Origin of the sequence: Streptomyces sp. NPDC015130 (genome assembly GCF_043080005.1) — a bacterium.
Lineage (GTDB): Bacteria > Actinomycetota > Actinomycetes > Streptomycetales > Streptomycetaceae > Streptomyces.
In genome coordinates this window covers 114,059-157,046 of the sequence record NZ_JBIBVC010000021.1, presented here as the reverse complement: position 1 = coordinate 157,046, position 42,988 = coordinate 114,059, and the positions used below count along the sequence as shown (strand labels likewise).

The window sequence follows — 42,988 nt, the reverse complement described above, 5'->3', positions numbered from 1 at the left end:
CCCGATACTGGATGTATCGGGGTGATCCCGACAACGCGGCGAGCGTGCGTGCCAGGCGCCGTCGGGCAGGCGGGACTTTCGCAACACGCCCTAGTGATAGTGGTAGTACCCCATGGCCATGAGCACGGCGAACACCCCGACATCGGCCACGGCCGCCGCGACGCAGTACCCGACGGGCGCCTGGGTCCGGGCGGCGTGCGGCGCGGAGAGCGCGTCGGCACTCCTCGTCTGCCACCACACGAACGCGACGACCAGGAGGCCGGCGAGCGGGGCCTGGAGCATCTCCTGGCCGGTGAAGTGCGGCACGGCGTTGCCGATGCCGGCGATCCCGAGCGCACCGAGCAGCACGGCGAGCCCGTCGAAGGGGACGCCGACCCGGTCCCGGCGGTCGTGCACCAGGCGCGCCGCGGCGACCGCGACGACCGCGGCGAGGGGGATCGCGGCGTACAGGCACACGCGCCAGGTCAGGCCCAGGGTGAGGAACTGGCTCGCGAGCAGCCCGAGCGCCGGGCCGCTGCCCGCGACCGCGACGTGGATCCCGAAGGCCTTGCGGCGCTCCGCGGGGTCGGTGAAGTGGCCGGCCGCCAGGAGCGGTACGGACACCGTGACCAGCGCGGCGAACGCGCCCCGCAGGACGTGGGCCACCATCAGCACCGTGTACGAGGGTGCCGTCCCACCGATCGCGGCGGCCACCGCGAGGCCCGCCAACCCGATCAGCAGCGTCCTCCTGCGGCCCACGCGGCCGGCGAGGCGGGCGCCGAGGAGCAGCAGGGCGACGAAGGCCAGCACGTAGACGGCGGGCAGCACCTCCACGTACATCGTGGACGTCACCTTGATCCGCGTGCTGTCCGAGGAGAGCGCCAGGTCGCTGGAGACGTCCGTCCACAGGAGGGTGTTGTTGGCGAACGCCGCGTCGACCAGCACGACCAGCTGGGCCAGGGCGAGCGTGACCAGGGCCCACCAGCGCCTCGGCAGGGGGACGTCCCGGCCCGGCGCGTGGGCGGTGGCCGTGGGCGCGGACCGGAGACCGGGCGGCGTCCCCGGGAGCGCGCCCTGTGCGGCCCGGTGGTGCGCGGGCGCCGTGGGGACGTACGCCGGCGGACGGGGGGCGGACTGGGCGGGGACGCGAGGGTCCGGCGGCGCGGCCGGTGCGACGGCGACGGCGGGGGCGTAGTCCAGGAGCTCGGCGGCGCGGCGGCCGAGCTGGGCCAGCACCGTGCCCGGCAGCCACTCGCCGGACCGATCGGTCGCCGTCCGCGCGGCCACCTCGTGGGGGGTGGGCCGCTTGGCCGGGTCCTTGTGCAGGCAGGCGCGGACGAGTTCGAGGAGCGAGTCCGGTACGCCGGCCAGGTCCGCCTCCTCCTCGGCGATCCGGAAGAGGTGGGCGTTCAGGCCGGTCTCCGTGGCGCCGAACAGGAGGCGCCCGGTGGAGGCGTAGACGAGGAGTGCTCCCAGACAGAACACGTCGGAGGCCGGGGTGAGTTCGAGGCCGCGCACCTGCTCCGGCGACATGAAGCCGGGGGAGCCGATCAGCATGCCCGTGTGGGTGTGCAGGCTGTCCCCGGCCAGGCCGTCCATGGCCCGCGCGATGCCGAAGTCGATGACGCGGGGGCCGTCCACGGTGACCAGGACGTTGGACGGCTTGAGGTCACGGTGGATCAGCCCCGCCTCGTGCACGGCCTGCAGCGCGAGGGCGAGACGGTTGGCCAGGGTGCGGACCGAGGCCTCGGGCAGCGGCCCGAAGTCCCGGGCGACGACCGTGGTGAGGTCGGGTCCCGGGATGTACTGGGTCGCCACCCAGGGCACGGCGGCCTCGGTGTCGGCGTCGAGGACGTCGGCCGTCCAGGCTCCGCCCACCCGCCGGGCCGCGGCCACCTCGCGGGCGAACCGCCTGCGGAACTCGGTGTGCTGGGCGTGCTCGGCCTGGACGACCTTCACGGCGACCGTACGCCCCAGGTCGGAGCGGCCCAGGTAGACCAGGCCCATCCCGCCCGCGCCGAGGCGGGCGATCAGGCGGTACGGGCCGATGTGCGTGGGGTCCTGCCCCGTCAGGTTTTCCACGGTGGAGAAGTCAGTCCTTCGGGTGAGGGCTCGGCTGGTCCCAAGGTAGAACACATATCCACGGCGCACGGATGAGATGGCCAACCGCGTGGTGAAGGAACGGTGTTCGGCGTGGAGGACCTTCGGCACCGGTCGAGCTCACCGCCCGATACATGCCGGTTCGTTCCCAAGGGGGTGGAACGTCGAATGACGGTGGGTCATCGGACGGATGTCCGGCGGTACGTCGCTGACCACGGGAAACATGGGTGAAGAGCACTCCGAAGTGCTGGTAGATTGATCTCTGTCGCCGCGGGAATCACTCCGCGTCACGACACACACCTGGTCCAAGTGGCGGAATGGCAGACGCGCTAGCTTGAGGTGCTAGTGCCCTTTATCGGGCGTGGGGGTTCAAGTCCCCCCTTGGACACCAGAATCACCCCTCCTGCCGGGCCGGCCGAGGCCCGCCCGACAGGAGAGTCCCGGGCCGGGTCAGGCCAGGAACACCGGCAGGTCGAACAGGTCGTTCTGCGTCACCACCGGCTTGTTCCGCAGCTCTTCGCGCGGCACCGCGAGCCGCAGCCCGGGGAAGCGCGCGTACAGCGCCGGAAGCGCCACCGAGGCCTCCAGACGGGACAGCGCCGCCCCCGGGCAGACGTGCGGACCGTGACCGAAGGCGATGTGCCGGTTCGGCGTACGGGTCACGTCGAACGCCCCCGCCGTCGCACCGTGCTGCTCCTCGTCCCGGCCGATCGCGCCGAACGACACGATCAGCGCGTCACCCTTGGGCAGGACCCGGTCGCCGACCTCGATGTCCTCGCTCGCGAACCGGATCAGCACGTGCGAGGTGGGCGTCGACCAGCGCAGGGTCTCCTCGATGACGTTCTCCCACGGCACCTCGCCCTTCAGCACCAGGGCGCGCTGCTCGGGGTGGGTCTCCAGGGCGACGACCGCGTTGACGATCAGGCTGATCGTCGTCTCGTGACCGGCCGCCACCATCAGCTGGAGCGTGTTCGTGATCTCCTCCGTGCTGAGCCGGTCGCCGCCCTCCGACGCCTCGATCAGCGCGCTGGTGAGGTCGTCGCCGGGCCGCTCGGTCCGCGCCGCCACGATCCCCGAGAAGAGCGCGCCGAGGTCCGCCATCATCTGCGGCACCTCCTCCGGCGGGGTCTGCGTCGAGAAGAACTTCTCGAAGAGGGCCTTCATGACGGGGTGGTCGGCCTGGTCGACGCCCATGAGCTCGCTGACCACGTTCATCGGCAGCGGGTACGCGAACTCCGCCTTCAGGTCCACGACCTCGCCGGCCGGCCGCTCCGCGAGCCGGTCGAGGCTCTCGGTCGTGAGGGCCTCGATGCGCGAGCGCAGCAGCTCCACCCGGCGCGCCGTGAGCGCCTGCGCGACGAGCGTGCGCAGCCGCCGGTGCTCCTCGCCGTCCACCGTCAGCATCGACCTGCCGGGGTTGGCCAGGCCGATCAGCGGCCAGTCCATGGGTATCTCGCCGCGCTGCCAGGCTCCCCACACCTCGATGTCCTTCACCAGACGCGCGTCGGTGAGGAGCTTCCGGGCCTCGGCGTGACGGGTGACGGACCAGCAGGGCACGCCGCCGGGCAGGACGACGCGGGCCAGCGGGCCCGCCTCGCGCAGCCGGGCGCTCTCGGCGTCGAGATCGGTGACGAAGGGGTCGAGGACGATCACGTCGGCGTCGGGCGCGGCGGTGTGGTCGTACGGGCAGCTCATGCGAAGGCTCCAAGGGCGGGGGTCGGGGTGTACGTCACGGGGAGCGCGGTGAGGCCCCGCAGCCAGGGGGACGGGCGGCGGGTGAGGCCGTCCTCCGCCACCGCGAGGTCCACGTCCGGCAGTCGGTCGAGGAGCACCTCGATACCCGTCCGGGCGATGGTCTCGGCGACCTCCTGCGCGGGGAAGGGGCAGCGGTGCTCGCCGTGTCCGAAGGAGAGGTGGGCGTTGTTGCCGCCGGTCAGGGCGCCGGAGTCGGCGCGGACGTGCGGGTCGGAGTTGGCGGCGGCCAGGCCGAGGAGGACCAGGTCGCCCTGGCCGATCCGGCGCCCGCCGAGGTGCGTGTCGCGCGAGGCCCACCGGCCGGCGACGTTCTGGGTGGGGGTGTCCTCCCAGAGGACCTCGTTCATCGCCTCGCCGACGCTGTGCCGGCCGCCGGAGAGGGAGGCCGCGAAGCGGTCGTCGGTGAGCATCAGGCGCAGCGAGTTGCCGATCCAGTCGGCGGTGGGCTGGTGACCCGCCGCCATCATCACCATGAGGTCCTGGGCGACCTCCTCGACCGTGAAGCCCGCGGTGTTGGCGACCATGCGGGAGGCGACGTCGTCACCGGGCGTCTCGGCCTTGGCCGCGAGCAGCGCGAACATGGACTCGGCCAGGTGGCGCTGGCCCGCCAGGGCCCCCTCCTGGCCGTTGATCATGTCGTTCAGGGCGGTCACGAGCGCCGGCCCCTGCTCGTCGGCGAAGCCGTAGACGCTGGCGAGGACGCGTACCGGCAGCAGCATCGCGTACTCGGCGATGATGTCGCACGCGCCCTTGCCGCAGAGCCCGTCGATGAGCTCGTCGGCGAACCGCTCGGCGCGTGCCTTCAGCGTGAAGGGGTCGATCGCCTCCAGCGCGTCGGAGATGACGGCGGCCCGCTCGCGGTGCCGCTCGCCGACGGTGTAGAGGATGGACGGCTGCTTGCGGCCGATCATGGGCAGCAGCGGCCAGTCCGCCGGGATGGCGTCCCACTGGTTCCACAGCTCGGAGTCGCGGGAGAAGAGGACCGGGTCGCTGGTGACCTGGTGCAGTTCGCGGTAGCCGAGGACCAGCCAGGCGGGCACGTCGCCGTCGAGCACGACCGGGGCGACGGCGCCGTGCTCGCGCCGGATCCGCCGGTACAGCTCGACGGGGTCGGTCTGGAACAGGGGGCCGCTCAGGGGGACGGGCGGGTACGCGGACGGGGTCGCGGGGTGGGTCACGGGGTGGGCTCCGGAATGGGCTGCTGGATCGGCCGCGGGATCACCCGCTGGTCCGAGGCGACGAGGGTGCGCAGGTGCTCGACGAGTGCGATGAGGACCTGCTTGCCGGACTCGCGCGACCGGGCGTCGCAGAAGACCAGCGGGACCTCGTCGGCGAGGTCGAGGGCCTCGCGGATCTGGTCGGAGGTGTAGGCGGGCCCGCCGAAGTCGTTGCAGGCGACGACGAACGGCGTGCCGTGGTGTTCGAGCCGGTCGACGGCGTACCAGGAGTCGGAGAGCCGCCGGGTGTCGACGAGGACGACGGCGCCGAGCGTCCCGGCGAAGAGCCGGTCCCACAGGAACCAGAACCGCTCCTGGCCGGGCGCGCCGAACAGGTAGAGGACGTTGCGCGCGTCGAGGGAGATCCGGCCGAAGTCGAACGCCACGGTGGTGGCCTTCTTCGCGGCGACGCCGCCGGTGTCGTCGATGTGCTCCCCGGCCTGCGTCATCGTCTCCTCGGTGTTCAGCGGACGGATCTCGCTGACCGAGCGGACGAGGGTGGTCTTGCCGACGCCGAACCCGCCGACGATGACGATCTTCAGTCCGTTGTCGGCCGTGCTGCGCAGGGTCCGACGGTCCGGGGATCCGGCGGCTTCGGGGTCTTCGGCTGCTTCGGCGGCTTCAGAGGCTACGGAGTCCAACGAGCACCTGCTCCAGGATGTCGTGATCGGGAAGGCGGTACGAGGGCCGGGGGTGCCGTGCGCTGATCCGGCCGGTGTCGTGCAGGTCGGCCAGGAGGATCCGCGTGATCGACACGGGCAGGCCGAGCCCGGCCGCCACCTCGACGACCGCCGTGGGGAACCGGCACATCCGCAGGATCGCGGCGTGCTCGGACTGCATGCCGGGGACCGGGTCGCTCTCGGAGACCACCAGCGTCACCACGTCGAACGCGTCGGACCCGGCCCGGGTGCGACCGCCTGTGACGGTGTAGAGACGGTCGGGCGAGTCGTCCCGGCCCGGCCTGGCGCGGCTCATCCCCGGGGCCTGGCGACGAGGTGCTCGCCCAGCTGCTCGACCAGTTCCGTCATGTTGTGGCCCACGAGTCCGGCGTCGGCGTCCTCGTCGGCGACCAGGGCGAGGTGGGCGCCGTCACCGGCCTCCACGATGAAGAGGATGCCGCCGTAGAACTCGGCCATCGCCGAGCGGACCCCGCCCGTGCCGTCGCCGAACTCGACGGAGGCACCGTGCGACAGGCTCTGGATGCCCGCGGAGATCGCGGCCAGCTGGTCGGCCTGGTCGACGGAGAGCTCGGAGGTACGGCAGAGCTTGAGGCCGTCGCGGGAGAGCACCAGGGCGTGGCGGCTGCCCGGGGTGCGTTCCAGCAGGCCTTCCAGGAGCCAGCTGAGCTTCTCGTCGGTGGTGGTGCCGGTCATCACGGGTTGCCTTCCGAATACGGGGAGTTCGAGGAGGCCGACGGGTGCGGTGCGGCCGCCGGGTCCTGGGGGTCGGCCGGGACGTTCGTGTCGGCCGGGACGGAGGGTTCGGCCGGCGTGGAGGGGTCGCCCGGCGCGGAGGGGTCGGCCGGCCGGTCGTCGGCGGCCCGGGCTCCCGCGCCGCGTACCGCCCGGTGGAAGCTGCCGAAGCGCGGCGGGGCGCCGGTGGAGGGGCCGGTGCGCGGCGCCTCTTGGCGCGGCTCGGCCGGTGCCTCCTCGGCCTTGAGCTGGGCGGCCAGCGTCTGGCCGCGACGGCGGCGGGGCAGGACGATCCCGTCCACGGTCGCCTCGCCGTCGGAACCGGCGGGCGCGCCGTCGCGGACGGCCTCGTGCGTGGTCTCGGGCTCGTGAGCCCGCCGTGGCGCGGGTACGGGGTGGGCGGCGGGCGCGGCGGACGGGGGCGTCCGGTCGGCGGCGGGGGCGGTCACCGCGCGGCCGGCGACCGGCGGGGACGGCTCGGCGGGGGAGCCGGTCCGCTCCTCGGGCACCCGGCTGATGAGCTCCTGGGGAACCATCAGCAGGACGCCGGTGCCGCCGCGGGCCGAGGGGCGGAAGGACACGGTCAGGCCGTGCTTGCGCGCCAGCCGGCCGACCACGTGCAGGCCGAGGCGGGTGCCGGAGAGTCCGGCCAGGTCCTGGGCGGCCGAGCCGACGGCGGCCTCGGCGCGCCTCAGCTGCACGTCGCTCATGGCCAGGCCGCTGTCCTCGACGGTGATGACGAGGCCGGCGGGCACCTCCTCCACGTACACGTGCACTTCCGCGTTGGGCGGGGAGAAGTTCGCCGCGTTGTCGAGGATTTCCGCCAGGGCGTGCATGACGCCCTCGGCGGCGTGGCCGGTCACCGCCGCCTCGCTGCCGGAGTGCAGCCGCACACGCTGGTAGCCGCCGATCCGGCCCATGGCGCCGCGCAGGATCGACTCCATGACGATCGGGCGCGTCCAGCGGCGGCCCGAACGGGCTCCCGTCAGCACGGCGACGGAGTCGGCGAGCCGGCCCGCCTGGGCGGTGCGGTGGTCGAGGTGGAGGAGGTCGGTGAGGACGTCCTCGTCGGCGTGCCGGTGCTCCATGTCCCGCAGGTCGGCCATCATGCTCGTGGCCAGGGCCTGCATCCGTCCGGCCGCGTTGGCGGCGGCGGCCATGGCCGCGGACCGGGCGGACTCCGCGCGGCGCAGCAGGCCTTCGAGACGCTCGGTCTCGGCCGTCAGCTTCGCGCGGAGGAGCTCGGTCTCGGAGGTCACCCTCGCACGGAGGATCTCGGTCTCGGACGCGTGGGACCGGACGAGCTCCTCGGTGCGCGCCGTGTGCCGGGCCGCCGCGTCGGCGGCCTCCGCCTCGAAGCGCGCGGTGAGCGCCGCCGACTCGCGCGCGGCGGTGGCCTGGTACCGGCTGGTGTAGGCGTCCCGGGAGGCGAGTTCGGCGGCGAGGACCTCCGCGCGCCGGGCGAGCGCCCGCGAGGTGTGGGCGTACCAGGTGACGGCGAAGGTCGCGGCGGACAGCAGCAGGACGCCGCACGCCGCGAACCAGCCGAGCGCGGGGCGGACCCCGGTCGGCGCCGCGGTCGTCGCCGCCACGGCGAGCGCACCACCCGCGGTGAGGGTCAGCAGGGAGGCGATCAGGGCAGGGCGGAACGGGGTGGGCGAGGCCGACATCAACCAGACTCTCGAGAGCGGTCACACGGGGGAAGGAGGTTGAACGTCGGAACTATAGAACCGATCTTGATCGGTTCGGAACTCTCGTGAATGAATTGGTATTCAGGATTGGGCAGAGTCATCCATCAACCCGCCCAGTACTGACTGACTTTTAGTGATGTACGGTCAACTTCCGCTGCTCGGCCCCATTTCCCCCGAGTCGGAGCACTTCGGTCAGGGCCGCGATGCTGTGCTCGCCGTGACCGGCCTCGGCGGCCCGTCCCAGAAGGGCGTTGAGCGGGGCGATCCATGACGTGTCGACATGCGCCTCCGCGGCGAGTTCGTCGTCGTGGGCCGCCCCCGCGAGGAAGAGGTTCACGGACGAGGCGGCGTCGGTGTAGTCGCCGCTGTCGATCTCCTCCGCGTAGACCGGCAGCAGAGACTTGATCATGTCCAGCCACTTCCCGGCGAACCGGACCGTGCTGCTCGCCGGCAGGCCACGCGCCTGGACGGCGGCGGCGCCCTGGAAGAAGCCGACGAGCGCGGGCAGCAGCATCGCGCCCACCGCCATCTCGTACAGCGCGGCGAGGTCGGGCTCGTCCCCGAGGTGGACCGTGTCGCCACCCAGCACCCGGAGGGTCGTCCCGTGCTCGTCGAAGACGCCCCGGTCGCCGCCGTAGTACAGCAGCGTGTCGGGCGCCCCCACCGCCGAGGGCACGTTCTTGACCGCCCCCGCGAGGAACCGTGCGCCGTGGGAGGTCGCCCAGGCGGCGGTCGCCCGCGCGCCGGCGGGCGAGCCGCTGTTCAGGGTGACGAGGTCACGTCCCCGCAGCGCGCCGACGCCCCCCTCCAGTGCCTGGCGGGTGTCCTCGAAGGTCGTGAGGCAGGTCACGACGAGCGGGCTCGCCGCGATGGCCCCCTCGACCCCCTCGGCCCGGACCGCCCCCCGGGCCACCAGGGGCGCGGCCCTCTCCGGCGTCCTGTTCCACACCGTCGTCGGATGCCCGGCGTCGAGGAACGCCTCGGCCAGTGCCCGTCCCATCGAACCCAGCCCGATGACGGTCACCGGGACGGTCGAGGGCATGCGGATGTTGCCTGTCATGGTGAGCTCCAGTCCACGTCTGTCGTGTTCTTCCTGGTCCTTGCCGGCACCTCCATGCTGGGTGGTCACGTACATTCCCTCAAGTACCTACATTTTTGTGAGGTACCTACATTTCTGTTCGTAGGAGGGGTGGATGAAGCACAGGAAGTACACCTGTGGGCTCGACGCCGCCATCGCCGTCATGGGCGGCAAGTGGAAAGGTCTGATTCTCTTCTCGCTCGGTGAAGGCCCTGTGCGATTCGGGGAGTTGAGGCGGACCGTGGAGGGAATCAGCGAGCGGATGCTGATCCTTCAACTCCGCGAGATGGAGGCCTCCGGACTGGTCCACCGCGAGGTGCACCAACAGGTCCCGCCGAAGGTCGAGTACTCCCTGACGGAGTTCGGCCACTCGCTCAACGCCGCGATGGCGCCGCTCGGCGAGTGGGGCGAGACCCATATGGAGCGGATCGAGGCCATTCCGTGAGCGGGGCCCGGTCCTCCTGATCAGGCGGTGGACACGACGGACGGGACAGGTGCGGTGGGCCCGGTGGTGGCGGTGAAGGCCCTGCCGTCCAAGGTCCAGTGCGGGTCGGGCGGGATACCCAGGGCCGTGTAGACGTGTGCGGCGACGTCCGCGTGGTGCAGGGCCGAGGGCGCCGCGCCGGGGGTCAGCCCCGGGCCGCTCGCGGCGATCCAGGCCGTGCGCTCCAGCTCGCTGCGGCCCCCGTGGCCCCCTTCGTCCCGGTGGCCGTGGTCCGTCACCACGATGACCGTCCACCGCTCGCCCGCGTGGCCGGGCCGCGCGCGTACGGCGGAGAGGAGCCGTCCGAGACGACGGTCCGCCGCCTCGACCGACCTGCGGTACTCCTCACCGCAGCCGAGGAAGTGGGCGGTCTCGTCGACGGCGCCGAGATAGACGAAGCCGGCGTGGAGCTCCTCGTCCAGGCCGAGGAGGTGGACCGCGTCGGCCGTCACCCTCTCGTCCACCTCCTCCCACGCCTCGGGGGTGTCCTCCCGGGGAGCGACGTAACCGAGCCGGGTGGGGGAGACGAACAACGGGCCGCCCTGGCGGGCGAGGAAGAGCGGTGCCCAGCCGCCGACGGCGAAGGTCCGTCGCCCGCACTCGACGGCGAGGCGGGTCGTGAAGTCGGGGAAGACGTCGAGCCGGTTGCCGTCCAGGCGGTTGGCCCACACCCCGTGCTTGGCGACCCCGACGCCGGTGACGACGGTGGTCCAGCACGGTCCCGACATGGTGGGTGTCGCCTCGTCCACCTCGACCGGGGCGAGGAAGCCCGCCCGGGCGATGCCGTCGAGGTGCGGGGTGTCGAGCGAGGGGAGCAGATCGAGGCGTACGCCGTCGATGCCGACCACCAGGACGCGGGCGGTGTCCGCGGCTGTGTTCATGGAGAGTCCAGGGTGTCGAGGTGTCGAGGTGTCGAGGTGCCGAGGAGCCGAGGGGTAGGGGTGTCGAGGTGTAGGGGTGTCGAGGTGCCGAGGAGCCGAGGTGTAGGGGTGTCGAGGTGCCGAGGTGCCGAGGTGCGGGGGTGCCGAGGTGCAGGGGCGCCGCGGTGTCCTGGCCGTGGGGCCGGTCCGAGGGGGCGGGGCGCTCAGGGGCCGACGCGGCGGAGCCGGATCAGGCTGCTCGCGTGGTCGCCGGCCGGCAGCCGGGGGTCGATGCCCCGGCGCACCAGCACGGCCCCGCTGTGCACCTGGTCGGTCTCCGGGTCGAGGTAGAGCGCCCCGGGGTCGAGGGCCGGCAGCCGCACCGGGTCGGGGCGGTGGCCGAAGCGGGTCGTGGGCCGCCAGACGAGGAGCGCGTGCTCACTGTCGTCCGGGGCCGCGTAGTGGACCGCGGTCACCGGTCCGTCCGTCGCCACGCGGTGCTGGACGCCCCGCTGGACCAGCGGGCGGATCTCCTTGTACCGGGCGACGAGCTCGGCGGTCTCCGCGAGCTCCTCCTCGGACCAGGAGGCGAGGTCCCCGCCGAGCCCCAGCGCTCCGGCCATGGCGACATGGAAGCGGAAGCGCAGCGGGGTCCGCCGGCCGGTGGCCGGGTTGGGGCTGTCCGTGACCCACGCGGCCATCGCCGCGGCGGGGAACAGCTGCCCGAAACCGTGCTGGATGCCGATCCGGTCGACCGGATCGGTGTTGTCCGAGGTCCAGGCCTGGTCGGTGCGGGCGAGCATGCCGAGGTCGACGCGGCCGCCGCCGCCCGCGCACGCCTCGATCCGCAGACCGGGGTGCCCGGCGCGGAGCCGGTCCATGATCCGGTGGACGGCCCGGGTGTGGTCGATCCACAGGCGGTCGGGATCGGGGTGCCCGGCCCAGCCGGCCTCGGTGAAGGCCCGGTTGGCGTCCCACTTGAGCCAGTCGACGGCGTGGTCGCGCACGAGCCGGTCCAGGGTCCGGTGCGCCCAGTCCTCGACCTCGGGCCGGGCGAGGTTCAGCACCAGCTGGTGGCGCAGCTCCGTCGCGTCGAGCCGGGGGTCGTGGAGGACCCAGTCCGGGTGCGCCCGGTACAACTCGCTTTCCCGGTTGACCATTTCCGGCTCCACCCACAGCCCGAAGTCCATTCCCAGGCGGTGCACCTCGTCGGCGAGCGGGCGCAGTCCGTCCGGGAACGCCTCCTCGCGCGGCGTCCAGTCGCCGAGCCCGGACCGGTCGTCGCGGCGCGAACCGAACCAGCCGTCGTCCAGGACGAAGAGCTCGGCGCCGACGCGGGCCGCCAGGCGCGCGAGGCGGAGCTGCCCGGCCTCCTCGACGGCGAAGCCGGTGGCCTCCCACGAGTTGTAGAGCACCGGCCGGTCCCGCTCGGGCTCCGGCAGCACATGGCGGCGTACGTATGCGTGCCAGCTGCGGCCGGCGGTGCCGAAGCCGTCGGGGGAGTACAGACCCGCGTACGTCGGAGTGCGCAGGGTGCGGCCCGGCAGCAGGGTCCAGCCGATCCCCTCGTGGCCGAAGCCGCCGGTCCAGGTGGTGCGTCCCACCGGGTCGCGGTGGACGGTCACCCGCCAACTGCCGCTCCAGGCGAGCGCGGTGCTCCACACCTCGCCCGACTCCTCGTTCGCGGTGCCGTCGTCGACGGCCAGCCACGGGCTCGCGTGATGGCCCGTGATTCCGCGACGGCTCGTCAGCACGGTCTCCGCGACGGGGAGTCGGTCGCGCTGGAGCTGGAACTCGCTGTTCCAGCCGCCCACCAGATGGCTCAGTCGGTAGTCGGCCAGTGGAGGAGCGGTCCAGGAGGCCGAGTCCAGCCGGTCGACCCACACCGGATCGGGCGGACCGTCCGGGGCACCCGTGTGGGTCAACTCCGTCCACCTCTCGATGACTTCGGTGTCGGGGCGGACCCGGTAGCAGAGTTCGGTGCGCAGAGGGCGGTGCCGGTCCTCGAGGCGCAGCCGCAGCTCCCCGCCGTCCACCGTGTGGCCGGCGAACCGCCACTGCGTGCCCCGGGTGCCGTCGGCGAAACGGACCTGGAGCCCGGCGGGGCCGAACCGCGCCCCGGTCTGCGGCGCGAGTTCGTCGGGGGCGGCGTCGGCCTCGAAGCTGCTGGCGGCGGGGGAGACCGCCTCCGGGAGCGCGGCCAGGGCGAGGCTGTCGAGCGGGGCGCCCCAGTACAGGTGCCGGGGGCTGCCGTCGGCGCCGACACGCAGCGCGTACAGGCTGTTCGGCGTCCGCAGCAGCGCGAGGCGGAGGTCGGGATCGAAGGTGACGGGCGGGAGCGTGGCGCGCACGGATGGGTCCCCTGTCGTGATGGGCACGGAGGCGGGCCTGAGCGTAGAGCCGCCCCAACTCCCTAATCAATACTGGAAGAAGTTATTTATTTGCTCTACGTTGCTCCCGTGTTTCGACATCACCCACAGCCCTTGGTCACCGCACCCGCCGAGACGGCGGTGCTCGCCCTGCTGCTCGCCGAGGGACCGCTCAGCAGAGTGGAACTGGCGCGGCGGACGGGTCTCTCCTCGACCGCCGTCACCAAGGCGGCCAGACCCCTCATCGACGACGGCTACCTGTACGAACTGCCGCCGGAGCGCACCGCACCCGGTGCCGGCCGGCCGGTCAACCCGCTGGCGGTGGCTCCCGACCGGGAGTACTTCATCGGGCTGAAGATCAGCGTCGACCAGCTCTTCGGCGCCGTGTGCGATCTGCGGGCCGGCATCCGGACCACGGCCGTGCGCCCGCTCGACACGTGCACCCCCGAGGTCGTGGCCGACCTCGCCGCCGACCTCGTCGACGAACTGCTTGACACGGAAGGCGCGTTCCGGGACCGTACGCGTCACCTCGGCGTCGCGGTCAACGGCGACGTGGACCGCGACAGCGGCAGGCTCCGCCACTCCGGGCTCCTCGGCTGGCGGGACGTTCCGCTCGCGGAACTGCTCTCCGCCTCCACCGGTCTGTCGGTCACCGTCGAGAACGACGTCAGGGCCCTGACCGTCGCGGAGCACTGGTTCGGCGAGGGCATCGGCACCGGCTACTTCGCGCTGGTCACCATCGGTGCGGGCATCGGCTCCGCCCTCGTCGTCAACGGGCGTCTCCTCAGGGGCGCCTACGGCGTCGCGGGTGAGGTCGGACACCTGTGCGTGGACCCGAACGGTCCGCGCTGCCGGTGCGGTGCGCGCGGCTGCGTCGAGGCGATCGCCTCGACCGACGCGATCCTCGCGGCCGTCCGCCACGACACCGGGAACGGACACCTCACGTTCGACGAGGTCGTCCGGATGGCCCGGGAAGGCCACCCCGCCGCCGGCGGGGCCTTCGCCCGGGCCGGGAACGCCATCGGGGTCGGCATCTCCGCACTCGTCAACCTCGTCGGCCCCGAACGGGTCGTCGTCAGCGGCGAAGGCGTCGACGCCTACGACCTGCTCGGCCGGCACATCCAGGACGCTTACGCGGCACAGGTCTTCGGGGCCGCGTCCCGCTGCCCGCTCTCGCTCCGCCCGCTCCCGTGGGAGGAGTGGGCCCGGGGCGGGGCAGCCGTGGCCATCCAGGCGCTCTTCCCGCAGTACGCGGCCACGCCCACGGCGGGCAGCGGCTGAACGGCCCGCACACCCGGCCCGCACAGCCACCCCGTACACCCCGCACGTCCCCGCACGTCGCCTGTGCATCCCCGCACGTCCGCCCCGCACACACCCTCACACTCACCCTCACAGAAGAAGGACGGGACATGAGCGCACGCAGAACCGAGCTCAGCCGACGCGGATTCCTCACGGGATCGCTGCTCATCGCCGCCGGAAGCGTCCTGACGACCGCCTGCAGCACCGACCCCACCGGCGGCTCCGCCGCCGGCGCGAAGACCACCCTCAACGTCTGGTACCACGCCTACGGCGAGGCCGGCGTCCAGCAGGCGGTGCTCCGCTACGCCACCGCCTTCACCAAGGCCAACCCGGACATCGCCGTCAAGGTGACGTGGGTCCCCGGCGACTACTCGGGCAAGCTCAACGCGACCCTGCTGACCGACTCCGCCCCCGACGTCTTCGAGATCGGCGACTTCAGCGAGAGCCTCGCCCGCCGGGGCCAGATCGCCGCGCTCGACGACGTGTACGGCAGCGCCAGGGGCGACTTCAACAAGAACGCCGTCGACGCGGTCGGCGTCGACGGCAAGCTCTACGGCGTCAAGATGATCGACGACGTCATGATGCTCTACTACCGCAAGAGCGTCCTGTCGAAGGCCGGGATCACCCCGCCGGCCGGCTTCGACGGCCTCGTCGCCGCGGCGAAGGCCCTCACCACCAAGAAGAACAAGGGCCTGTTCGTCGGCAACGACGGCCTCGGCGACACCCCGTCCCTCGCCGTCTGGTCCAACGGCGGCGACCTCGTGAGCCGCGACGGCAAGGTGGAGTTCGGCTCGCCGCGGGCCCTCGAAGCGCTCACCGGACTGAAGCGCCTGCACGACGACAAGTCGCTGCTGCTCGGCTTCACCACCGACTGGTGGGACCCCGCCGCCTTCAACCAGGGTGTCGTGCCGCTCCAGTGGTCCGGACTGTGGGCGATGCCGGCCGTCAAGGCGGCGCTCGGAGACGACTTCGGGGTCGTGCCGTGGCCCGCCTTCAAGGCCGGCGGCGCGCCCGTCGTCCGGGTCGGCGGATGGACCGGCTGTGTCAACGCCAAGGGCAGGAACGTGGCCGCGGCCAAGCGGTTCGTGCAGTGGCTGTGGGTCGAACAGGCCGACCTGCAGAAGGACTTCGCCGAGAGCTACGGCTTCCACGTCCCGCCCCGCACCTCCGTGGCCGCCACCGCGAAGAAGCTCTCCGAAGGCGCGGCCAAGGAGACCGTGGAGCTCGCCCAGAAGCACGGCAGGAACTTCCCGGGCACCTGGGACACCGCGGTGAGCAGCACCTTCTCCGCGGCCGCCGCGAAGATCGTCGGTGGCCGGGGCGAGCCCGCCGCCGTCCTGGCCGAAGCGGTGAAGAAGGCGCAGGGCGAGATAGACAAGCAGCTCGGCCGGTGAACCCGGCGACCGACCTCACGTCGGAGCCCGCCGGCGCCGGGCACCCGGCGGCGGCTCCGCAGGGCGTCCGCCGGGCGGGCCGCTCCCGGACGGGCCGTCCCGGGGCGGGCCGGGCCCGGGCGGACCGTCCCGGCGCCGCCGCCCGCCCCCGTGTCGGCCGGTCCGGCTGGATCGCGTTCGTCGTGCTGACCGCGCCGACGCTGATCGGGCTCGGCGTGTTCAAGTACGTCGCCATCGGCTGGAGCTTCCTGCTCAGCCTCAGCGACGCCCGCGGGACCATCGCCCTCGGCGACTGGGTCGGGCTGGAGAACTACCGGAGACTCCTGGCCGACCAGGCGTTCCGCGACTCCCTCGTCGAGATCCTCGTGTTCACCGCCTTCATCGTGCCCGTCACCTTCGCCGCCTCCCTCGGACTCGCCCTCCTGGTGCACCGGGTCCGGCGCGGCCGGGCGCTCCTGCGCACCACTTTCCTGATCCCGGCGGCCGTCTCGTATGTCGCCGCCTCACTGCTGTGGAAGATGTCGCTGTTCAACGGCCTGCCGGCGGGGATCGCCAACACGATCGGCGGCTGGTTCGGCGCGGAGCCCGTGGCCTGGCTGCAGTCCACCTCGCCGCCGCTCTACTGGGTCGTCCTCGTCACCCTGCGCCTCTGGCTCCAGGTCGGCTTCTACATGGTGCTCTTCCTCGCCGGACTCCAGGCCATCCCCAAGGAGGTCCTGGAAGCCGCCGCGCTCGACGGCGCCACCGGCCGGCGGCTCCTGACCAGGATCACGCTGCCGATGCTGCGGAACACCTCCGTCGCCGTCCTCATGCTCCTCTTCATCGCCGCCTTCCAGGCCTTCGACGAGTTCTACAACCTCTTCAACAGCGGGCTCTCCGGCACCGGCGCCGCCCCCGTACAGACCCCGCTGGTCCACCTCTACAACACCGCCATGGGCAGCCAGAACTACGGCCTCGGCTCCGCAGGCGCCTTCGTGCTCACCGCCGTCATCGTCGGAGTCACCCTGATCCAGGGGCGGTTCACCGGTTTCGGCAGGAGCGGAGAGTGAGACGCCCATGAGCACCGCTCTGCCCGGACCGGTCCGAGGCGCACGCCTACTCGTACGCGGCCTCCTCATCGGTCTCCTGACCGCGGCCTTCCTCGCCCCCTTCTACCTGATGCTCCGCAACTCCCTGATGGACTCCCGGAGTCTGACGGCACCGGAGTGGACGTGGTGGCCCTCGACCGCGCACTTCGAGAACTTCACCGCCCTGTTCGCCGACCCCGCCGTCAACATGGGCCAGGCGCTGGGAAACTCGCTGCTGATCGCCGCCGTCACCGCACCCGTCTCCACGCTCCTCGCCTCGGCCGCCGGCTACGCCCTCGCGCGGATCCCCGTACCGGGACGGGGCGTCCTGCTCGCCCTCGTGGTGGCCACGCTGATGATCCCCGGCTCGGTCACCTTCGTGCCGACGTTCGTCGTCGTCGGCTCGATGGGCGGCGTCAACACGCTCTGGGGCATCATCGTGCCCGGTCTCTTCAACCCGTTCGCGGTGCTGCTGTTCCGCAACTTCTACCTCCAGTTCCCGACCGAGATCGAGGAGGCCGGGCGGCTCGACGGCCTCGGCTGGATCGGCCTGTACCGCCGGATCGCCCTGCCGAGCTCGGGAGCCATGCTGGCCTCGCTCGGGGCGCTGTCCTTCATCGAGAGCTGGAACTCCTTCCTGTGGCCCCTGGTCATCGGCCAGGACCCGTCCGCCTGGACCGCGCAGATCGCGCTGTCCACCTTCCTGACCTCGCAGACGATCAACCTCCCGGGGCTGTTCGCCGGCGCCGTCGTCACCGTCACACCGCTGGTCGTGATGTTCCTCGTCGCCCAGCGCTACATCGTCGAGGGCATCGCCACCAGCGGCCTCAAGGGCTGACCCCGTACCGCACCGCCGGCCGGCGCACTCCCCGTACCGAACGGTCCGCCGGCCCCCGTACCGCACCACGCACAAGGCAGGCACCCCTTTCCCACCCTCAAGGAGCCCTCGTGACACCATGTTTGTCCTTGTTCCGACGCGCGGCCGGCGGCCTCGCGGCCTCGTCCCTGCTGCTCCTCGGCACCCTCACCCCCGTCGCGGCGGCGGACACCGGGACCGCTCCACCGCCGGTCCTCACCGGCCCCCAGCTCGCCGCCTCGTGGACCGCCCCCCTGTCGACCCGGGACCGGTACGTCGTCGACGCGGACGGTGACCGGTTCAAGCTCAAGTCCGGGAACTGGGCCGGTGCCCAGGGCACCTGGCAGGGCAGCGGCTCCGTGAACGACGTCGCCAACCACCAGGCCCGGCAGATGTCGCACAACATCCCGCTCGGCCTCGACAGGAAGCCGATCGCGGACATCCTGGCCGACTTCCACGCCCTGGGCCTGAACAGCATCCGGCTCCCCTTCGCCAACGCGCTCGTCCACGACACGAGCGTCGTCCCGGACTCGGCCGTCGCCGCCAACCCGCAGCTCAAGGGCAGGACCCCGCTCCAGGTGTTCGACGCGGTCATCGCGGCGATGACCGCGGACGGCTTCGCCGTCATCCTCAACAACCACACCACCAGCTACCGCTTCTGCTGCGGCCTGGACGGCAACGAGCGCTGGAACAGCGGCCAGTCCACCCAGCAGTGGATCGACGACTGGGTGTTCCTGGCGAAGCGCTACCAGGCCGACAAGCGGGTCGTCGGAGCCGACCTGCGCAACGAGGTCCGCCGCGACACCTGGAACGACCCCAACTGGGGCTGGGGCAACGACCACGACCTCAACAAGGCCATGGAAGAGGCCGGGAACAAGATCCTCCAGGCCAACCCGGACATGCTCGTCGTCATGGAGGGCATCAACTGGCAGGGCATCCCCACCGACATCACCCCCCACGGCCGCCCCACGCTGACCCCCGTCGCCACCCTGTCCAACACCCTGATCCGCTCCGACAAGCTCGTCTACGCGGCCCACTTCTACGGCTACACGGGCCCGAACCACACAGGCGCCACCGGTACGGGCGAGACGCACGACCCCCGATACGAGGAGTTCACCCCCGAACAGCTCGCCCAGGTCGTCGACGACCAGGCCCTGTTCGTCACCCGCTCCGGCCAGCACTTCACCGCACCGGTGTGGATCAGCGAGTTCGGCGCGGGCGGGCGCGGGGAGATCGACGCCAAGGAGCGCGCCTGGTTCACCCACTTCACCGACATCCTGGTGAGGAACGACACCGACTTCGCCATCTGGCCCCTGGTCGGCTGGACCGACGCCGACGGCAGCCCGCAGGACAGCTGGGCCATGATCAGCTACTCCACGAACGGCACGCGACTCGGCGTCATGGACGCCGGCGACTGGCGCGCCACCGACTGGAACAAGCTCGTCAACGCCCCCGGCAAGAGCGGACGGGTCGCCCCGGCGCCGCGCTGGAACATGCTCAACCTCGACTACGCCGACTACAACGTTTCCAGCACCATGCTGGCGAAGCCGGACTGGTCCCCGGGCAACCGCAAGGGCAACTGCCCGGACACCCAGCGACTCGTCGGCCTCGGCCGCAGCGACAGCCGCGGCCTGTGCACCGACGCCGGACAGCCCGCCAAGGCGAGCGGCCCCTGGACCGTCGTGACCGACGAGCGGTACGTCACCGGAGGCGACTGGGCGAGCGGCTACAACAAGCTCCAGTGCCCCGAGCGCTCCTTCGCGGTCGGCTACAGCGTGCGCGGCAACGCCATGTCGGCCCTGCTGTGCGCCCCCGCGACCGCCTCCCTGCCCACCACCGGCCGGGTGCTCTGGTTCGACAAGGGCGACAACCGGCCCGCCACCGGAGGCTCGACCGCCAGCGACTGGGCACCGGGCTACTACAAGGGCCAGTGCGCCGACAGCGAGTACGTCGCCGGCGTCGCCTTCACCTGGAAGTGGAACCACGGCGGCGTCCCCGACGCCCTGCTCTGCCGCCCGCTCGTCTAGGGCGTGTTGCGAAAGTCCCGCCGGTCAGGCCCGGCTGACCGGCGGGACACCCCCAGGGTCACCCCCGAGAACCGACCGAACCACCCCTTGAGGAGCACCACCGCCATGTCCCGACTGGAGATCGCCGACGACGGCTTCCGTCTCGACGCCCGCCCGTTCCGGATCATCTCCGGAGGCCTGCACTACTTCCGCGTCCACCCGGAGCAGTGGGCCGACCGACTCCACAAGGCACGGCTCCTGGGCCTCAACACGGTCGAGACCTACGTCCCCTGGAACGCGCACGCCCCCCGCCGCGGGGAGTTCCGCCTCGACGGAGGCCTCGACCTGCCCCGCTTCCTCGACACCGCGGCCGCCGAGGGACTCCACGTCCTCCTGCGGCCCGGTCCGTACATCTGCGCGGAGTGGGAGGGCGGTGGCCTCCCCTCCTGGCTGCTCGCCGAGGACGGCCTCGTCCCGCGCAGCCGCGACCCCCGCTACCTGAGCGCCGTCGACGACTACCTCGGCGCCCTCCTCCCACCGCTCCTCCCGTACCTGAGCGGCAACGGCGGACCGATCCTCGCCGTCCAGGTCGAGAACGAGTACGGCGCCCACGGCGACGACACCGCCTACCTGGCCGAGCTTGCCGCCATGCTGCGCCGCCACGGCGTCGACGTCCCCCTCTTCACCTGCGACCAGCCCGCCGACCTCGCCCGGGGAAGCCTCGACGGCGTCCTGGCCACCGCCAACTTCGGCAGCCGCGCCGCCGAGGGCCTGGCCGCGCTGCGTGCCCTGCGCCCCCAAGGGCCCCTGATGTGCTCGGAGTTCTGGATCGGCTGGTTCGACCGGTGGGGCGGCATCCACACCCGCCGTGACGCCGCCGACGCCGCCGCGGAGCTCGACACCCTGCTCTCCGCCGGCGCCTCCGTCAACATCTACATGCTCCACGGCGGCACCAACTTCGGCTTCACCAACGGCGCCAACGACAAGGGCACCTACCGCCCCACCGTCACCTCCTACGACTACGACGCCCTCCTGGACGAGGCCGGGGACCCCACCCCCAAGTACGCCGCCTTCCGCGAGGTCATCGCCCGCCACGCGCCCGTCCCCGAGGCCCCCCTGCCCCCGGTCGCGCCGAAGGCGGCGTACGGACCGGTCGAGCTCACGCACACCGCCGGCCTCCTCACCCACGCCGACGACCTCGGCGCCCCCCGGACCGCAGACCGGCCGCTGACCCTGGAGGAGCTCGGCCACCCCTTCGGGTTCGTCCTCCACGAGACCGACCTGACCACACCCGGACCGGCGCTCCTCCACGTGGAACAGGTCCGCGACCGCGCCCAGGTCTTCGTCGACGGCCTGCCCGTCGGAGTCCTGGAACGCGAGAACCACGAACACGCCCTCGCCTTCACCGTGCCCCGCGCGGGCGCCCGGCTCGCCGTCCTCGTCGAGAACCAGGGGCGCGTCAACTACGGACCGGGGCTCCGCGACCACAAGGGCCTGCTCGGCCGCACCACGGTCAACGGGACCCCGCCCACCGCCTGGCGCAGCCGCGCCCTGCCCCTCGACCACCCCGACACCCTCGCGTACACCCCCGCCGACCCCGCGCGACCGCCGGTGGGGCCCACCTTCCACCGGGGCACCCTCGCCGTGGACGAGCCGGCCGACACCTTCCTCCACCTCGACGGCTGGACCAAGGGCCTGGCCTGGATCAACGGCTTCCCCCTCGGCCGCTACTGGTCCCGTGGCCCGCAGACCAGCCTGTACGTCCCCGCGCCCGTCCTCAGGGCCGGAGCCAACGACGTCACCGTCCTCGAACTCCACGCCGCAGCCACCCGCCACGTCCACCTGCGCGACACCCCCGCCCTCGGGCCGACGGAGGAGTGACCCGCGCCGGTACGGGATGCCGCACCCCGTGCGTACGCTCCCTGCGGAGCATCCTCCGACGACCCCACCCGAGCCCACCACCAGGGAGCACACCCGTGCCCGAGCGAACCGAACTCCGTGCGGTCCTCTTCGACATGGACGGCACCCTCGTCGACACCGAGCGCCTCTGGCGGCGGACGGTCGAGGAGGAGGCCGCCCGCCTGGGCATCGCCCTCACGGACGGGGACCTCGCCTTTGTCCTCGGCCGCGCCGTCGAGGACTGCGCCGCGCACCTCGCGGCCCGCGCGGACGACGGCGCGGGCCACGGTCTGGCCGACGGCGGGATCGACGGCGCGGAGGCGGCCCGGATCGGCGACTCCCTGGAGCGCCGCTTCACGGACCTCGTACGCCGAAGGGTCGTCCCCCTCCCGGGAGCCGTGGAACTCCTCGCGGCGCTCCACGCCGCCGGCGTCCCCACGGCCCTGGTCTCGGCCTCACCACGACAGGTCGTCGACACCGTCCTCGACGCGATCGGCCGGCACTGGTTCGCCGTCACCGTGGCGGCGGGCGAGACCCCGCGCACCAAACCCCACCCCGACCCCTACCTGGCGGCCCTGACCGCCCTCGGCGCCGCCCCGGCCTCCTGTGTCGCCGTCGAGGACACCCCGACCGGCATCGCCTCCGCGGAGGCGGCGCACTGCGGGGTCGTGGCCGTCCCCGCGCCCACCACCACCATCACCCCGGCATCCCGCCGCACCGTGGTCCGCAGCCTGCTGGACGTGGACCTGGAACTGCTACGCCGACTGGTCGCCACGCGGTGACGCGGGCGGCTCGGGCAGCCAGTCGCGCGCGGGGTCGTACTCGAGCCACCGGCTGCGGCCCGCCTCGGCGGCGCAGGCCGCCGTGAGGGCGCCCAGCCCCGGATGTCCGCTGCCGGTGCGCCACAGCAGCGACCAGGCGTACAGGGGTGTGGGGTCGACGAGCGGGACCGAGCGGAGCCCGGGGATCTCGGGCAGGGGCACGTCGGCGGGCAGCAGCGTGAAGCGCCGCGGGTCCGCCGCCACCTCGCCGAGGAGATGGGCGAGGCCCAGGTTGACGCCGGTCCCCGTGTCACGGATGCCGAACCTGTCGGCGAAGCGGTGGAGGAAGTCCAGCCGGTCCAGCGCACCGGGCGCCCACAGCACGCTGCCGCGCAGCCGATCCGGGCGCAGCGCCGCTTCGCCCGCGAGCGGATGGTCCGCGCCGAGGACGGCGTCGACCGGTTCGAGGCGGACCAGGCGGTGCGTCAGACCGGCGTGCAGCGGCGGGTGGACCCGGCCGAAGGCCGCGTCGACGTCGCCGCGCAGCAGGGCGTTCGTCACCGACGGCAGGTCGCGCCCGTGCCCCGACACCAGCTCCCCGGCGCCCCCGGCGACCCGGGCCAGGGTCCGCATCGGCGCGTAGAGGTGCCCCCAGACGTCCACGCGCAGGGGGCGGCCGTCGCCCGCCGCCGCCGCGACCGCGCCGTCGGCGGCGGCCAGTGCCTGCCGTGCGGGCGGGAGGAAACGCGCTCCGGCCGGGGTGAAGCGCACCCCGTTGCCGCCGCGCTCGAACAGCCGGGTGCCGAGCAGCGACTCCAGCCGGGCGATCCTTTTCGACAGCGCCTGCTGCGAGACGCCGAGCGTCCCGGCGGCCCTCCCGAAGTGCAGTTCCTCGGCGGTGCGCACGAAGGCACGTACCTGCGCCATGTCGAGATCCACGGCCCTCACCCTAGGCGACAACCGATGGTTGTCGGCATCCTCCGGCCGTTGTTGGCCCCCGGGGCCGGCTCGGGGGTTGCATCGTGCCCATGCGAAGACTGATTCCCACGGGGGAGGCGGCACGTCCGGTCGCCTTCGCCGAACTCCCCCAGCCCGTCCCCGAGTCCGGCGACGTACTGGTCAAGGTCGAGGCGTTCTCGCCGAACCGCGGCGAGACCTTCCTCCTCGAAGACCCCCTGCCCGGATGGCTGCCGGGCAAGGACGTCGCGGGCCTCGTCGTGCAGGAGGCCGCCGACGGCACGGGCCCCGCCATCGGCACCCGCGTGGTCGGGCACCCTCCGCACGGCGGCTGGGCCGAGTACGCCGCCGTGCCCACGCACTCGCTCGCGGTCCTCCCGGACGGCGTCGACAGCGTACGCGCGACGGCCCTGCCGCTGGCCGGGATCACCGCCCTGCGCCTGCTGCGCACGGCCGGTTCGCCGGCCGGCCTGCGCCTCCTGCTGACCGGCGCCTCCGGCGGCGTCGGCCACTACGTCACCGAACTCGCCGTGGGCGCCGGAGCCGAGGTGACCGCCGTGACGGCCACGCCGGCGCGCGGCGAGCGCCTCGCCGAGCTGGGCGCACGCGTGGTGCACGACGTCGCGGCGGCCCGGGGCCCCTTCGACATCGTGCTGGAGTCCACGGGCGGACACGACCTGCCGGTCGCGCTCTCCCGGCTGCGCCCGGGCGGCACGCTCGTCTGGTTCGGGCAGGCGAGCCGCGCCCCGGTGACGCTCGACTTCTTCCGGCTCCTCGGCGGACCCGAGGGCGTCACGATCCGGCACTTCCACTACGCGGGCGCGCCGTACGCCGCCGATCTCGCGGCCCTGGTCGGCCTCGTGGAGCGCGGCCGGCTGCACCCGGAGATCGGCCGGACCGCCGACTGGACCGAAACGGCCGACACCCTGGTCGACCTGCGGGAGCGCAGGATCCGGGGCAAGGCCGTCCTGCTGACGGGAGGGGCCCGATGAGCGCCGCCGAGTTCGCCGCCGCCCAGTGGAGCCGGGCCTCGGGCGCGGGCGTCGACCCCCACGAGTACCGCCGCGTCACCGACGGCCTCACCTCCGTGGCGGATTGGGGGCCGGCCTTCGCCCGCACCGCTCGGGCGTACCTGGAGCGCGCGGAGGGCGCCGGATCGTCCGTCACGGCGGGGGAGTTCCTGCTGACGGCGGCCCGGTGGTTCCACCTCGCCACGCTCGCGCCGTACACGGAGGCCGACCGTGCCGCCGAGGCGGCGGACCGGGCCCTGGGCCGGGCCCTGGAGATACGGGAGCCTGGCGCGAGGCGGCTCGCCGGTGAGGGCTTCACCGGCTGGCTGCGCGGTCCCGCCGACCCCGCCGGCACGGTGGTCCTCGTCCCGGGCCTCGACTCGGCCAAGGAGGAGTTCCTCGACCTGGCGGACGCGCTGCTGGCGAGGGGGCTCGCGGTGTTCGCGATGGACGGCCCCGGGCAGGGGGTCCTCGCGGCCTCGACGACCCTGACGGCGGAGTACGAGCGGGTCGTGGGCCGGGTCGTCGACGCGCTGGGCGTGCCGAGCGTCGGTCTCGTCGGCCTCAGCCTCGGCGGCTGGTTCGCCGCCCGCGGCGCGGCGCTGGAGCCCCGCGTCGCGGCGGTCGCCACCGTCAGTGGACCCTTCCGTCTGGACTGGGCGCAACTGCCACATCCCGTAAGGGAGATGATGGCGCGGCGCTGCGGAGGGGCCGCCGCGGCACGGGAGTTCGCCGGCCGTGTGGACCTCGCCGACCTCGCGCCCCGCATCACGGCCCCGCTGCTGGTCGTGGACGGAGGCCGGGACGTCATCCCCGGCGTCGTGAACGGCGAGCCCCTGGCCCGCCTCGCCCCACACGGCACCTACCTGTCCGTCCCGCACGGCGACCACCTCCTGGGCGACGCCCGCCCCGAGTGGTTGCCCTACCTCGCCGACCACCTGGCACGCGCCCTCACCGGAGCCACGTCCGCCCGGGATCGGGGCGGCGACCAGCATCGTTGACGTACGAGGACTGCCGGATCACAGCAATGATCCGGCAGTCGGCGGGGTGTCATGATGGTGTGACCGTATCGACGCAAGCATGTTCGATGCCGGAAAGCGGAAACCATCAGGGGGAGATCACATGGCCAAGCTCGTGCACGCGACGGTCGGGGGGAAGCGGGTCCAGTGCCTCGTCTGCGGTGGGGGCGTCTTCCGCGAGCGGGAGGTGAAGCTGAACAGCACCGGGATGGAGTTCTTCAACCTGGCTTGGGCCAACGAGTCGGCGACCGGCCTCGTCTGCCAGTCCTGCGGTTACGTCCACCTCTTCGTCCGGGGGAGCCTGACGCTCCATCGCGCGGAGGGCTAGGAAGCCGAGTTCTGGCCCTTCACCCGCCGCCCGGCTCCCTCGCGTCGCCCGGCTCCCTCGCGCTGCCCGACCCCTCACACCGTCCGGCCTGGCCGGCGCCGGAGGCACGTGGTGGCCGCGGCGGCGAGGAGAATTCCGAACGCCGCCCACGTGACGGGGAGGGCCCAGACGGCGGGCGCGAGCTGCTGCGTCAGGACGAAGACGCCCATCACGACCACGAAGCAGCCGAACGCCCTGCGCAGCACCTCCTGGGGGATGCGGCCCGCGACCCGGCCGCCGATCAGGCTGCCCGCCACCGCGGTGACCGTCACCGTCAGGGCGAGCGGCCAGTCGATCGCCGCGCCCGACAGGTGCCCGGCGAGGCCGGCGAAGGAGTTCATCGCGATGACCAGCAGCGAGGTGCCGACCGCGATGCCGACCGGCAGACCGCCGAGCACGACGAGCGCGGGGACGACGAGGAACCCGCCGCCGGAGCCGACCAGTCCCGTCACCGCGCCGACGACGAGACCCTCCACCGCGAGGTGCCCGAACGACGGTCCGCCGGCGGCGGAACGGGCCTGCGCCCGGGCCCGCCCGGACGTGCGGAGCATCGCGACCGCCGTGGCCACCATCATCAGGGCGAAGGCCACCAGCAGGACCGTGTCGGGGACGTACGCGGCGAGCCGGCCGCCGGCGTAGGCGCCCGCCATGCTGAACACACCGAGCAGCAGCCCGGTCCGCCAGTGCACCCGGCGGGCGCGCGCGTGCGGGACCAGCGCCGCCAGGCTGGTGACGCCGACCACGAACAGCGAGGTCGCGATAGCCTCCTTGGCGTCCTGCCCGGCGAGGTGGACCAGGATCGGCACGGTCAGGATCGAACCCCCGCCGCCGAGCGCGCCGAGGCTGACGCCGACGAGCAGGGAGGCGGCGACGACCAGAGCGGTCACGGCGTGCCCCGCAGCTCCGAGACCACCGTGCGGATGTCGGTACGCGGACCGCGGTTGTACGGCAGCCGGGACAGCAGCACGCCCATGGCGCAGCTGTTGCTGAGGGCCGCGTACGTCAGGCCCGCGCCGATCGCGGTGCCGATCAGGTGGGTGCCGGGCACGAACACGCCGACGAGCCCGGTGGCCAGGACGACGGAGCCGGCCACGAGCCGCACCTGGCGCTCCATGTCCCACCGCTCGGGCCCCCGGTCGACGGGCGCCCCGGACGCCTCCCAGGCGACCATCCCGCCTGCCAGGACGCGGAGGTTCGGCAGGCCGCCCTCGGCCAGGGCCCGCTCGGCCTCGGCGGCCCGGGCGCCGGACCGGCAGACGAGGACCACGTCCTCGTCGAGGTGGGCGAGGAGCTCGGCCCGGTGCTCGCGGAGGGTGTGCAGGGGCACGTTGTACGAGCCCGGGATGTGCGCCGTGCGGAACTCCCCGGGGGTGCGCACGTCGAGCAGACGGGGACCCCGCCCGTCCTCGACGAGCCGGTGCAGCACGGCGGGGGTGAGGGCGGGAGCGGGGGCGGGAGGGGTGTTCATGGGGCTCTTTCGGATCGGCGGCGGACACGGGGGTCCGGGGGAGCGGGGTGTGGGGGAGTACGGCGGGCGGGCAGCGGGTCAGGCGTCCGTGCGCCCGGCGGAGACCTGCGGCGTGCCGTCGTTGCCCGCGGTGTCGGACGGCTCCGCCGACAGGGCCCAGGCGCCGAAGCCGCCGAGGAGGTCGGAGACGTCGGCGAAGCCGCGCCGGCGCAGCAGGCTCGCCGCGACGGACGACCGGTGGCCGCCCGCGCAGTGCACGACGAGGGGCCGGTCCGCGGGCAGTTCGTCCGTACGCCGGGGGAGTTCACCGAGCGGGATGTGCACGGCGGACCCGATGAAGCCGTCCGCCTCGCGCTCTCCGCAGGTCCGCACGTCGACCACGACGGGCGGAAGGCCGGAGCCGAGGGCGGCGCGCAGGTGCGTGACGGTCACCCGGCTCGCCGGGACGACCTCGTCTGGGAGCTTCGCCAGGGCCTCCTCGGGGTCGGGCAGGAAGCCCGCGGTGCGGTCGAGGCCGATCCGGGCGAGCCGGGTGACGACCTCCTCCTCCCGGTCGTGCGGCGCGACGACGAGCACATCGTCCGCGGGGTCGAGCACGGTGCCCGCCTGCTCGGCGAAGCGCCCGTCGGCCGGGACGTTCACCGCGCCGCGCAGGTGCCCGGCCGCGAACTCCCGGGGGTCGCGGGCGTCGACGACGACCGCCCCGGCGGCCCTCAGGCCGGCGAACTCGGCGGGCGTCAGTGCCCGGGGGGCCGTCGAGGCGTCGTACCGGGCGCGATCCCTGCGGTTCAGCTCGGCGTCGTAGGCGAAGTAGCCGGGCGCGGCCGGCTGCCCGGCGGTCACGAGGTCGACGAACGCCTCGCGGCTCATGGGCGTACAGGCGTAGTTGGTCGCCCGCTGCTCGCCGATGGTCGAACTCCTCTCGGTCGAAAGGTTCTTGCCGCAGGCGGAGCCGGCGCCGTGGGCCGGGAAGACCCGCACCTCGTCGGGCAGCCCCATCAGCTTGTGCTGGACGCTGTCGTGGAGCATCGCGCCCAGCTCCTCGGCCGTCACGCCGACGGAGGCGAGGAGGTCCGGGCGGCCGACGTCGCCGATGAACAGCGCGTCGCCGGTCAGGACGCCGTACGGCACGGTGTCCTCGGCACGCTCGTACACGAGCACGCTGATCGACTCGGGGGTGTGCCCGGGGGTCTCCAGGATCTCCAGGGTGACGTCGCCGAGCGGGATCCGCTCGCCCTCGGCGAGCCGGCGGATCGGGTACTCGGTGACGGCTCCCCGGCCGTAGCCGATCCAGGCGCCGGTCTCGTCCGCGAGCTCCAGGTGGCCGGCGACGAAGTCGGCGTGGAAGTGCGTGTTGACGACGCCGACCACGGTCAGGCCGTGCGCGGCTGCGTCGGCCAGGTACTCGGAGACGTCCCGGCGGGGGTCGACGACGACCGCCCGGCCGGTCTTCTCGTCGCCGACCATGTACGAGGCCTGGGAGAGGCAGTCGAGGTAGTACTGCGTGAAGAACACGGCAATCCCTTCCTGAGAAACGCGCACCGCGCACGGGGACCGGGCACCTTCGAAGCGCGTGCGGAGCACTCTCGAAGGCCCTGGAAAATACCCCCCTGGGTATCTTTGGGGTCGAGATCGACCGTAGGGGGGCGGCGCAGGGAAGTCAAATACCCCCCTGGGTATTGAGAGGCGTGCCACCCGATGGGTGACGTCCGCGCGGGTCGGCCGTCACCGGGCCGTCGCCCCGGCGCTCCCGGCCCATACTCCGGCCATGACTCCAGCCCGTATCACCGCCCGGTCGCGCCGTGCCGTCGTCGCCGCGCTCACCGCACTCGTCGCCCTCGGCGCGCCCGTCACGGCCGCCGGCGCCCCGACGGGTGACGGCGGCCACCGCCGGCCGTGCACCGGCTCCCGGCTGCCGGACCACGGCCCGGCGCGTGAGGCCCTGCGGATCGCCGAGAGGGCCAAGGCCGACATGGACCTCGAATCCGTGATCCTGCGCGTCACCGTCGACGGCCGCGAGGTCGTCACCACCGCCCTCGGCGAGTCGATGACCGGAGTGCCCGCCGACCCCGCCATGCACTTCCGCAACGGGAACGTGGCCATCAGCTACATGGGAACGGCGCTCCTGCGCCTCGTCGACCAGGGCAGGGTGGACCTCGACGATCCCGTCGCGCGCTGGCTGCCCGACCTCCCGGACGGCGAGGAGATCACCCTGCGCATGCTGGCCGCGTCCACCACCGGTCTCGTCGACTACGTGCGCCTCCCCGCCTTCCAGCAGGCCGTCGTAGCCGACCCCTTCCGGCAGTGGACGGGGAAGGAGCTGGTGGCCCTCGCGACCGCCGAGGACCGCTGGTACGAGCCCGGTACGAACTGGAACTACTCGCACGCCAACTTCGTCCTCCTGGGCGCGGCCCTGGAGAAGATCACCGGCACCCGGCTCGACGTCCTCCTCCGGCGGCAGGTCACCGGCCCGCTCGGGCTCCGCGAGACCCGCAACAGCTTCACGCCCGACATCCCGGAACCCGTCCTGCACGCCTTCACCGCAGACCGGGGGACCTACGAGGAGTCCACCTTCTGGAACCCCTCGTGGACCACCGCCGCCGGGGCCGTGCAGACCACCGACATCTGCGACCTGGCCCGCTCGGCCGCCGGACTCGGCTCGGGCGAGCTCCTGTCCCCGGCCTCGTACCGGCAGCTCCTGAACCCGGGGACGGTGGGCCTCGGCCACGCCACCCCCACGTGCCCGGCGACCGTCTGCCTCGCGAACACCGAGGCCACCCACTACGGCATGGGCGTGGTGGTGCTCGGCGACTGGATCTCCCAGCACCCCCTCTTCTTCGGCTACTCGTCCTCCATGGCGTACCTGCCGTCCGAGCGCCTGGCCATCGCGGTCTCGACCACGCTGGGTCCCGAGGCCCCGGCGGGCCACACCGCCCATGTGATCGCCCAGCGCATCGCGGCCGCTCTCGCCCCGGGCCACCCCATCCCCGACTTCGGCTGACCGGCGTCCACCTCAGGAGCCCTCGCCCTGGTCCTCGCCGGGTCCGCGCCCGCGTGCGCGGGCGTGGGCGTGGACCAGTTCGGGGTCGGCCACACCCGGGCGTTCCCGCCAGAACGTCGGGTCCACGAGGCGCTGGACGATCATGGCGATCACCCCGGTGAGCGCGATGCCGATGCCGATGACGAGCGGCGGACCGAGACCGAACCACGAGGTGCCGCTGTAGGAATTCTCCGGATCGGCCATGTCCGAGACCGACCTCACCAGGAGCCACGCCAGGAGGCCGGAGCCGACCAGCGGCCCGAGGCCGATGAGCAGGAAGTTGTGGACGCTCTCGAAGAGGTGGCGGCGGTAGTAGATCACGCAGGCGAGGCCCGTGAGCGAGTAGTAGAAGGCGATCAGCAGGGACAGCGCGGTCAGCGAGTCGAAGAGCGCGTTGGAGCTGATCTGGTTCACGATGAGGTACCAGGCGATGGCGATGCCTGCCACCCACCACGTGCTCACGTCGGGCGTACGGAAGCGCGGGCTGATGTGGCGGTAGTGGGCGGGCAGCGCCCGGCGGCGTGCCATGGACAGCGCGGTGCGCGAGGCGGGGATGATGGTGGTCTGCGTGGAGGCGATCGCGGAGGTGCAGACCGCGAGCAGCAGGATCCAGTCCCAGCCGCCCATGACGTCGCCGGCGAGCTGGGCGAAGAGGAACTCCTCCTCGTCGGCGTTCTCGGCGAGGAACACCGGGCCGGCGTAGGCCACGACCGCGAATCCCACGGACACGTAGGTCACCAGGAGGATCACGGTCGACCAGAGCCCCGCCTTGCCCGGGGCGGTCGCGGAGTTCTCGACCTCCTCGGTGAGGTTGACCGCCGATTCCCAGCCCCAGTAGATGAAGACGCCCAGGAGCAGGCCGCCCGTGAGCGCCGCGCCACCGGCGCCGAAGGGGTTGAGCCAACTGAGGGCCGGTTCGACCGAGTCGTACTTGCTGGTGCCGGAGTAGACGGCGTAGAACGCCACCACGACGAAGATCAGCAGGCAGACGACCTGCGCCAGGATGAGGACGTTCTGCACCTTCGCCGACAGCTCGGTGCCGACGACGCACACGGCCGTCATCGCGAGGATGAGCAGCACGGTGAGCAGCTGGCGTACGAAGGTGTTGTCGACCCAGCTGTCCAGGCCGACGGCGAGCAGGCCGAAGGTGACGGCCACATCGGCGAGCGAGCCGACGACCAGGACCCCGGTCATGGCGATGGCCCAGCCGCCGAGCCAGCCGGCCCAGGGGCCCATGGCCCGGGTCACCCAGGAGAAGGTGGTGCCGCAGTCCTGGTCGACCTTGTTCAGGTAGTAGAAGGCCGAGGCGATCAGCAGCATCGGCACGAAGGCCGCGAACATCACCCCGGGCGCGTAGATCCCGACGAGTGCGACGATCGGGCCGATGACGGCCGCGAGGGAGTACGCGGGCGACGTGGAGTTGAGCCCGATGACGAGGGCGTCCACGAAGCCGATCGCGTTGTGCTTGAGTTCCACCGGTCGCCCGGCGGGTCCGGCATCCTCGGCCGCCATGTTCCCTCGCTCCCGTAGGACCCCGACAGAACCGCGAGACGTACGCCTTCATCGTAGGAAGCGATGGCCTCCCGTGCATGCGCGGGAGGCCGTCGGAGGCGGTGCGGCCGTCAGCCCTGGGGGGTGTCCGGCGATCTGCGTTCCGCCGCGAAGCCGGTGACGACGACGGTGACGAGGCAGTAGGCGACGAGGGTCTCGGCCCACAGGAAGGCGATGTAGTCCAGGAGGCAGCCGATGGGCGGCGCGCCCGGGGCCGTGTTGCGGAAGGCCGCCATGGCGAACAGCGTGGCGGCCATCCAGCCGAGCGCCGGCCAGGTCAGGCCCTTGCGCCGGGTGACGAGGAACCACGCTCCGGTGAGCACCGAGAGGGCGAGCGCCCACATGGCGACCATCATGAAGACGGCGAAGATCAGCACGCTGTTCGAACGCCCCAGGCCGACGTCGAAGAAGGCCGCCCCCCGCTCCTCCGCGGCGGTCACGTCCGCCGCGAAGAGGACGTCGCTGTTGGTCAGCCTCGCCCGTACGGGGACCTTCTCGCCGCCCTGGACGGCGGTGAACTCGATGGCGGCGTCGTAGGAGTCGAAGGGGTAGTCCGTGATCGAACCGCCGGTGAGGGTGACGAGCAGGTCCGTGGTGGCGATCCGGCTGTGCGCCTTGAAGGACAGGTCGCCCCGGGTGGTGGCCGAGGTCTGGACCGTGAGGTCCTCGGCGGGGGAGATGCCGCCGGCCTCGGCCAGTTCTCCGCGCGGGGTCACGAGGACGCGCAGGACCAGCTCCCGGCCGGCGGCGTCGACGCGCTGGATCGAGGCGTCGACGTCCACCCGGTCCGGAACCGGGCTGCCCGCCGTGTGCACCGTGTCGAGGGCCTGGCGTTCGCCGAACTGGAGCCAGGTGCCGAAGGCGACCGCCGCCGCGATCAGCAGCAGGGCCAGCGCGGCCGGGAGGAGTCCGTGGCGGCTCCGCTCGTGTCGGCGGGTACGGGGCAAGGGGGTTCTCCGTTCGTGAACGCGTCGGGCGCTGCCCTGTGATCAGGGTGCACGCCCGCTGCGGGGAGCGCCCGCCGTCCGTGGCCGGGTGGACCGGCGGCTCGGGCGCTCGGTGGTGCGGCGGCTCGGTGGTGCGGCGGCTCGGTGGTGCTGCCGGGTGGATCGGCTCGGCTTGTGCCGGGTCGGTGGTGGACCGGGTCGGTGGTGGATCGGCTCGGTGGTGCCGGGCGAGTGGTGGATCGGCTCGGTGGTGCCGGGCGAGTGGTGGATCGGCTCGGTGGTGCCGGTCAGTGGTGGATCGGCTCGGTCGTGCCGGTCAGTGGTGGATCGGCTCGGTGGCGCGCTCGCCCAGGCGCTCGATCTCGATGGAGACGGCCTCCCGCACCAGTTCGCGGACGTGGGGCAGGGGCAGGGCGCCGCTGAGCCAACGCGTGCTGAGCCCTTCCAGGAGCCCCGTGAGCCGCTCCGCGGACGCCGTGAGGACCGGGGCGGGGGCCGTCGGCCGTACGCAGCCGAGAAGGTCCGCGACATCGTGGATCCAGGCGAGCGTGGCCCGGGCCAGATCTCCGCGCAGCTCGGGCTCGAAGACCGCGCTGGCGCGCAGCTCCCCCCAGACGGTGCTGTTCTCGCGGACCTCGGGAACGTCCTGGAACTCCAGGAGCAGGGACTGCTCCAGCTCCTGCAGGGCGTCGACGGGCCCCCCGGCGCCGTCTCCCTCGGACGTGTACCGGTCGGCCCTGTCGCTGATGAACTCCAGCGTGTGGCGCAGGGTTCCGGCCCGGTCCTTGAAGTGGTAGTAGATGAGGGCGGTGGAAACCCCGGCCTCGGTCGCCAGCTCCTCCATGCGGAGCCCGCGGACTCCGTGCCGGGCTATGACCCGTGCGGCGGCTTCCAGGATGGCCCTTCTGCGGTCCGTCGCCACGTGTTCCCCCTCCTGAGTGGTCTGAACAACAGTGTCGCATATTGACTGAAGATTTAGTCAAAGAACCTCGATCGGACCGAAGCGGACCTCATCGACGCAAGACGCTCCTCCGATGGGAGGCGAGCGAACGTTTCCGCTGTTCCGCGCGCCCTCCGGGCCGGGAAGGGGCATCGCGGTGCCCGGGCCGTCCCCCGGGCGATCCCCTGTGTCCCGGAGGTGACCGTCCGCCCAGGCCACCGCCAGCATCCCCAGCGCCATCCTCTGGTTCCTGCTGGCCACCCTGGTGATCACCGTCACGGCCCTCGGCATCTGCCTGCCGCGCAAGAACAACCGCGGCCAGATCGTCACCCTCGTCGTGATCACGGCCCTGCTCACGACGGCCCTGTGCATCATCCGGGACGTCGACCGGCCCTTCGGCGGCATCATCGACGTGGAGCCGACCGCGATCGCCGAGGCGGAGCGCCAGGCCACCCGCGACTTCACGACGAACCACCCGCTGGCGGAACTCCCCTGCGACGGCGAGGGCGACCGACGGGGAGCGTGAGCCCCGTGGTGGGGGAACGATAAAGTTCCGGCCATGGCGTCGTCTCGCAGCACTCAGATCCTCGAAGCCGCCGCCCGGGTGATCGCCCGGCGCGGTGTCCGTGGCCTGCGCGTGGAGGAGCTGGCCGCCGAGGCGGGCGTCTCCACCGCGCTGATCTACTACCACTTCAAGGACCGCACGGGGATCCTGCTCAGGACCCTGGAGTTCATCAGCGACCGCGCCGGGCACTACACGACGTACCGCGCGCCGGACGCCGAACCCCTCGGCCCGCGCGAGGAACTGGACCAGACGCTGCTCCTCGAGCTCCAGGACACCACCGAGGTCAGGGAGAACAGCAGCGCGTGGGGCGAGCTGCGGGCCAGTGCGGTCTTCGACGAGGTCCTGCGCGAAGACCTGGCGAGGTCCACGGCCGTCTGGGTCCAGGAGGTCGCGGCGCTGCTCGGCGGCGTGCGGCCGACGGCTCCTGCCGCCGCCCTCTCCGCCTCCGCCGAGCGGCTCACCGCCCTCCTGGAGGGCCTGAGCATGCGCTGGCTCAGCGGCACGCTCCAGATCTCCCACGCCCGGACGCTGATGGCGGAGGCCATCGACGCCGAGGTCGAACTCCTCGCCCGCTAGGGCGGTTGCGAAAGTCCCGCCTGCCCGACGGTGTCTGGCACGCACGCTCGCCGCGTTGTCGGGATCACCCCGATACATCCAGTATCGGGGCGACCCTCCGCCGTGCGATCGCACGCACCAGACGCCGTCGGGCCCGCCTTTCGGGCGGCCGGCGCTACTTTCGCAACACGCCCCAGCCGCTCCGCCTGACGGAGTCTCAGCACCCGGCCTGACCGCCGGATCCCCGGCCCGACGGCCTGTCAGGGCGCCCCCGATGCAAGCAGGCGCACCGTCCTGACCGAATTGTTGACTGAGATTTCAGTCAGTGTCACAGTGTGCGACACACCTTGCTTCCGGTGATCCGGCGAAAGGAATGGGACGCCATGTATGTGACCAGGACCGTGCGCCAGGGGGCGACATGCCCCTGACTCCCACCGAGCGGGACCGGCTGCTGCTCTTCACGGCGGCCGAACTCGCCCGGACGCGCCTGGGGCGCGGACTGCGTCTCAACGTGCCGGAGGCGACGGCGCTGATTGCCGACACGGTGTGCGAGGCCGCGCGCGACGGCTACCGGCTCGCCGAGGCGCTCAAGCGCGGCCGCGGCGTCCTCGGCCCGGACGACGTGCTCCCCGGCGTCACCGACATCGTCACGGAGATCCACGTCGAGGCCGTGTTCGACGACGGCACCCGGCTCGTCGTCGTCAGCGATCCCTTCGGGGACGTGGAGCACGGCGACGGCGCCCCCGGGGCCGTACTGCCCCACGCGGACTCCCTCCCGGAGCTCGCGCCGGAGCTCACCCTGACCGTCCGCAACACGGCCTCGGTCCCGGTGAGCGTGACCTCGCACTTCCACTTCTTCGAGGCCAACCCCCGCCTGGACTTCGACCGCGCCGCCGCGTACGGCATGCGGCTCGCGGCCCCGGCCGGGGCGTCCACCCGCTTCGATCCCGGCGCCACCGCCGACGTCGGCCTCGTGCCGATGGGCGGCGGGCGCGTCGCGATCGGCTTCGCGGGCCTCGTCGACGGGCCGCTGGACGCGCCCGGCGCGAAGGAGGAGGCCCTGCGGCGCGCGGCGGCCTGCGGTTACCTCGGTGCGGAAGGGGCGGGGCGATGAGCAGGCCCGGCAGACACAGCGACCACTGCGCGCCGGGAGAGAGCCGGCACATCGACCCGTACGAGTACGCCACCGTGCACGGCCCCCGCGCGGGGGACCGGGTCCGGCTCGGGGACTCGGGGCTCGTCGTACGGGTCGAGTCGGACTCGCAGGCGTACGGCGACGAGTTCCTCGCCGGCTTCGGCAAGACCGCCCGTGACGGCATGCACCTGAAGGCGGCGGCCGTTCGGCGGACCTGCGACGTCGTCATCACCAACGTCCTGGTCATCGACGCCGTGCAGGGCGTCCGCAAGGTGTCGATCGGCATCCGCGAGGGCCGGATCCACGCGATCGGGCGGGCCGGCAACCCCGACACCCTCGACAGGGTCGACGTCGTCGTCGGCACGGGCACCACCATGGTCCCGGGCGAGGGCCTGATCGCCACCGCCGGGGCGATCGACACCCACGTCCACCTGCTCTCCCCGCGGATCATGGAGGCCTCCCTGGCCTCCGGGGTCACCACGGTCATCGGGCAGGAGATCGGGCCGAGCTGGGGCGTCGGCGTCAACTCCCCGTGGGCCCTGAAGCTCGGCTTCGGCGCCTTCGACGCCTGGCCGGTGAACATCGGCTTCCTGGCCCGGGGCTCCGCCTCCCACGAGGCACCCCTCGTCGAGGCGCTGGCCGAGGGCGGTGCCTGCGGCTTCAAGGTCCACGAGGACATGGGCGCCCACACCCGCGCCCTCGACACGGCGCTGCGGGTCGCGGAGGAGTACGACGTCCAGGTCGCGCTGCACAGCGACGGCCTGAACGAGTGCCTCTCCGTCGAGGACACCCTGCGGGTCCTTGAGGGCCGTACGATCCACGCCTTCCACATCGAGGGCTGCGGCGGCGGACACGTACCGAACGTCCTGAAGATGGCGGGCGTGCCGAACGTCATCGGCTCCTCCACCAACCCCACCCTGCCCTTCGGCCGCGACGCGGTCGCCGAGCACTACGGGATGATCGTCTCCGTCCACGCCCTCAAGACGGACCTGCCGGGCGACGCCGCCATGGCCCGGGACCGGATCCGGGCCGGGACGATGGGCGCGGAGGACGTCCTGCACGACCTCGGCGCGATCGGGATCACCTCCTCGGACGCCCAGGGCATGGGCAGGGCGGGGGAGACCGTACGCCGGACCCTCGCCCTCGCCGGGAAGATGAAGGCCGAGCTGGGCGCCCTGGACGGGGACGGCGAGGGCGACGACAACGCCCGCGTCCTGCGGTACATCGCCAAGCTCACCATCAATCCCGCCATCGCCCACGGCCTCGCGCACGAGGTCGGCTCCATCGAGGTCGGCAAGCTCGCCGACATCGTGCTCTGGCGCCCGCCGTTCTTCGGGGCGAAACCGCAGATGGTCCTCAAGGCGGGCTTCCCCGCCTACGGCGTCACGGGTGATCCGAACGCCGCCACCGACACCTGCGAGCCCCTGGTTCTCGGCCCGCTCTTCGGTGCCCACGGCGCCGCCCCGGCGGACCTCTCCGTCGCCTTCGTCAGCGGAGCCGCCGCGGACGCGGGTGCCCTGGGCTCGCCGTACGACACCCTGGCGACCCGGCGCAGGCGCGTGGCCGTCCGGGGGACCCGTGGCATCGGCCCGGCCGACCTGGTGCGCAACGCCCGGCTCGGTGAGGTGGACGTCGACCCCCGCAGCGGGCTCGTGACGCTCGACGGCGCTCCCGTGCGCTCCGAGCCGGCGGAGCAGGTGCCGCTGAGCCGTCTCTACTTCCTCTGACGCCGGCGCGTACGTCCGTCGGCACCGGCCGGAGGCCCTCCGGTGCCGGCTGCCCCCGGCGCCCGCCTCTTGGCCGAATCCCCAAACCCGCATCCCCACTCTTGACTGAATTTTCAGTCGGGAGGAGGATGATGTTCACACCGCGTACCCGTCCCGCGCTTCCGCCAGGCTGAGCCGGCCACCGCCGACGGGTACTTCTGGCGAAACGATAGAGAGACCCGTGATGACTGCATTCCGTATGCCTGCCGAGTGGTCCGCGCACGAGGGGTGCCTGATGGCCTGGCCCGTCCGGGAGGACCTGTGGGGCAGCGTGCTGGACGACGTCAAGGAGGAGTACGCGAACGTCGCCCGAGCGATCGCCGCGTTCGAGCCCGTGACCATGGTCGCCCCGCCCGGCCGCGGCGACGAGGCCCTCGCGCGGTGCGGTGACGGGATCACCGTGGTGGAGCTGGCCCAGGACGACTCCTGGTTCCGCGACTCGGCCCCGATCTTCGTGCTCGACGGCGCCGGCAACCGCGCCGGCGTGGACTTCCGCTTCAACGCCTGGGGCCGCAAGCACAGCCCGTACGACTCCGACGACCGGATCAGCGCCCTGATCCTGGAGCACCTCGACGTCGAGCGCATCGCCTCCGACATGATCCTGGAGGGTGGCGCGATCACGGTCGACGGCGAAGGCACGCTGATCACCACCGAGCAGTGCCTCCTCCACCCCAACCGGAACCCCGGGATGAGCCGGGACGAGATCGAGACGGAGCTGAAGGCCCAGCTCGGCGTCCACAAGGTCGTCTGGCTTCCCTACGGAGGCCTCCTGGACACCGAGACCGACGGCCACGTCGACGGCGTCTGCGCCTTCGCCGCCCCCGGCAAGGTCGTCGTCTCCCTGCCCGACGACCCCGAGCACCCCGACTACGCCCGGATGCGCGCCAACCGCGCCGTCCTGGAGGCCACCACGGACGCCCAGGGCCGGCCCTTCGAGATCGTCGACGTCCCGCAGACCGCCTGCGCCGACATCGCCGGCACCCGGGTCGAGGTCTCGTACCTCAACTACTACCTGGCCAACGGCGGCATCGTCGTCCCGGTCGCCGGCGTGCCCCAGGACGACGAGGCCCTCGCCGTCATCGCCGCGGCCCACCCCGGACGCAAGGTCGTCGGGGTCCGGGCGCCCGGCATCGCCTACGGCGGCGGCGGGGTCCACTGCATCACCCAGCAGATCCCCGCCACCGCCTGACCGAGCACGGAACGCTCCGGGAGGGCCGCACCGGCGGCCCTCCCGCCCCGCCCTCGCACGGACATCACGGAAAGAGAGCGCGACGATGACCCCACCCCCGACCCCCGTCGGCAGACGCACCCGCGGCAGGCACGGACGGTTCGCCGTGACGACGGCCGCCCTCACCTCCCTCGCGGCCCTCGCGGCCTGCTCCGGACCGCCGAAGGACGCCGGCGTCAGCGGAGGCAAGGCCGAACTCTCCGCCTCGACGCCCAAGGCCCGCGGCGAGATCGACTCCTTCACCTGGGCCGTGTACGCCGAGCCGCCCACGCTCGACTACACGCTCGCGTTCGACTACCCGCAGAACACGGTCCTGTCCAACGTGTGCGAGAGCCTCATGCGCTGGACGCCGGAGCTCACCCTCCGGCCCGGCCTGGCCCGGAAGGCGTCGAACCCGAACCCCACCACCTGGGTCTACGACCTGCGCACCGGGGTGCGCTTCCACGACGGCAAGGTCATGACCGCCGACGACGTGGTCTACAGCCTCGGCCGCCAGCGGGACCCGAACAACGCCGCCGCCTGGGCGCAGAACTTCCAGAACGTCGCCTCCATAGACGCGACGGGGCCGCTCCAGGTCACCGTCAAGCTCAAGAAGCCCGACTCCCAGTTCCCCCAGTACATGGCGACCGCCGCCGGCGTCGTCGCCTCCAAGGCCGGCGTCCGGGCCGCCGGCAAGGACTACGGCACCAGCGGTGACCTCGCCTGTACCGGCCCCTTCAAGCTCGGCACCTGGAGCAAGGGCCAGTCGATCGAGCTGGAGCGGTTCGACGGCTACTGGGGCACCAAGGCCAAGGCGAAGAAGGCCGTCTTCCGTATCCTGACCGACCCCTCGGCCCGGACCAACGCCATGCTCAGCGGCGACGTCGACGGCGGCTACCTGATCCCCACCGAGAGCTACGGCCGACTGCGCGACAGCGGCCTCGGCACCCTGTACTTCGGCGAGGGCCTCAGCACGGTCAACGTCAACATCACCGACATGAAGGGCCCGCTCGGCGACCTCCGGGTCCGCCAGGCGCTCTCCCTGGCCCTCGACCGGTCCGGCTTCGTCAAGGCCGGACTCGGCGGCGCGGGCACCGTCACCAACTCGCTCACCACCAGGGCCGCCTGGGCCGGCGCCTCCGAGGAGACCCGGAAGGCCGCCTTCGACGCGCTGCCGCCCACCACCCAGGACATCGAGAAGGCGAGCGCGCTGATCAAGGAGGCCGGCGCCACCGGCAAGACCCTGACCGTCGCCACCAGCTCCATCGGCCAGGACGTCTCCCTCCTCGCGACCGCCGTGCAGGCCGCCGGCAGCCGCATCGGGCTGAAGATCAACCTCAAGACGATCGCGCCCAACGCCTTCACGGCGCTCTTCACCGACCCCGAGGCGCGCGAGGGCATCGACATGTTCCCGCTCACCTACTACGACTCGATCACCGACCCGCTGGACCTGCTGCAGAACTTCAAGACCGGCGCCTACATGAACTTCGCCGGCTACAGCGACAAGGGCTACGACGCCCTCGTCGACCAGGCCACCGGCGTCTACCCGCCGGAGCAGCGGCTGAAGATCGAGACCGAGCTGCAGAAGCGCGCCGCCCAGCAGCTGCTGTGGATCCCGGTCGCCGAGTGGCCCACCGCCGTCTTCCTCAACAAGCGGATCACCGGCGCCCCCACCACCATCGCCTACATGTACTACCCGTGGGCCGCCGACGTGGGGGCCGCGGAGTGAGCTTCCTGAGATTCGCCGCACGACGGGTGGCGGAGATGGCCGCCACCCTGCTCGCCGCGTCGTTCGTGGTCTTCGGCGCCATGTACCTGGCGCCGGGCAGCCCGGCCGGCTTCCTCCTCTCCGGCCGCTCGGCCTCCCCGGAGGCCCTCGCCGCGATCAACGCCCGGTACCACCTGGACGACCCCTTCTTCGTCCGCTACCTCAGCTGGCTCGGCGACATCCTCCAGGGCGACTTCGGGCGCTCCATCACCTACCGCACCGACGTCTCCCGGCTCCTGGCCGACCGCCTCCCCACCACGCTGCTGCTCGTCCTGATGGCACTCGTCGTCGTCGCGGTCCTCGGCCTCGTCCTGGGCTGGATCGCCGCCGTACGCGGCGGTGCCACCGACTCGGCCGTCCTGGTCGGCACCACCCTCGCCGTCGGCACCCCGTCCTTCGTCGCGGCCGTCCTGCTCCAGGGCCTCTTCGCCGTCAACCTCGGCTGGTTCCCCAGCAGCGGCTCCGGCAGCGGCTTCCTCGACCGGGTCTGGCACCTCACCCTGCCCGCGATCGCCCTCGCGCTCTACCTGATCGGCATGCTCGCCCGGGTCACCCGGTCCGCCATGGCCGACGCCCTCGACAGCGAGCACGTCACGGTCGCCCGCAGCCGCGGCGTCCCCGAGCGCCAGGTCATCCGCCGCCATGTGTTCCGCAACTCGCTGGGCACCGTCCTCACCACCGGCGGACTGATCGTCTCCACCCTGCTCGTCTGCACCATCCTCGTCGAGACCGCCTTCAGCATCGGCGGCGTCGGCCAGCTCCTGGAACTGTCCACCACGACCAAGGACTTCCCGACCGTCCAGGCCATCTCCCTCATCATCGTGGCCCTGTTCATGACGGTGAATCTGATCGTCGACCTCGTACTGCCCCTGGTCGACCCGCGGATCACCCTCGGAACGAGGAGTTCCTCCGCATGACCGCCGTCCTGACACGCCGACCGGGCCTCTCGAAGCTCCGCACGGCCCGCTCCCCGCTCCATCTGCTCTGCCTCGGCGTGGTCGCCCTCGTCACCGCCGCCGCGCTGCTCGCACCGTGGCTCGTGCCGTACGACCCCAACGCGGTCGACCTCGGCAGCGCCCTGGCCGCTCCCTCCCCGGAGCACCTCCTCGGCGTCGACGCCGCCGGCCGCGACACCTTCTCGCGGCTGCTCCTCGGCGCCCGCACCTCGCTCCTGGGGCCCCTCGGGGTCGTGGTCTTCTCCACCGTCGCCGGAGTCGCGGTCGGCATGGCGGCGGGCTGGCGGGGCGGCTGGCTCGACTCCGTCCTCTCGCGCAGCACCGAGCTCGTCTTCGCATTCCCCGGCATGCTCCTCGCCATCCTGATCATCTCGATCTACGGCGAAGGGCTCCTCGCCCCCGTCGTCGCCCTCTCCGTCGCCTACCTGCCGTACGTCAGCCGGCTCACCCGCTCCCTCGTCCTGGCCGAACGCGAACGGCCGTACGTCAGCGCCTACCAGGTCCAGGGACACTCGGCCCTCCAGATCTGCCTGCGCCACGTCCTGCCCAACATCGCCCCCGTCGTCCTCGCCCAGTCGACCATCAACTTCGGCTACGCACTGATGGACCTCGCCGGCCTGTCCTTCCTCGGCCTCGGCGTCCCCGCCCTCACTCCTGACTGGGGCCGCATGGTCTTCGACGGCCAGACCGCCATCCAGCAGGGCTACCCGCTGTCCGCGATCCTGCCCTCGGTCCTCATCGTGCTCACCGTCGTCGCCTTCAACGTGGTCGGAGAGCGCTGGGCCGACCGCGTCGCCAGGAGGACCCCATGACCCCGACGCATCCGTACACGCTCGACGTCCAAGGACTGCGCATCACCCTGCCGGGTACGGCCCGGCCCGTCCTCGACGGCGTCGACCTCCACGTCCGCGCCGGCGAGACCGTCGCCCTCGTCGGCGAGTCCGGCTCCGGCAAGTCCCTCACCTCGCGCAGCGCCCTCAACCTGCTGCCGCCCGGGGCCGTCGTCGAAGGAGCCGTCCGCGTCCGCGGCGAGGACGTGCTCACCATGAACGCCGACCAGCTGCGCGCCCTGCGCACCGGCACGGTGTCCATGGTCTTCCAGGACCCCCGCGCGGCCCTCAACCCCCTGCGCCGCATCGGCGACTTCCTCGTGGAGAGCGTGACCCTGGCCGGTGGCACGAGCCGTGCGGACGCCACCGCCCGCGCCGTCGAACTCCTCGGCGCGGTCGGCCTCGACGAGACGGCCCTGGCCAAGTACCCGAGCCAGGTCTCCGGCGGCATGCTGCAACGCGTCATGATCGCCGCCGCCCTGATGGGCGACCCCGCCCTCGTCCTCGCCGACGAACCCACCACGGCCCTCGACGTCACCACCCAGGCCGAGGTCATCGCCCTCCTGGCCGAACTCCGCGCCCGCTTCGGCACCGGCCTGCTGTTCGTCACCCACGACCTCGACCTGGCCGCCGCCATCAGCGACCGCGTCTACGTCATGTACGCCGGACGGATCGCGGAG

General features: G+C 72.6%; 38 protein-coding genes and 1 tRNA gene (1 of these 39 only partly in view). 22 read left to right on the top strand and 17 right to left on the bottom strand.

The annotated features are described in order from the left end of the window. Positions 1–90 precede the first annotated feature (90 nt). Positions 91–2,061, bottom strand: a complete 1,971-nt coding sequence (locus tag ACF08F_RS33250; protein WP_392302254.1) for an MFS transporter — start codon at positions 2,059–2,061, stop codon at positions 91–93. 321 nt (positions 2,062–2,382) lie between these two features. Between ACF08F_RS33250 and ACF08F_RS33245 the strand changes: the two genes are divergently transcribed. Continuing rightward, positions 2,383–2,470 (top strand) — tRNA-Leu (locus ACF08F_RS33245). Between the two features lie 59 nt (positions 2,471–2,529). Here ACF08F_RS33245 and ACF08F_RS33240 read toward each other — a convergent pair. The 7 genes from ACF08F_RS33240 to ACF08F_RS33210 all read right to left on the bottom strand — a co-directional run bounded on the left by ACF08F_RS33240 (position 2,530) and on the right by ACF08F_RS33210 (position 9,214). Next, on the bottom strand, positions 2,530–3,774 hold the full coding sequence (locus ACF08F_RS33240; protein WP_392302253.1) for a cytochrome P450: 1,245 nt from the start codon (positions 3,772–3,774) through the stop codon (positions 2,530–2,532). After that, on the bottom strand, positions 3,771–5,012 hold the full coding sequence (locus ACF08F_RS33235; RefSeq protein ID WP_392302252.1) for a cytochrome P450: 1,242 nt from the start codon (positions 5,010–5,012) through the stop codon (positions 3,771–3,773). Before ACF08F_RS33235 ends, ACF08F_RS33240 begins: the two co-directional genes overlap by 4 nt. Continuing rightward, positions 5,009–5,617 carry an ATP/GTP-binding protein gene (locus ACF08F_RS33230; protein WP_392302259.1) on the bottom strand — a complete coding sequence of 203 codons (609 nt, stop codon included), beginning with the start codon at positions 5,615–5,617 and terminating at the stop codon, positions 5,009–5,011. The genes ACF08F_RS33235 and ACF08F_RS33230 overlap by 4 nt, the downstream gene beginning before the upstream one ends. Positions 5,618–5,672: 55 nt before the next feature. Beyond that, a complete protein-coding gene (locus ACF08F_RS33225) occupies positions 5,673–6,026 on the bottom strand; it encodes a DUF742 domain-containing protein (protein ID WP_024757394.1) in 354 nt (117 codons plus the stop codon). Beyond that, positions 6,023–6,424, bottom strand: a complete 402-nt coding sequence (locus ACF08F_RS33220; protein WP_392302251.1) for a roadblock/LC7 domain-containing protein — start codon at positions 6,422–6,424, stop codon at positions 6,023–6,025. Before ACF08F_RS33220 ends, ACF08F_RS33225 begins: the two co-directional genes overlap by 4 nt. Further along, entirely contained in the window at positions 6,424–8,133 is a 1,710-nt protein-coding gene (locus ACF08F_RS33215) for an ATP-binding protein (protein ID WP_392302250.1), read from the bottom strand. The genes ACF08F_RS33220 and ACF08F_RS33215 overlap by 1 nt, the downstream gene beginning before the upstream one ends. Before the next feature lie 151 nt (positions 8,134–8,284). Further along, complete coding sequence (locus ACF08F_RS33210; protein WP_392302249.1) at positions 8,285–9,214, bottom strand: NAD(P)-dependent oxidoreductase; 930 nt, start codon at positions 9,212–9,214, stop codon at positions 8,285–8,287. Between the two features lie 133 nt (positions 9,215–9,347). Between ACF08F_RS33210 and ACF08F_RS33205 the strand changes: the two genes are divergently transcribed. After that, entirely contained in the window at positions 9,348–9,677 is a 330-nt protein-coding gene (locus ACF08F_RS33205) for a winged helix-turn-helix transcriptional regulator (protein ID WP_392302248.1), read from the top strand. Between the two features lie 20 nt (positions 9,678–9,697). On the opposite strand, the gene ACF08F_RS33200 is transcribed toward ACF08F_RS33205, so the two are convergent. Both ACF08F_RS33200 and ACF08F_RS33195 read right to left on the bottom strand, forming a co-directional pair. Then, on the bottom strand, positions 9,698–10,597 hold the full coding sequence (locus ACF08F_RS33200; RefSeq protein ID WP_392302247.1) for an alkaline phosphatase family protein: 900 nt from the start codon (positions 10,595–10,597) through the stop codon (positions 9,698–9,700). A gap of 203 nt (positions 10,598–10,800) precedes the next feature. Beyond that, the gene (locus tag ACF08F_RS33195; RefSeq protein ID WP_392302246.1) at positions 10,801–12,927 is read right to left on the bottom strand and encodes an alpha-galactosidase; all 2,127 of its coding nucleotides are present in this window, start codon (positions 12,925–12,927) and stop codon (positions 10,801–10,803) included. Between the two features lie 132 nt (positions 12,928–13,059). Here ACF08F_RS33195 and ACF08F_RS33190 point away from each other — a divergent pair, with 132 nt between their 5' ends. The 7 genes from ACF08F_RS33190 to ACF08F_RS33160 all read left to right on the top strand — a co-directional run bounded on the left by ACF08F_RS33190 (position 13,060) and on the right by ACF08F_RS33160 (position 22,248). After that, positions 13,060–14,226 carry an ROK family protein gene (locus ACF08F_RS33190; protein WP_392302245.1) on the top strand — a complete coding sequence of 389 codons (1,167 nt, stop codon included), beginning with the start codon at positions 13,060–13,062 and terminating at the stop codon, positions 14,224–14,226. Positions 14,227–14,354: 128 nt separating this feature from the next. Beyond that, positions 14,355–15,638, top strand: coding sequence for an ABC transporter substrate-binding protein (locus ACF08F_RS33185; RefSeq protein ID WP_392302244.1), 1,284 nt, complete (start codon positions 14,355–14,357; stop codon positions 15,636–15,638). Then, a complete protein-coding gene (locus tag ACF08F_RS33180; protein WP_392302243.1) occupies positions 15,635–16,687 on the top strand; it encodes a carbohydrate ABC transporter permease in 1,053 nt (350 codons plus the stop codon). Before ACF08F_RS33185 ends, ACF08F_RS33180 begins: the two co-directional genes overlap by 4 nt. 7 nt (positions 16,688–16,694) lie before the next feature. After that, positions 16,695–17,543, top strand: a complete 849-nt coding sequence (locus ACF08F_RS33175; RefSeq protein WP_392302242.1) for a carbohydrate ABC transporter permease — start codon at positions 16,695–16,697, stop codon at positions 17,541–17,543. Between the two features lie 128 nt (positions 17,544–17,671). Next, positions 17,672–19,588, top strand: coding sequence for a glycoside hydrolase family 5 protein (locus ACF08F_RS33170; RefSeq protein ID WP_392302241.1), 1,917 nt, complete (start codon positions 17,672–17,674; stop codon positions 19,586–19,588). Between the two features lie 105 nt (positions 19,589–19,693). Further along, complete coding sequence (locus ACF08F_RS33165) at positions 19,694–21,448, top strand: beta-galactosidase family protein (RefSeq protein ID WP_392302240.1); 1,755 nt, start codon at positions 19,694–19,696, stop codon at positions 21,446–21,448. Positions 21,449–21,543: 95 nt separating this feature from the next. Beyond that, entirely contained in the window at positions 21,544–22,248 is a 705-nt protein-coding gene (locus ACF08F_RS33160) for an HAD family hydrolase (RefSeq protein ID WP_392302239.1), read from the top strand. Here ACF08F_RS33160 and ACF08F_RS33155 read toward each other — a convergent pair. Beyond that, positions 22,222–23,166, bottom strand: a complete 945-nt coding sequence (locus tag ACF08F_RS33155) for a LysR family transcriptional regulator (protein WP_392302238.1) — start codon at positions 23,164–23,166, stop codon at positions 22,222–22,224. The two genes, ACF08F_RS33160 and ACF08F_RS33155, sit on opposite strands and share 27 nt — an antisense overlap. 89 nt (positions 23,167–23,255) lie before the next feature. On the opposite strand from ACF08F_RS33155, the gene ACF08F_RS33150 reads away from it, so the two are divergent. The 3 genes from ACF08F_RS33150 to ACF08F_RS33140 all read left to right on the top strand — a co-directional run bounded on the left by ACF08F_RS33150 (position 23,256) and on the right by ACF08F_RS33140 (position 25,541). Further along, positions 23,256–24,176: a zinc-binding dehydrogenase gene (locus ACF08F_RS33150; RefSeq protein ID WP_392302237.1), complete on the top strand. Its 921-nt coding sequence runs from the start codon at positions 23,256–23,258 to the stop codon at positions 24,174–24,176. Continuing rightward, a complete protein-coding gene (locus ACF08F_RS33145) occupies positions 24,173–25,195 on the top strand; it encodes an alpha/beta hydrolase family protein (RefSeq protein ID WP_392302236.1) in 1,023 nt (340 codons plus the stop codon). The genes ACF08F_RS33150 and ACF08F_RS33145 overlap by 4 nt, the downstream gene beginning before the upstream one ends. Before the next feature lie 121 nt (positions 25,196–25,316). Next, a complete protein-coding gene (locus tag ACF08F_RS33140; protein ID WP_392302235.1) occupies positions 25,317–25,541 on the top strand; it encodes a hypothetical protein in 225 nt (74 codons plus the stop codon). Positions 25,542–25,615: 74 nt separating this feature from the next. Here the strand turns inward: ACF08F_RS33140 and ACF08F_RS33135 are convergent, their stop codons facing one another. From ACF08F_RS33135 to ACF08F_RS33125, 3 genes are all read right to left on the bottom strand, one after another. Next, positions 25,616–26,467: a sulfite exporter TauE/SafE family protein gene (locus ACF08F_RS33135; RefSeq protein WP_392302234.1), complete on the bottom strand. Its 852-nt coding sequence runs from the start codon at positions 26,465–26,467 to the stop codon at positions 25,616–25,618. Then, positions 26,464–27,048: a rhodanese-like domain-containing protein gene (locus ACF08F_RS33130; protein ID WP_392302233.1), complete on the bottom strand. Its 585-nt coding sequence runs from the start codon at positions 27,046–27,048 to the stop codon at positions 26,464–26,466. Before ACF08F_RS33130 ends, ACF08F_RS33135 begins: the two co-directional genes overlap by 4 nt. A gap of 78 nt (positions 27,049–27,126) precedes the next feature. Further along, positions 27,127–28,563 (bottom strand): rhodanese-like domain-containing protein, encoded by a 1,437-nt coding sequence (locus tag ACF08F_RS33125; protein ID WP_392302232.1) that lies wholly within the window; start codon positions 28,561–28,563, stop codon positions 27,127–27,129. Between the two features lie 253 nt (positions 28,564–28,816). Between ACF08F_RS33125 and ACF08F_RS33120 the strand changes: the two genes are divergently transcribed. Beyond that, on the top strand, positions 28,817–30,049 hold the full coding sequence (locus tag ACF08F_RS33120) for a serine hydrolase domain-containing protein (RefSeq protein ID WP_392302231.1): 1,233 nt from the start codon (positions 28,817–28,819) through the stop codon (positions 30,047–30,049). Positions 30,050–30,061: 12 nt separating this feature from the next. Here the strand turns inward: ACF08F_RS33120 and ACF08F_RS33115 are convergent, their stop codons facing one another. The 3 genes from ACF08F_RS33115 to ACF08F_RS33105 form a co-directional block, all read right to left on the bottom strand. Continuing rightward, a complete protein-coding gene (locus tag ACF08F_RS33115; protein WP_392302230.1) occupies positions 30,062–31,600 on the bottom strand; it encodes an APC family permease in 1,539 nt (512 codons plus the stop codon). A 110-nt stretch (positions 31,601–31,710) separates the two neighbouring features. Next, positions 31,711–32,586 carry a DUF4436 domain-containing protein gene (locus ACF08F_RS33110; RefSeq protein WP_392302229.1) on the bottom strand — a complete coding sequence of 292 codons (876 nt, stop codon included), beginning with the start codon at positions 32,584–32,586 and terminating at the stop codon, positions 31,711–31,713. A 316-nt stretch (positions 32,587–32,902) separates the two neighbouring features. Beyond that, entirely contained in the window at positions 32,903–33,508 is a 606-nt protein-coding gene (locus ACF08F_RS33105; protein WP_392302228.1) for a TetR/AcrR family transcriptional regulator, read from the bottom strand. Positions 33,509–33,791: 283 nt separating this feature from the next. Between ACF08F_RS33105 and ACF08F_RS33100 the strand changes: the two genes are divergently transcribed. The 9 genes from ACF08F_RS33100 to ACF08F_RS33060 all read left to right on the top strand — a co-directional run. Then, positions 33,792–34,052 (top strand): hypothetical protein, encoded by a 261-nt coding sequence (locus ACF08F_RS33100; RefSeq protein ID WP_392302227.1) that lies wholly within the window; start codon positions 33,792–33,794, stop codon positions 34,050–34,052. Positions 34,053–34,085: 33 nt separating this feature from the next. Beyond that, positions 34,086–34,667, top strand: a complete 582-nt coding sequence (locus tag ACF08F_RS33095; RefSeq protein WP_392302226.1) for a TetR/AcrR family transcriptional regulator — start codon at positions 34,086–34,088, stop codon at positions 34,665–34,667. Between the two features lie 397 nt (positions 34,668–35,064). After that, positions 35,065–35,760 carry an urease subunit gamma gene (gene ureA, locus ACF08F_RS33090; RefSeq protein WP_392302225.1) on the top strand — a complete coding sequence of 232 codons (696 nt, stop codon included), beginning with the start codon at positions 35,065–35,067 and terminating at the stop codon, positions 35,758–35,760. Further along, positions 35,757–37,508, top strand: coding sequence for an urease subunit alpha (locus tag ACF08F_RS33085; protein ID WP_392302224.1), 1,752 nt, complete (start codon positions 35,757–35,759; stop codon positions 37,506–37,508). The genes ureA and ACF08F_RS33085 overlap by 4 nt, the downstream gene beginning before the upstream one ends. A 223-nt stretch (positions 37,509–37,731) precedes the next feature. Beyond that, a complete protein-coding gene (locus ACF08F_RS33080) occupies positions 37,732–38,736 on the top strand; it encodes an agmatine/peptidylarginine deiminase (RefSeq protein ID WP_392302223.1) in 1,005 nt (334 codons plus the stop codon). A gap of 85 nt (positions 38,737–38,821) precedes the next feature. Continuing rightward, positions 38,822–40,483, top strand: coding sequence for an ABC transporter substrate-binding protein (locus ACF08F_RS33075; protein WP_392302222.1), 1,662 nt, complete (start codon positions 38,822–38,824; stop codon positions 40,481–40,483). Further along, complete coding sequence (locus ACF08F_RS33070; RefSeq protein WP_392302221.1) at positions 40,480–41,439, top strand: ABC transporter permease; 960 nt, start codon at positions 40,480–40,482, stop codon at positions 41,437–41,439. The genes ACF08F_RS33075 and ACF08F_RS33070 overlap by 4 nt, the downstream gene beginning before the upstream one ends. Continuing rightward, positions 41,436–42,290, top strand: coding sequence for an ABC transporter permease (locus ACF08F_RS33065; RefSeq protein WP_392302220.1), 855 nt, complete (start codon positions 41,436–41,438; stop codon positions 42,288–42,290). The genes ACF08F_RS33070 and ACF08F_RS33065 overlap by 4 nt, the downstream gene beginning before the upstream one ends. Continuing rightward, positions 42,287–42,988: the 5' portion of an ABC transporter ATP-binding protein gene (locus ACF08F_RS33060; protein ID WP_392302219.1), read on the top strand. Its footprint extends 291 nt past the window's final position; 702 of the gene's 993 nt are visible here — the first part of the coding sequence; the start codon lies at positions 42,287–42,289; the stop codon falls past the right edge of the window. The genes ACF08F_RS33065 and ACF08F_RS33060 overlap by 4 nt, the downstream gene beginning before the upstream one ends.

Excerpts from the sequence above, each read along its gene's own strand:
- ACF08F_RS33210 (WP_392302249.1), bottom strand. The coding sequence starts at position 9,214 with ATGACAGGCAACATCCGCATGCCCTCGACCGTCCCGGTGACCGTCATC.
- ACF08F_RS33225 (WP_024757394.1), bottom strand. The coding sequence starts at position 6,026 with ATGAGCCGCGCCAGGCCGGGCCGGGACGACTCGCCCGACCGTCTCTAC.
- ACF08F_RS33130 (WP_392302233.1), bottom strand. The coding sequence starts at position 27,048 with ATGAACACCCCTCCCGCCCCCGCTCCCGCCCTCACCCCCGCCGTGCTG.
- ACF08F_RS33095 (WP_392302226.1), top strand. The coding sequence starts at position 34,086 with ATGGCGTCGTCTCGCAGCACTCAGATCCTCGAAGCCGCCGCCCGGGTG.
- ACF08F_RS33145 (WP_392302236.1), top strand. The coding sequence starts at position 24,173 with ATGAGCGCCGCCGAGTTCGCCGCCGCCCAGTGGAGCCGGGCCTCGGGC.
- ACF08F_RS33215 (WP_392302250.1), bottom strand. The coding sequence starts at position 8,133 with ATGTCGGCCTCGCCCACCCCGTTCCGCCCTGCCCTGATCGCCTCCCTG.
- ACF08F_RS33120 (WP_392302231.1), top strand. The coding sequence starts at position 28,817 with ATGACTCCAGCCCGTATCACCGCCCGGTCGCGCCGTGCCGTCGTCGCC.
- ACF08F_RS33065 (WP_392302220.1), top strand. The coding sequence starts at position 41,436 with ATGACCGCCGTCCTGACACGCCGACCGGGCCTCTCGAAGCTCCGCACG.
- ACF08F_RS33115 (WP_392302230.1), bottom strand. The coding sequence starts at position 31,600 with ATGGCGGCCGAGGATGCCGGACCCGCCGGGCGACCGGTGGAACTCAAG.
- ACF08F_RS33140 (WP_392302235.1), top strand. The coding sequence starts at position 25,317 with ATGGCCAAGCTCGTGCACGCGACGGTCGGGGGGAAGCGGGTCCAGTGC.
- ACF08F_RS33075 (WP_392302222.1), top strand. The coding sequence starts at position 38,822 with ATGACCCCACCCCCGACCCCCGTCGGCAGACGCACCCGCGGCAGGCAC.
- ACF08F_RS33165 (WP_392302240.1), top strand. The coding sequence starts at position 19,694 with ATGTCCCGACTGGAGATCGCCGACGACGGCTTCCGTCTCGACGCCCGC.
- ACF08F_RS33150 (WP_392302237.1), top strand. The coding sequence starts at position 23,256 with ATGCGAAGACTGATTCCCACGGGGGAGGCGGCACGTCCGGTCGCCTTC.
- ACF08F_RS33185 (WP_392302244.1), top strand. The coding sequence starts at position 14,355 with ATGAGCGCACGCAGAACCGAGCTCAGCCGACGCGGATTCCTCACGGGA.
- ACF08F_RS33080 (WP_392302223.1), top strand. The coding sequence starts at position 37,732 with ATGACTGCATTCCGTATGCCTGCCGAGTGGTCCGCGCACGAGGGGTGC.
- ureA (WP_392302225.1), top strand. The coding sequence starts at position 35,065 with ATGCCCCTGACTCCCACCGAGCGGGACCGGCTGCTGCTCTTCACGGCG.
- ACF08F_RS33200 (WP_392302247.1), bottom strand. The coding sequence starts at position 10,597 with ATGAACACAGCCGCGGACACCGCCCGCGTCCTGGTGGTCGGCATCGAC.
- ACF08F_RS33085 (WP_392302224.1), top strand. The coding sequence starts at position 35,757 with ATGAGCAGGCCCGGCAGACACAGCGACCACTGCGCGCCGGGAGAGAGC.
- ACF08F_RS33205 (WP_392302248.1), top strand. The coding sequence starts at position 9,348 with ATGAAGCACAGGAAGTACACCTGTGGGCTCGACGCCGCCATCGCCGTC.
- ACF08F_RS33175 (WP_392302242.1), top strand. The coding sequence starts at position 16,695 with ATGAGCACCGCTCTGCCCGGACCGGTCCGAGGCGCACGCCTACTCGTA.
- ACF08F_RS33220 (WP_392302251.1), bottom strand. The coding sequence starts at position 6,424 with ATGACCGGCACCACCACCGACGAGAAGCTCAGCTGGCTCCTGGAAGGC.
- ACF08F_RS33240 (WP_392302253.1), bottom strand. The coding sequence starts at position 3,774 with ATGAGCTGCCCGTACGACCACACCGCCGCGCCCGACGCCGACGTGATC.